General features: G+C 66.5%; 59 protein-coding genes, 1 other RNA gene and 1 pseudogene (2 of these 61 cut by a window edge). 17 read left to right on the top strand and 44 right to left on the bottom strand.

The genetic code is table 11. From position 1 onward, the window contains the following. From ACX40Y_RS15875 to mtgA, 3 genes are all read left to right on the top strand, one after another. On the top strand, positions 1-412 hold the 3' end of the coding sequence (locus tag ACX40Y_RS15875; protein ID WP_459120534.1) for an RluA family pseudouridine synthase. The gene continues 542 nt to the left of window position 1, outside the view; 412 of the gene's 954 nt are visible here — the last part of the coding sequence; its start codon lies beyond the left edge, outside the window; its stop codon occupies positions 410-412. A 57-nt stretch (positions 413-469) separates the two neighbouring features. Then, positions 470-1,375: an RNA polymerase sigma factor RpoH gene (gene rpoH, locus ACX40Y_RS15870; protein ID WP_459120533.1), complete on the top strand. Its 906-nt coding sequence runs from the start codon at positions 470-472 to the stop codon at positions 1,373-1,375. Between the two features lie 67 nt (positions 1,376-1,442). Then, positions 1,443-2,186, top strand: coding sequence for a monofunctional biosynthetic peptidoglycan transglycosylase (mtgA, locus tag ACX40Y_RS15865; RefSeq protein ID WP_459120579.1), 744 nt, complete (start codon positions 1,443-1,445; stop codon positions 2,184-2,186). Between the two features lie 25 nt (positions 2,187-2,211). Here the strand turns inward: mtgA and ACX40Y_RS15860 are convergent, their stop codons facing one another. From ACX40Y_RS15860 to ACX40Y_RS15840, 5 genes are all read right to left on the bottom strand, one after another. Beyond that, complete coding sequence (locus ACX40Y_RS15860; RefSeq protein ID WP_459120532.1) at positions 2,212-2,472, bottom strand: hypothetical protein; 261 nt, start codon at positions 2,470-2,472, stop codon at positions 2,212-2,214. A 70-nt stretch (positions 2,473-2,542) separates the two neighbouring features. Further along, complete coding sequence (locus tag ACX40Y_RS15855; protein WP_459120531.1) at positions 2,543-2,866, bottom strand: YbaB/EbfC family nucleoid-associated protein; 324 nt, start codon at positions 2,864-2,866, stop codon at positions 2,543-2,545. Further along, positions 2,863-4,530, bottom strand: a complete 1,668-nt coding sequence (locus ACX40Y_RS15850) for a DNA polymerase III subunit gamma/tau (protein WP_459120530.1) — start codon at positions 4,528-4,530, stop codon at positions 2,863-2,865. The genes ACX40Y_RS15855 and ACX40Y_RS15850 overlap by 4 nt, the downstream gene beginning before the upstream one ends. 128 nt (positions 4,531-4,658) lie before the next feature. After that, positions 4,659-4,756: signal recognition particle sRNA small type (ffs, locus tag ACX40Y_RS15845), an RNA gene on the bottom strand. A 46-nt stretch (positions 4,757-4,802) separates the two neighbouring features. Further along, positions 4,803-4,931: a hypothetical protein gene (locus tag ACX40Y_RS15840; RefSeq protein ID WP_459120529.1), complete on the bottom strand. Its 129-nt coding sequence runs from the start codon at positions 4,929-4,931 to the stop codon at positions 4,803-4,805. Positions 4,932-5,066: 135 nt separating this feature from the next. Here ACX40Y_RS15840 and ACX40Y_RS15835 point away from each other — a divergent pair, with 135 nt between their 5' ends. Further along, the gene (locus ACX40Y_RS15835) at positions 5,067-5,759 is read left to right on the top strand and encodes a DUF2490 domain-containing protein (RefSeq protein WP_459120528.1); all 693 of its coding nucleotides are present in this window, start codon (positions 5,067-5,069) and stop codon (positions 5,757-5,759) included. A 9-nt stretch (positions 5,760-5,768) separates the two neighbouring features. Here ACX40Y_RS15835 and ACX40Y_RS15830 read toward each other — a convergent pair whose 3' ends face one another. The 3 genes from ACX40Y_RS15830 to ACX40Y_RS15820 form a co-directional block, all read right to left on the bottom strand. Then, positions 5,769-6,419 (bottom strand): sigma-70 family RNA polymerase sigma factor, encoded by a 651-nt coding sequence (locus ACX40Y_RS15830; protein ID WP_459120527.1) that lies wholly within the window; start codon positions 6,417-6,419, stop codon positions 5,769-5,771. A gap of 101 nt (positions 6,420-6,520) precedes the next feature. Continuing rightward, on the bottom strand, positions 6,521-6,658 hold the full coding sequence (locus ACX40Y_RS15825) for a hypothetical protein (protein ID WP_459120526.1): 138 nt from the start codon (positions 6,656-6,658) through the stop codon (positions 6,521-6,523). Positions 6,659-6,732: 74 nt separating this feature from the next. Beyond that, complete coding sequence (locus tag ACX40Y_RS15820; RefSeq protein ID WP_459120578.1) at positions 6,733-7,530, bottom strand: response regulator; 798 nt, start codon at positions 7,528-7,530, stop codon at positions 6,733-6,735. Positions 7,531-7,805: 275 nt separating this feature from the next. Here ACX40Y_RS15820 and ACX40Y_RS15815 point away from each other — a divergent pair, with 275 nt between their 5' ends. The 3 genes from ACX40Y_RS15815 to ACX40Y_RS15805 all read left to right on the top strand — a co-directional run bounded on the left by ACX40Y_RS15815 (position 7,806) and on the right by ACX40Y_RS15805 (position 10,001). Beyond that, on the top strand, positions 7,806-7,973 hold the full coding sequence (locus ACX40Y_RS15815) for a NepR family anti-sigma factor (RefSeq protein WP_459120525.1): 168 nt from the start codon (positions 7,806-7,808) through the stop codon (positions 7,971-7,973). An 85-nt stretch (positions 7,974-8,058) separates the two neighbouring features. Next, complete coding sequence (locus ACX40Y_RS15810) at positions 8,059-9,561, top strand: sensor histidine kinase (RefSeq protein WP_459120524.1); 1,503 nt, start codon at positions 8,059-8,061, stop codon at positions 9,559-9,561. Positions 9,562-9,866: 305 nt separating this feature from the next. Further along, positions 9,867-10,001: an entericidin A/B family lipoprotein gene (locus tag ACX40Y_RS15805; RefSeq protein ID WP_459120523.1), complete on the top strand. Its 135-nt coding sequence runs from the start codon at positions 9,867-9,869 to the stop codon at positions 9,999-10,001. A gap of 102 nt (positions 10,002-10,103) precedes the next feature. Here ACX40Y_RS15805 and tatC read toward each other — a convergent pair whose 3' ends face one another. From tatC to ACX40Y_RS15765, 8 genes are all read right to left on the bottom strand, one after another. Next, positions 10,104-10,910, bottom strand: coding sequence for a twin-arginine translocase subunit TatC (tatC, locus tag ACX40Y_RS15800; RefSeq protein WP_459120522.1), 807 nt, complete (start codon positions 10,908-10,910; stop codon positions 10,104-10,106). Further along, the gene (gene tatB / locus ACX40Y_RS15795; protein ID WP_459120521.1) at positions 10,907-11,341 is read right to left on the bottom strand and encodes a Sec-independent protein translocase protein TatB; all 435 of its coding nucleotides are present in this window, start codon (positions 11,339-11,341) and stop codon (positions 10,907-10,909) included. The genes tatC and tatB overlap by 4 nt, the downstream gene beginning before the upstream one ends. 67 nt (positions 11,342-11,408) lie before the next feature. Beyond that, positions 11,409-11,645 carry a twin-arginine translocase TatA/TatE family subunit gene (locus ACX40Y_RS15790; protein ID WP_459120520.1) on the bottom strand — a complete coding sequence of 79 codons (237 nt, stop codon included), beginning with the start codon at positions 11,643-11,645 and terminating at the stop codon, positions 11,409-11,411. A 100-nt stretch (positions 11,646-11,745) separates the two neighbouring features. Next, the gene (gene scpB, locus ACX40Y_RS15785) at positions 11,746-12,363 is read right to left on the bottom strand and encodes an SMC-Scp complex subunit ScpB (RefSeq protein ID WP_459120519.1); all 618 of its coding nucleotides are present in this window, start codon (positions 12,361-12,363) and stop codon (positions 11,746-11,748) included. Continuing rightward, the gene (locus ACX40Y_RS15780; protein ID WP_459120518.1) at positions 12,360-13,100 is read right to left on the bottom strand and encodes a segregation and condensation protein A; all 741 of its coding nucleotides are present in this window, start codon (positions 13,098-13,100) and stop codon (positions 12,360-12,362) included. The genes scpB and ACX40Y_RS15780 overlap by 4 nt, the downstream gene beginning before the upstream one ends. A 45-nt stretch (positions 13,101-13,145) precedes the next feature. Next, positions 13,146-14,153, bottom strand: a complete 1,008-nt coding sequence (gene nagZ, locus ACX40Y_RS15775) for a beta-N-acetylhexosaminidase (RefSeq protein WP_459120517.1) — start codon at positions 14,151-14,153, stop codon at positions 13,146-13,148. Between the two features lie 61 nt (positions 14,154-14,214). Further along, positions 14,215-14,943 carry an SPOR domain-containing protein gene (locus tag ACX40Y_RS15770; RefSeq protein WP_459120516.1) on the bottom strand — a complete coding sequence of 243 codons (729 nt, stop codon included), beginning with the start codon at positions 14,941-14,943 and terminating at the stop codon, positions 14,215-14,217. A gap of 4 nt (positions 14,944-14,947) precedes the next feature. Continuing rightward, complete coding sequence (locus tag ACX40Y_RS15765) at positions 14,948-15,985, bottom strand: DALR anticodon-binding domain-containing protein (protein WP_459120515.1); 1,038 nt, start codon at positions 15,983-15,985, stop codon at positions 14,948-14,950. A gap of 220 nt (positions 15,986-16,205) precedes the next feature. Between ACX40Y_RS15765 and ACX40Y_RS15760 the strand changes: the two genes are divergently transcribed. After that, positions 16,206-16,481, top strand: coding sequence for a hypothetical protein (locus tag ACX40Y_RS15760; RefSeq protein ID WP_459120514.1), 276 nt, complete (start codon positions 16,206-16,208; stop codon positions 16,479-16,481). Between the two features lie 92 nt (positions 16,482-16,573). Here the strand turns inward: ACX40Y_RS15760 and ACX40Y_RS15755 are convergent, their stop codons facing one another. Next, positions 16,574-16,840, bottom strand: a complete 267-nt coding sequence (locus tag ACX40Y_RS15755) for a hypothetical protein (protein ID WP_459120513.1) — start codon at positions 16,838-16,840, stop codon at positions 16,574-16,576. 259 nt (positions 16,841-17,099) lie between these two features. Between ACX40Y_RS15755 and ACX40Y_RS15750 the strand changes: the two genes are divergently transcribed. Next, a complete protein-coding gene (locus ACX40Y_RS15750) occupies positions 17,100-17,918 on the top strand; it encodes a TorF family putative porin (RefSeq protein WP_459120512.1) in 819 nt (272 codons plus the stop codon). 6 nt (positions 17,919-17,924) lie between these two features. On the opposite strand, the gene ACX40Y_RS15745 is transcribed toward ACX40Y_RS15750, so the two are convergent. The 21 genes from ACX40Y_RS15745 to ACX40Y_RS15645 form a co-directional block, all read right to left on the bottom strand. After that, on the bottom strand, positions 17,925-19,091 hold the full coding sequence (locus ACX40Y_RS15745; protein WP_459120511.1) for a deoxyguanosinetriphosphate triphosphohydrolase: 1,167 nt from the start codon (positions 19,089-19,091) through the stop codon (positions 17,925-17,927). A gap of 40 nt (positions 19,092-19,131) precedes the next feature. Next, positions 19,132-20,784 carry a tetratricopeptide repeat protein gene (locus ACX40Y_RS15740; protein ID WP_459120510.1) on the bottom strand — a complete coding sequence of 551 codons (1,653 nt, stop codon included), beginning with the start codon at positions 20,782-20,784 and terminating at the stop codon, positions 19,132-19,134. A gap of 90 nt (positions 20,785-20,874) precedes the next feature. Then, positions 20,875-22,338, bottom strand: a complete 1,464-nt coding sequence (gene ftsZ / locus ACX40Y_RS15735; protein ID WP_459120509.1) for a cell division protein FtsZ — start codon at positions 22,336-22,338, stop codon at positions 20,875-20,877. 110 nt (positions 22,339-22,448) lie between these two features. Then, entirely contained in the window at positions 22,449-23,711 is a 1,263-nt protein-coding gene (gene ftsA / locus ACX40Y_RS15730) for a cell division protein FtsA (RefSeq protein WP_459120508.1), read from the bottom strand. 7 nt (positions 23,712-23,718) lie between these two features. Beyond that, positions 23,719-24,687 (bottom strand): cell division protein FtsQ/DivIB, encoded by a 969-nt coding sequence (locus tag ACX40Y_RS15725; protein WP_459120507.1) that lies wholly within the window; start codon positions 24,685-24,687, stop codon positions 23,719-23,721. Beyond that, a complete protein-coding gene (locus ACX40Y_RS15720; protein WP_459120506.1) occupies positions 24,684-25,604 on the bottom strand; it encodes a D-alanine--D-alanine ligase in 921 nt (306 codons plus the stop codon). Before ACX40Y_RS15720 ends, ACX40Y_RS15725 begins: the two co-directional genes overlap by 4 nt. 157 nt (positions 25,605-25,761) lie before the next feature. After that, positions 25,762-26,643, bottom strand: a complete 882-nt coding sequence (gene murB / locus ACX40Y_RS15715) for a UDP-N-acetylmuramate dehydrogenase (RefSeq protein WP_459120577.1) — start codon at positions 26,641-26,643, stop codon at positions 25,762-25,764. Between the two features lie 220 nt (positions 26,644-26,863). Next, positions 26,864-28,276 carry a UDP-N-acetylmuramate--L-alanine ligase gene (murC, locus tag ACX40Y_RS15710; protein ID WP_459120505.1) on the bottom strand — a complete coding sequence of 471 codons (1,413 nt, stop codon included), beginning with the start codon at positions 28,274-28,276 and terminating at the stop codon, positions 26,864-26,866. A gap of 13 nt (positions 28,277-28,289) precedes the next feature. Next, complete coding sequence (murG, locus tag ACX40Y_RS15705) at positions 28,290-29,441, bottom strand: undecaprenyldiphospho-muramoylpentapeptide beta-N-acetylglucosaminyltransferase (protein ID WP_459120504.1); 1,152 nt, start codon at positions 29,439-29,441, stop codon at positions 28,290-28,292. After that, the gene (locus ACX40Y_RS15700) at positions 29,438-30,574 is read right to left on the bottom strand and encodes an FtsW/RodA/SpoVE family cell cycle protein (RefSeq protein WP_459120576.1); all 1,137 of its coding nucleotides are present in this window, start codon (positions 30,572-30,574) and stop codon (positions 29,438-29,440) included. The genes murG and ACX40Y_RS15700 overlap by 4 nt, the downstream gene beginning before the upstream one ends. A gap of 89 nt (positions 30,575-30,663) precedes the next feature. Beyond that, positions 30,664-31,974: a UDP-N-acetylmuramoyl-L-alanine--D-glutamate ligase gene (murD, locus tag ACX40Y_RS15695; protein ID WP_459120503.1), complete on the bottom strand. Its 1,311-nt coding sequence runs from the start codon at positions 31,972-31,974 to the stop codon at positions 30,664-30,666. Beyond that, positions 31,971-33,044, bottom strand: coding sequence for a phospho-N-acetylmuramoyl-pentapeptide-transferase (gene mraY / locus ACX40Y_RS15690; protein WP_459120502.1), 1,074 nt, complete (start codon positions 33,042-33,044; stop codon positions 31,971-31,973). Before mraY ends, murD begins: the two co-directional genes overlap by 4 nt. Beyond that, entirely contained in the window at positions 33,032-34,420 is a 1,389-nt protein-coding gene (locus ACX40Y_RS15685; protein ID WP_459120501.1) for a UDP-N-acetylmuramoyl-tripeptide--D-alanyl-D-alanine ligase, read from the bottom strand. The genes mraY and ACX40Y_RS15685 overlap by 13 nt, the downstream gene beginning before the upstream one ends. Next, positions 34,417-35,832, bottom strand: coding sequence for a UDP-N-acetylmuramoyl-L-alanyl-D-glutamate--2,6-diaminopimelate ligase (locus tag ACX40Y_RS15680; protein ID WP_459120500.1), 1,416 nt, complete (start codon positions 35,830-35,832; stop codon positions 34,417-34,419). Before ACX40Y_RS15680 ends, ACX40Y_RS15685 begins: the two co-directional genes overlap by 4 nt. After that, positions 35,829-37,532, bottom strand: coding sequence for a peptidoglycan D,D-transpeptidase FtsI family protein (locus tag ACX40Y_RS15675; protein WP_459120499.1), 1,704 nt, complete (start codon positions 37,530-37,532; stop codon positions 35,829-35,831). The genes ACX40Y_RS15680 and ACX40Y_RS15675 overlap by 4 nt, the downstream gene beginning before the upstream one ends. Beyond that, a complete protein-coding gene (locus ACX40Y_RS15670) occupies positions 37,529-38,119 on the bottom strand; it encodes a hypothetical protein (RefSeq protein WP_459120498.1) in 591 nt (196 codons plus the stop codon). The genes ACX40Y_RS15675 and ACX40Y_RS15670 overlap by 4 nt, the downstream gene beginning before the upstream one ends. Then, positions 38,119-39,066: a 16S rRNA (cytosine(1402)-N(4))-methyltransferase RsmH gene (rsmH, locus tag ACX40Y_RS15665; protein ID WP_459120497.1), complete on the bottom strand. Its 948-nt coding sequence runs from the start codon at positions 39,064-39,066 to the stop codon at positions 38,119-38,121. Before rsmH ends, ACX40Y_RS15670 begins: the two co-directional genes overlap by 1 nt. Next, a complete protein-coding gene (locus tag ACX40Y_RS15660; protein ID WP_459120496.1) occupies positions 39,063-39,542 on the bottom strand; it encodes a division/cell wall cluster transcriptional repressor MraZ in 480 nt (159 codons plus the stop codon). Before ACX40Y_RS15660 ends, rsmH begins: the two co-directional genes overlap by 4 nt. Positions 39,543-40,110: 568 nt before the next feature. Further along, positions 40,111-40,374 carry a hypothetical protein gene (locus ACX40Y_RS15655; protein WP_459120495.1) on the bottom strand — a complete coding sequence of 88 codons (264 nt, stop codon included), beginning with the start codon at positions 40,372-40,374 and terminating at the stop codon, positions 40,111-40,113. A gap of 106 nt (positions 40,375-40,480) precedes the next feature. Next, positions 40,481-41,473, bottom strand: a complete 993-nt coding sequence (locus tag ACX40Y_RS15650; RefSeq protein WP_459120494.1) for a cysteine synthase A — start codon at positions 41,471-41,473, stop codon at positions 40,481-40,483. A 46-nt stretch (positions 41,474-41,519) separates the two neighbouring features. Next, a complete protein-coding gene (locus ACX40Y_RS15645) occupies positions 41,520-41,849 on the bottom strand; it encodes an Mpo1-like protein (RefSeq protein WP_459120493.1) in 330 nt (109 codons plus the stop codon). Between the two features lie 47 nt (positions 41,850-41,896). Here ACX40Y_RS15645 and ACX40Y_RS15640 point away from each other — a divergent pair, with 47 nt between their 5' ends. Together ACX40Y_RS15640 and ACX40Y_RS15635 are read left to right on the top strand one after the other, a co-directional pair. Then, positions 41,897-42,445 (top strand): DNA-deoxyinosine glycosylase, encoded by a 549-nt coding sequence (locus ACX40Y_RS15640; RefSeq protein WP_459120492.1) that lies wholly within the window; start codon positions 41,897-41,899, stop codon positions 42,443-42,445. Positions 42,446-42,662: 217 nt separating this feature from the next. Continuing rightward, a complete protein-coding gene (locus tag ACX40Y_RS15635; protein ID WP_459120491.1) occupies positions 42,663-43,862 on the top strand; it encodes a sensor histidine kinase in 1,200 nt (399 codons plus the stop codon). 10 nt (positions 43,863-43,872) lie between these two features. On the opposite strand, the gene ACX40Y_RS15630 is transcribed toward ACX40Y_RS15635, so the two are convergent. Further along, positions 43,873-44,367 carry a hypothetical protein gene (locus tag ACX40Y_RS15630; RefSeq protein ID WP_459120490.1) on the bottom strand — a complete coding sequence of 165 codons (495 nt, stop codon included), beginning with the start codon at positions 44,365-44,367 and terminating at the stop codon, positions 43,873-43,875. A 329-nt stretch (positions 44,368-44,696) separates the two neighbouring features. Between ACX40Y_RS15630 and ACX40Y_RS15625 the strand changes: the two genes are divergently transcribed. From ACX40Y_RS15625 to aat, 3 genes are all read left to right on the top strand, one after another. Beyond that, positions 44,697-45,086, top strand: a complete 390-nt coding sequence (locus ACX40Y_RS15625; protein WP_459120489.1) for a hypothetical protein — start codon at positions 44,697-44,699, stop codon at positions 45,084-45,086. An 87-nt stretch (positions 45,087-45,173) separates the two neighbouring features. Continuing rightward, positions 45,174-45,917, top strand: a complete 744-nt coding sequence (locus ACX40Y_RS15620) for a ParA family protein (RefSeq protein WP_459120488.1) — start codon at positions 45,174-45,176, stop codon at positions 45,915-45,917. After that, complete coding sequence (aat, locus tag ACX40Y_RS15615; RefSeq protein ID WP_459120487.1) at positions 45,914-46,651, top strand: leucyl/phenylalanyl-tRNA--protein transferase; 738 nt, start codon at positions 45,914-45,916, stop codon at positions 46,649-46,651. The genes ACX40Y_RS15620 and aat overlap by 4 nt, the downstream gene beginning before the upstream one ends. 35 nt (positions 46,652-46,686) lie before the next feature. Here the strand turns inward: aat and ACX40Y_RS15610 are convergent. The 5 genes and pseudogenes from ACX40Y_RS15610 to ACX40Y_RS15590 form a co-directional block, all read right to left on the bottom strand. Beyond that, a pseudogene (locus tag ACX40Y_RS15610) lies at positions 46,687-46,923 on the bottom strand (DUF2155 domain-containing protein); the annotation flags it as partial. A 194-nt stretch (positions 46,924-47,117) separates the two neighbouring features. Continuing rightward, positions 47,118-47,510 carry an NADH:ubiquinone oxidoreductase subunit NDUFA12 gene (locus ACX40Y_RS15605; protein ID WP_459120486.1) on the bottom strand — a complete coding sequence of 131 codons (393 nt, stop codon included), beginning with the start codon at positions 47,508-47,510 and terminating at the stop codon, positions 47,118-47,120. A gap of 110 nt (positions 47,511-47,620) precedes the next feature. Beyond that, positions 47,621-48,151, bottom strand: a complete 531-nt coding sequence (locus ACX40Y_RS15600; protein WP_459120485.1) for a DUF192 domain-containing protein — start codon at positions 48,149-48,151, stop codon at positions 47,621-47,623. Positions 48,152-48,155: 4 nt separating this feature from the next. Further along, positions 48,156-48,740 carry a cold shock domain-containing protein gene (locus tag ACX40Y_RS15595; protein WP_459120575.1) on the bottom strand — a complete coding sequence of 195 codons (585 nt, stop codon included), beginning with the start codon at positions 48,738-48,740 and terminating at the stop codon, positions 48,156-48,158. A 66-nt stretch (positions 48,741-48,806) separates the two neighbouring features. Beyond that, a complete protein-coding gene (locus tag ACX40Y_RS15590) occupies positions 48,807-49,349 on the bottom strand; it encodes a regulatory protein RecX (RefSeq protein WP_459120484.1) in 543 nt (180 codons plus the stop codon). Positions 49,350-49,471: 122 nt separating this feature from the next. Between ACX40Y_RS15590 and ACX40Y_RS15585 the strand changes: the two genes are divergently transcribed. The 3 genes from ACX40Y_RS15585 to ACX40Y_RS15575 form a co-directional block, all read left to right on the top strand. After that, on the top strand, positions 49,472-51,238 hold the full coding sequence (locus ACX40Y_RS15585) for a fatty acyl-AMP ligase (RefSeq protein WP_459120483.1): 1,767 nt from the start codon (positions 49,472-49,474) through the stop codon (positions 51,236-51,238). A 218-nt stretch (positions 51,239-51,456) separates the two neighbouring features. Next, positions 51,457-53,733 carry a putative bifunctional diguanylate cyclase/phosphodiesterase gene (locus ACX40Y_RS15580; protein WP_459120574.1) on the top strand — a complete coding sequence of 759 codons (2,277 nt, stop codon included), beginning with the start codon at positions 51,457-51,459 and terminating at the stop codon, positions 53,731-53,733. 119 nt (positions 53,734-53,852) lie between these two features. After that, a protein-coding gene (locus tag ACX40Y_RS15575; RefSeq protein ID WP_459120482.1) for an FxDxF family PEP-CTERM protein crosses the window boundary here: on the top strand, positions 53,853-54,155 show its 5' portion. 249 nt of this gene lie beyond the right edge of the window; 303 of the gene's 552 nt are visible here — the first part of the coding sequence; it begins with the start codon at positions 53,853-53,855; its stop codon lies off the right edge, out of view.

Below are 54,155 nucleotides of genomic sequence, written 5' to 3'. Positions count from 1 at the left end.
CGGGCGCGTGCTGATGGCGGGCGGCACCGTCGATGCGCCGCTCGCGCGTTCGCCAAGCAACCGCAAGAAGATGGCGATCTGCGCGCCCGGTCAGGGCAAGCACGCGATCACGCATTGGACCAATATTCACCAGCTTCGCGATGCTGCGCTGATCGAATGTCGGCTCGAAACCGGACGGACGCATCAGGTGCGCGTCCATATGGCATCGATCGGCCATGCGTTGTTGGGCGATCCTCTATATGGAAGTATGCGTTCCCCACACCGCCAACTTCTGGCAACCTTGGGTTTCAAACGTCAGGCCTTGCATGCGGCCCGGCTCGGGTTCATCCACCCGATAAATGGTAACGCTTTGGCGTTTGAAAGCGAAATACCTGCAGACATGCAGGAACTGTTCAACCAGCTTATCGTATGAAGAATGTCGCGCCGCGGTTTGTTGAGGACGGGCGCTACGAGAAAGGGAGTGATGATCATGGCTAGCGGCAGCAACGTCCCAGCGACGATTCCCGCGCTCGGCGGCGAGGCGAGCCTCAATCGCTATCTGGCCGAGATCAAGAAATTTCCGATCCTGAGCCCCGAGCAGGAATATATGCTCGCGAAGCGCTTTCAGGAGCATGGCGATACCGACGCGGCAGCACAACTCGTCACCTCGCACCTGCGCCTCGTGGCGAAGATCGCGATGGGCTATCGCGGCTATGGCCTGCCGGTGTCGGAGCTGATTTCCGAAGGCAATATCGGCCTGATGCAGGGCGTGAAGAAGTTCGAGCCCGATCGCGGCTTCCGCCTCGCCACCTATGCGATGTGGTGGATTCGCGCCTCGATTCAGGAATTCATCCTGCGGTCGTGGAGCCTGGTGAAGATGGGTACCACCGCCGCGCAGAAGAAGCTGTTCTTCAATCTTCGCCGGATGAAGGCCAAGCTCGACGCGTTCGAGGATGGCGATCTCTCGCCCGAGCATCTCGCCAAGATCGCCACCGATCTGGGCGTGACCGAGGAAGAGGTCACCTCGATGAACCGTCGCATGGCGATGGGCGGGGATACCTCGCTCAACGTGCCGATGCGCGAGGATGGCGAGAGCCAGTGGCAGGACTGGCTGGCCGATGAAGGCCCGCTGCAGGACGAAGCCGTTGCCGACGCGCAGGAAGCCGATGTCCGCCACGACATGCTCGTTTCGGCGATGGAAGACCTGAACGATCGTGAAAAGCACATCCTCACCGAACGCCGCCTGACCGACGATCCCAAGACGCTCGAGGAACTGAGCCAGGTGTATGGCGTCTCGCGCGAGCGCGTCCGCCAGATCGAGGTCCGCGCGTTCGAAAAGCTGCAAAAGGCGATGATGCGGCTCGCCGGCGATCGCCGCCTGCTCGCCACCCACTGATCGGGCAGGGCGGTTTGCTGGCGGATTGCAGCGACCGCCCTTGCTGGGGCATGGGGGCGTGGTGACGATGAATCGTGCCCGCTCCTTCCAACCGCCGCGCCGCCGACGCGCTACCCGCACCCGCAAGCCGTGGTGGCGCCGCCTGTTCGTGCTGCTGCTCAAGATCGCGCTCGGCTTCGTGCTGCTGTCGCTCGCGATGACCCTGCTCTATCGTTTCGTACCGCCCCCGATCACCTGGACGATGATCGGCGACATTGTCGGCGGGCATGGCGCGACGCGGCAATGGATGCCGCTCAGTCACATCGATCCCAGCATGGCGCGCGCGGCGATTGCGGCCGAGGATTCGCGTTTCTGCCAGCATAACGGCTTCGACTTCCAGGCGATCGAGAAAGCGTATCAGCGCAATGCAAAGGGCGGCCACGTCATTCGCGGCGGATCGACGATCACCCAGCAGACCGCGAAGAACGTCTTTCTGTGGCAGGGCGGTGGCTATTTTCGAAAAGGGCTGGAGGCGTGGTTCACGCTGCTCATCGAGAATATCTGGGGCAAGCGCCGGATCATGGAGGTCTATCTCAACGTGGCCGAGACCGGAATCGGCACGTACGGCGTGAACGCGGGCGCGATGCGCTATTTCAAGCACGACGCGTCGCGGCTCACCGACCGCGAAGCCGCGCTGATCGCGGCGGTGCTGCCGCTCCCGAAGAAGCGCGCCGCCATCGATCCGCGCGGCTATACCCGCCGCTATGGCAACAAGATCAACGCGCGGATCGGCGTTGTGGCGGGTAGCGGGCTGGATCGCTGCCTGAAGTAATCCCTTCGCCGCCCGCCACTCGCCGTTATTTTACGGCATCCTTAGCGGCGTCGCCGACATCCTTCGCCGCATCGCCGACGCTGTCCGCAGCACTCGTCACGGCTTGCGTGCGTGCTTCCTCACGGCTGTTCTGGTTGATCAGGTAAAAGGCCGCGATCGCGACGGCGAGCAGCAGCGCAACGCCGATCAGCGCCATTCCGGCACCGCCGCCGCTGCGGCGTTCGATCACCGTCGTGTGTGTCGCGCGATCACCTGCCGCGCCGTCTTCCACAATCCGTTCCGCCATGATTTTCTCTCCTCGATTGGCTGGCGATGCCAACCGAGGGGACAGGCGATTGGTTCCCCGGCGGCCGGGTTCAGAACGGCAGCTTGAAGCCCGGCGGAAGCGGCAACCCGCTCGTCATCTTGCTCATCGCCTCCTGCGATGCGGCGTCTGCCTTCACCCGCGCGTCGTTGAACGCGGCGGCGAGCAGATCCTCCAGCATCGGCTTTTCCGAAACCGCCATCAGCGAATCATCGATGTCGATGCCGATGATCCGGCCCTTGGCCGTGGCCTTGACCTTCACCAGGCCACCGCCCGACACGCCCTCGACTTCGACATTGTCGAGGCTCGCCTGCGCCTTGGTCAGTTCGGCCTGGACATTCTGTGCCATGGCCATGATTTCATCTAGGCTTTTCATCCGTCGCTCCCGGTCCTGGTCCAGCCGATCAGTTCGGCATCTGGAAATGCTTGTATCGCGGCCGCGACGATCGGGGAACGCAGCACCGCGTCGCGCTCCGCCGCTTCCTTCGCGGTCTGTTCCTCGCGCAGCGTCATCGCGGTTGCGCCTTCAACCTGCGTGATCCGCCAGTTGACGCCCGTGCTTTCCTTCAGCGCGCCGCCCAGTTCGCGGACGAAATCCTGCGGCAGCGGGCGGGCAGCGCCGAAATCGAGCTCATGTCCATCCAGCCGCACGGGCCGCAGATAATCGCGGACCTGCATCGCCAGCTGCAATCGGCGGTTGGCCTCCAGATGGTCGGCCAGTTCGGCGATCGTGGTCGGCAGCGCAGGCGCCTGCTCCGCCGATGCGGACACCGGCGCCGGCGCCGGCGGTTGCGCAACTGCCGGGGCTGCAACCGGCGCCTCGGCGTGAACGGTGACATTGCCGCTCATGATCTGCTTCGCCAGTTCGCCCGGATCGGGCATCTGCGAGGCGTGGATCACGCGCAGCAGCGCCATTTCGCATGATTCGATCGGCAGCGCGGCGCGCGCCACTTCGTCATGACCGCGCAGCAGCAACTGCCAAAGCCGGTGGAGCACCGGGAAGGATAGGCGGCTCGCCCATGCCTCCATCGCCTCGCGCTCCTCGGCCGACTGGCCGGAAAGGCGATGCGTGCCCAGCTTCACCAGCGTTACACCGTGCACCGTCTCGAGCAGTGCGCGCAGCACCGCCAGCGGATCGACGCCCAGATCATATTGCCCGCGAAGGCCCGCCAGCGCCGCCTGCGCATCACCCGCCAGCAGCATGCCGAACAGCGCCCGGTTCGCGCCGCGATCGGACAAGCCGAGCATCTGGCGAACGGTTTCCGCCTTGACGCCTTCGCCTTCCATGCCGGCATGGGCGATCGCCTGATCGAGGATCGAGAGCCCGTCGCGCGCCGAGCCTTCCGCCGCGCGCGCCACTAGCGCCAGCGCCTCGGGCTCCGCCTCGACATGCTCGGCCTCGCACACCCGGGCGAAATGCGCCGCGAGCAGTTCGGCCGGAATGCGGCGGAGGTCGAAGCGCTGGCAGCGGGACAGCACCGTCACCGGAACCTTGTTCACCTCGGTGGTGGCGAACAGGAATTTCACATGCCCCGGCGGCTCCTCCAGCGTCTTGAGCAGCGCGTTGAACGCGCTCTTCGACAGCATGTGAACTTCGTCGATGATGTAGATCTTGTAGCGCGCCGAGACCGCCGCGTAGCGCGACGCTTCGATGATCTCGCGAACATCATCCACGCCGGTATGGCTGGCGGCGTCCATCTCGATCACGTCGATATGGCGCCCCTCGGCGATCGCGCGGCACGGTTCGCAGACGCCACAAGGGTCGATCGTGGGACCGCCCTGCCCGTCCGACCCGATGCAGTTGAGCGCCTTGGCGATCAGCCGTGCGGTCGAGGTCTTCCCCACCCCGCGCACGCCGGTCAGCAGGAAGGCATGCGCCAGCCGGTCACGCCGAATCGCGTTGCCCAGCGTGGTGACCATCGCGTCCTGGCCAATCAGCGCACTGAACGTCTGCGGTCGGTATTTACGGGCAAGCACGCGATAGGCATCGGCCTTCGCGGGCTGCGGCGGTTCGTCGAGGCCAAGCAAGGAATCGGACATCATCGCCTATCTAGGGACAGCCGAAGCGTTTGTCGAAGTCCGGCACCGCGATCGCGATAGCGTCACGCGCGGCAGCGGCACTGCGCGGCCATTTCGTCAGCAGCGGACATGAGGGATGCGTGTTTGAGGAGGGTGGGAGCCGGAACGACCCGGAGCGAAATCGTTACGGCTGCTTCCTTCCGGACCTGACCGGGTTGGCGACGGCACCGTCCGCCCGACTCCCGCGGCGCATATGGGGGAAGGCTGCGCGCGAAGCAAGGGGGCGCCGGCGATCAGCCCGCGATCAGGTTCAGCCGCCACAGGATCGTTACCGCGATCACGATCAGCGCCGAAATCGCAATCATCACCGTGACGCCCGGGCCGAACCCCGTCTGCCGCATATCCCGTTCATCCAGTCGCATCGCCCAAACTCCCTTGTGTCCGGCGATCTTTCCTCTGAACGGCTGCGCGCGCCATCCGCAAAAGCCCGAAGCGCCTCCGCCCATGCCTCACCTTTGCGGTTGCAATCCGGAACAGAGCAGGCGCAACGGGCGTCGATGAGAACCGCCCGGTCGCACTCGGCAGCCATGCTGCCGCCATTTCTGGCCCTTGCCTTCGCGTCGGCACCTGCAGAAGCACAGGACGATACCCAGTCCTGGGGCTCGCTCAGCATCGCGGCGCCGATCGCACCCAGCGTCGACGCCACGCTGGAGACGCAACTCCGCCTGACCGATGACTCATCGCGGGCCGGACAGATGGTCCTGCGTCCAAGCCTGACATACAGGCTGAAGGGCGGCACCAGCGTGACGCTGGGCTATGCCTATGTCCACACCGATCCCGCCGGTCCCGCCAGCAGCGATGAACATCGGGCGTGGCAACAGATTGCCTATCGTCTGTTCCAGAACGACCACTTCACGATCGGCGGACGCACGCGGCTCGAGCAGCGGCTGGTCGAGGGTAGCGGCGATCTGGGCTGGCGTCTCCGCCAACAGCTCCGCGCCACGCTGCCGGTCGCCGATGACGGGAAGATCAAGGCCGTCCTCTGGAACGAGACGTTCGTCGCGCTCGACGATACCCGCTGGGGGCAACATGCCGGTTTCGATCAGACGCGCCTGTTCGCCGGGGTGTCACTGCCGATTGCCCGCGGCACGACGATCGAGCCGGGCTATCTCTATCAGCATATCTTTCGCGAAGGCGACGATCGCTCGAACCATGTGCTCGCCATCACCGCTCAGGCGCGGCTGTTCTGATGGCCCGGTTCAGCGATCGCGGCTGAGTTCGTCGACTTCGCCCATGATCGTGTCGAGCGCCGAACGCCCATCGGCGTTCAACGTGCTGGAACGGCGCGTCGGCAATTGCCCTTCGGTCAGCAGCGATTCCAGCGCGACGCGCCCGCGCGCGACACGGCTCTTGATCGTGCCGACAGCGACGCCACAGATTTCCGCAGCTTCCTCATAGGCGAACCCGCCTGCGCCCACAAGAATCAACGCCTCGCGCTGCGGCTGGGGCAGGTGAAGCAATGCACGCTGCATGTCGTTCAGGTCGACATGGCGATCCTGCGTCGCGGGCGCGGCGAGCAGCCGGTCGGCAACCAGATCGTCCCATTCGCCCTTGAAGCGCGCGCGGCGCATCTGACTGAGATACAGGTTGCGGAGAATGATGAACGTCCAGGCGCGCATGTTGGTGCCGGCCTGGAAGCGCTTGCGCGCCGCCCATGCCTTCAGCAGCGTTTCCTGAACCAGATCGTCCGCGAGATCGCGGCTGCCCGACAGCGAACGGCCGAACGCGCGGAGATGCGGGATCACCTGCGCAAGCTGGATCTTGAACTCAGGATCGGACAGCGAAACATGCTCAGGCGCCGCATGCTGCGGCGTGGCTGCTGCCTGTTCCGACTGGTTAGATTCGGTCATGCATCCCCGTTCGGTTACGCGCATGTTGTCGCACTGTGGAATAAAGCCGGGGGCTGCCACCGCCTCGGTCAGCGTCAACGCCATATGGTCCTGACCGCCGCTTAAACCAACAGGATAATGGCAAAAATCACGACGACAAGAAGCAGACTGACGGCCAGTACATAGCGCGTCACGCCTGGCGTCGTGCCTGCGCGAGCACGATCGGTCGAGATATGGGCGGGTTTTTCCTGCTCAGCCATGTCCTATCAACACGCCAGAACCGTTTTGGCTCCGTATCAGGTGGAACCCGCCCAACTTTTTTTCACGCCGGACTTCAGGCGGGAATGGTTGCCTCGTCAAAGAACAGCGCCTGACTGATCGTCGTCTTCACCGTTTCGCGCTGGAACGGCTTGGTGATGAGGAAGGTCGGCTCAGGGCGTTCGCCGGTGAGCAGCCGTTCCGGGAAAGCAGTGATGAAGATCACCGGAACGCTGAACTGGGCCAGGATGTCCTTCACGGCGTCGATGCCCGAACTGTCGTCGGCGAGCTGGATGTCGGCCAGCACCAGTCCGGGGCGATCCTCCATCGCCAGCGCAACCGCTTCGTCCCGCGTCACGGCAACACCGGTCACGTCGTGGCCCAGATCGCGCACGATCTGCTCGAGATCCATCGCGATCAGCGGCTCGTCCTCGATGATCATCACGCGGGTCCGCGTCTGGCGCTCGATCTCGGCCACCGCCTCAGCAACCAGTTCGGCAACGCGATCGGCGCTTTCGCCGATCAGATAGCCGGTATCTTCGGGCGTGAAGCCTTCGACCGTCGTCAGCAGCAATGCCTGGCGGGAAAGCGGCGCCAGCTTGGCAAGCCGCTTGCGGGCGATCGATTCGTCGTCATTGGCGTCGACGCCGTCATTTTCGCCGCCGTCCCACTGCGACGATTGCCAGATCGCCTGGAAGGTGCGGTACAGGCCAAGCCGCGGATCGACGTCGCGGGGGAACTGATCGGGCGCGGCCACGATCGCTTCGAGCGATGCACGAACATAGCGATCGCCATCGGCCTGGCTGCCGGTAAGCGCACGACCGTAACGACGCAGCAAGGGAAGGTGCGGCGCAAGTTGCTGACCAAGCGACATGATCTGATATTTCTCCATCGAGTGCCGCAGCAGCTTTCGTCCCGCCACGGTCTAATTTCAATCGATTCCGACGCCCGAAGGAACCCCTCCCCGGATTTCGCATCGTTCGTGGAACAATCAAGAGCGTGTTTGGTTTCATCCCCCGACCGGTCGGTCCGCTTATCATCACGCCGCGTGCTTGCGCTCGGCGCCATTGGCGGTATTCGGGGCGCCGGGCCGTGATTGTCGCTTTTTGTCCGTTTGTCCGGATAGTTTGAGCCCTCAGGGGGGAATTGGTGCGTTCCGCGAAAGACCATCAGAAAAAACCGCCGAAAAATCCGGGCGGAGAAGAGGCAAGCCGCCCCGACCGCGTGGTTGGCGACGCATTGCGCCAGGCGTATGACGAGGCCTTGCAGGAGTCTATTCCGGACGATCTGCTCGACCTGCTGAAGAAGCTGGATTAACCCTTCACGAATGGAAAGATCGGAATCCGAGCGACGGCCCCGGGGTTTCTCGGCGGCCGTGGCGCGCCTGCCCACGGGCGCAAAAGTGTTCCTCATTCTCGTCGGTGCGCTGCTTCCCCTTGCCCTGATCGCGCTGTTCACCACGATGCGGACGACCCGCACGGCCGTCGATGAAACCAATGCGAAGCTGAGTGCGGCCGCCAGCGAGAGCACAGGTGTGCTCGAAACGCTGTTTGCCAACCACGTTGCCCAGCTGCGCGATACGCTCGGCGCGCTCGAGCGCGATCCGAACGATGCCGCCAGTTGCATGCGGCTGGCGGGCACCTATGCCGCACAGCGCAATGCCCGCTTCGTCGTTCGCGATGCCAGGGGCCGGTCGCTTTGCGGCGAGCCCTTGGCGTCAGTGACGCAGGGGAAGGCCGTGGCCTCGCCCCAAGGCGACATCCGCGCCACGCTCGTACCCGGCGGGCTTTTGATTCAGATACGCGGAGACGCGGGCGGGGTCGCCTCGGCCTTTTATCCGCGCGATCTGCTGGCATCGCTGGCGCGGCCCAGCGGCTTTGTGCCTGATTACGGTGCCGCACTCCTGCAGGGGTCAAATCGCCTGACGCTTCGTGCGCTGGCCTCGCGCCCCACGCTCGACAGGCAACAGACCGAACGAACCCGTCTGGGCGTCGGGGGTCTCGAATTCGAAATGGCGATGCCGGGCGTACCCGTTACGTCGCCCTTGGTCATCGCCACGGTGCTGCTGGTGCTGATGTGGATCGCGGCGGCGGCGATCGGCTGGTTCGTCGTCAACATCCTGCTGATTCGGCCGCTTCGTCGACTGCGCACGAGCGTCGCCAACTATCAGCCCGGCGAAGTGATCGACACGCAGCGGCTCGGCCCGATCCCGGCACAGGAGATCCGCGACCTAGGCGAGACCTTCACCGAGATCAGCCGCACGGTACGCGCGCACGAGGCCGATCTTGCCGAGGGGCTGGTCCGCCAGACGCGACTGACGCGCGAAGTGCATCACCGGGTGAAAAACAATCTCCAGGTCATCTCCAGCCTGATCAACTTCCATGCCCGCGGCGCCCAGGGGGCGGAGGCCGGCGAAGCCTATGCGTCGATCCAGCGGCGCGTGGATGCGCTGGCGGTGGTTCACCGCCATCACTATGCGGAGATGGAAGAAACGCGCGGGCTGGAACTACGGTCTGTCGTCGGCGAGCTTGCCGCCAATCTGCGCGCGACGGCGCCGGCGACTTCACGCGGCATGGCGATCGGCATCGACATCGAATCGCTGCTGGTGAACCAGGATGTGGCGATCGCCGTCGCATTCCTGCTAACTGAAATCGTCGAACTGGCAATGGGGTGCAATCCGGAAGCCAAGATCCGCATTTCGATTAAGACGGCAGACGACGAAAGCCGCGCCACGCTGCGGGTGTCCTCTCCGGCCCTGGTCGACAGCCCCGCCTTCGAGGCCCTGGTCGAGCAGCGTTATGGTCGCGTGCTGCTCGGCCTGGCGAGGCAGTTGCGCACGCAGCTCCACCATGATCCGCTGGTCGGTGCCTATGAAGCGACGATGCTGATTAACGGGCGCCCCTGAACGCCATTTCGCCGACCATCAAAAAAAGATTCCGTGCCCGGGAACCGGGATCGAAGGGCGGCGTTCTTAGGTGCGGATAGCGACCTTTGCCCCCCCGCTCTCGCTATCCAAGACATGGGCCCGGAAGCGTCAACCCTCCCCCCCCCGGTGACGCTTCCGGGCTTATTCATTTTCACCCCCATCACTGGATCGCCGGGCGGACGCCATTCGTCGCGGACGGCGTTTGCCGTGAGTGCGGACGCGGAACGATTTTGCCCGGTCCTGCATTAATCCCCGGTCCCTCAGGGCGTTTAGGAGATAGTTCAATGCGTAAGATTTTTGCCTGCGCCGCGCTCGCCAGCATGTTCATGATTTCGGCCTGCAACACCATCGAGGGTGCAGGCAAGGACGTCGCCTCCGCGGGCGACACCGTCGCCAAGACGGCTGACGACGCCAAGTAAGACGAACCACCACTGCACCAGCGCTGCGATGCCGTGCCCAAGGCCGACATCGCAGCCTGACCTTCCCGGAAATTACAGCACCGCCCGCCGATGCCGCCAACTTCAGGCCGCGTCGCCGCTCGCCTCATCGACGTTATCGTCGGCTACGGCCTTTTCACGGCGCCGGCGCGTGAACCAGATCGCGCCGAGCGCCAGAAAATACAGTGCGATCAGCGGCCCCGCGAGCAATAGCTGCGATCCAACGTCGGGTGGGGTCAGCACCGCTGCAATGCCCACGGCTCCCACTACCGCATAGCGCCACGCGCCCTTCAGCTGCTCATAGGTAACGATGCCGGCATGTTCGAGCAGCATCAGCAGCACCGGCAGCAGGAACGACAGTCCGAAGCCGAAGATGAACTGCATCACGAACTTCAGATAATCGTTGACGTCGGGCAGCGCCTCCTGCCGCACGCCGGTATCGCCCACCAACCCCTGGAAACTCAGCAGGAACTGGAGCGCCACCGGTATGGCGACGAAATAGGCCATGCACGCACCGGCGATGAACAGCACCGGCGTCGCGAGCAGGAACGGCAGCAGCGCCTGCTTCTCCTTGCGGTACAGCCCCGGGGCAACGAACTGCCACAGCTGGTTCGCGACCACCGGAAACGCGATCATCAGCGCTGCGAAAAACGCGACCTTGATCTCGACCACGAAGCCGCCGAACACCTGCGTATTGATGATCTTTTCCTGCCCGGCAGCCTTAAGCGGCGCGACCAGCACCGCGAAGATCCGGCGCGAGAAATAGAGCGAGCCACCGAAGGCGATCGCCAACGCGACCAGCGACCAGAGCAGCCGGCGGCGCAGTTCGATCAGATGCTCGAGCAGCGGCGCCTGGGTGTTGTCGATTTCGTCGGCGGAGGACCGGCTCATGCGCGCGGCTCCTCGACCGAGGAAGAGGGGGCGTCCTGCGCGGACACGGGAGCGTCAGCAGCGGCGGCCCCCCGTACCTCCACGGCCGCCGGCTCGCCCGCTGGCTCCGGCTTCAGTTCCGGCTGCGGCGTCATCACCGGCCCCGGCTCTTCGCCGGCAATCGCTTCCGGCGCGTCCGGCGCAGGCAGCGAATTGGGCGGGTACTGGCGCATGATCCGCTCATTCTCGGCGGCCCATTGCTTCTCCAGCTCGGCCAGTTCGGCCTCGCGCATCATCGTATCGAAACCGGAACGGAACTGGCGGGCCACACCGCGCGCCCGGCCGACCCATTTGCCCACCACGCGCATTGCGCGGGGCAGGTCCTTCGGGCCGATCACGAGCAACGCCACCACGGCAACCAGCAGCAATTCCGTCGGGGCGACGTCCAGCATCCGACCAAGGCCTCATGCACGCCCGCGGGCGGGCGCACCTATTCTGATGAACAAACGGAGAGGCGGCTCAGCGCTGCTCTTCGCGGCTATGCTCGGCTTCTGCCTTGAAGGCGGGGTCCGGCGCGGGCTTACCCTCGATGCGGGTCGCCTGCTTGGGCGCCTCGTCATCCTCGGCCATGCCCTTCTTGAAGTTCTTGATGCCCTTCGCCACGTCGCCCATCATGTTCGAAAAGCGACCGCCGCCAAGCAGCAGGATCGCAACGACGCCGAGCACCAGCCAGTGCATCAGGCTCAGACTACCCATGAACAATCTCCTTAACTTCCTGCCTATCTAGGCCTGATGGGGGCGCACGGCAACGGTTGATGGTGCCGGCGATACCGGCAGCCGACTCTGTCAGTCGCGCCTAATCGTCGTCGATGACAGTTTCGCGTTGATCCTCGTCGGCCTGATCGCCCTCGCCGCCCTCCCGATCGCGTTGCTCGAGCGCGAGATCGACCGGATCGAGCAGGCCCGCCGCTTTCAAATCCTCGATCCCCGGCAGGTCACGGCGGCTGGCCAGCCCGAAATGGCTGAGAAAGCCCGACGTCGTCGCATAGGTGAGCGGCCGGCCGGGCACCTCGCGCCGCCCCGCCGGCCGAATCCAGCCCGCCTCCATCAGCACGTCGATCGTGCCCTTGGAGATCTGGACACCGCGAATCGCCTCGATCTCGGCGCGCGTCACCGGCTCGTGATAGGCGATGATCGCCAGCGTCTCGATGCCGGCGCGGCTCAGCTTGCGGCTGTCCTCGCGATCCCGCCGCAACAGATGGGCGAGATCGGCCGCCGTCTGGAAATGCCAGCGCCCGCCGCGTTCGACCAGTTCGATCCCCCGCCCGGCATAATGCGCGGAAAGCGTCGCCAGCACATCGGACACGCCGATCCCGGGCCCCACCTGCAGGCGAATCTCCTCGATCGTGAGCGGCGCTTCGGCAGCGAACAGAACAGCCTCGACCGCGCGGACCGGATCGTCCGGCCCGATCATGGCTGCGCCGCCCGCAGATAGAGCGGCGCGAACGGCGCCTGCTGGCGCAGCTCGATGCGCCCCTGCCGCGCGAGCTCGAGCGCGGCGAGAAACGAGGACGCCAGTGCCGAACGCCGATAGCTGCCCCGCGCGCCATCCGGCAGGAAGCTTTCGATCGTGCGCCAGTCGATGTCCACGCCGATCAGCCCGGACACGCGCGCGATCGCCTCTTCCAGCGTCATCACATCACGCTGTGCCACCACGTGCATCACCGGCCGGGTGCGTGCGCTGATCCGGCCATAAGCGGCGATCAGGTCATAGAGTTCGACGTTCCACCGCGCCTGGCGGACGACGCGCAGCCCCTCCGGCGCACCGCGTGGAAACACATCGCGGCCCATGCGATCGCGCGCGATCAGCCGCGCGCCCGCCTCGCGCATCGCATTCAGCCGTTCGAGCCGGAGCTGCAGCCGCAGCGCCAGTTCCTCCGGGCTCGGCGATTCCTCCGGGTTGCGCGGCAGCAACAGCGCCGATTTCAGATAGGCGAGCCACGCCGCCATCACCAGATAATCAGCCGCCACTTCCAGCTTCAGCGCACGCGCCTCGCCCATATAGCGCAGATATTGTTCGACCAGTTCGAGGATTGAAATCCGGCGCAGGTCCACCTTCTGCGTGCGGGCAAGCGCCAGCAACAGATCGAGCGGCCCTTCCCAGCCCTCGACCTCGATCGTCAGGATGTCGTCGCCCGCCTCGCTCACCATCGGAGTTAAGCAGAGGCGCCGGGCGCTGTCATGCCCCGCGCGTGCTTATGCCAGCGCCAGCAGCGCGTCGCGCGTCTCGAGCAGCGCGGCCATCTCGGCATCCTCCGGCCCGTCGGCGATCGTCGCCATCGCCCGCTCAAGCCGCTGCCGGCACGCATCGGACGCATCGGGCAGCGTCGCGGCAATATCGATCATCTCCGGCATCCGTGCCCAGCAGTCGAGCACCACGTCGCAGCCGGCGGCAATCGCGCCGGCCGCCTTTTCGGCAGGCGTACCGCTCAGCGCCTTCATGTCGATATCGTCGCTGAACAACAGGCCGTCAAAGCCGATCCGGCCGCGAATGATCTCGCCGATCACGCGCGGCGACAGCGTCGCCGGGCGATCCGCGTCCCACGCCTCGAACACGACATGCGCCGTCATGCCCATCGGCGCGTCGGCCAGTCGTGCGAACGGCGCGATGTCGTCGGCCAGCGCCGTCTCGTCGGCAGCAACCCGTGGGAGCGTCAGATGGCTGTCGACCAGCGCGCGGCCATGCCCGGGCATGTGCTTGACGACGCCAACCACGCCGCCGCGACGCAGCCCGTCGAGCATCGCCTGCCCGAGCGCGGCGACGCGCATCGGCTCGCCGCCCAGCGCGCGGTCGCCGATCGCATCGGTAACGTCGGGCTGGCGGACATCGAGCAGCGGTGCGCAATCGACTGTCACGCCGACGGCATTCAGCATCCGCCCCAGCGCCTGCCCGTTCACGCGCGCCGCCTCGATCGCGGAAATCGGCGCCTTGTCGTACAGCGCGTCGAAAGCCGCGCCGGCTGGAAATGCCGGCCACACCGGTGGCTGCATCCGCGCGACGCGCCCGCCTTCCTGGTCGATCAGGATCGGCAGGTCGGCCCGGCCGCTCAGCTCGCGCAAGCTATCGGTCAATGCCAGCATCTGCGCGGGATCGCCGCAGTTGCGCTTGAACAGGATGTAGCCGAGCGGGTTCGCCTCACGAAAGAAGGCGCGCTCCTCGTCGCTCAGCGCCAGTCCGGCGATACCAAAAATGACAGGCTTCATCGCGCCTGCCTAGCGGATCACGGCGCGGGCGCAAATGCCCCGCTGCACCGACCCCGCCCCTTCAGCTCGCTACGAAGCAGCGCTCACCCGCCACCTTCAGGCGCCCGCAGATCTCACGGGCCTGGCCGTTGCTGCCGGTATTGACGCGCAGCCGGTAGAAGGTCTTGCCGGCCGGATCGACATAGCGCTCCACCGATTTGCCGAACGGCTCGAGATACGCAAACCGCTTGGCCAGCCGCACCCATGCGATATTTGCCGCGCCCTCGCTCGGAAAGGCGCCAAGCTGGACCAGCGATCCCGATCCCGCACCCAGCGATGGCCCGTCGGGCGCCTTCGTCGCACGCGACAGGGTCGCGATCGGTTCGGCCTTGGGCAGCGGAATGGTGGCGCGATTCGTCGGCTGCGTCGGCGCCTTGGCCGGCTTCGGCGCGATCCGTCCTTCGACGGGCGCCTCGGGGAGCGCGGCGACATTGATGCTGGCGTTGCTCGCGGCGCCCTGGCTGGTGCGGAACACCGTGTCGCCTTCGCCGTCCACGCGCATGCCGCCCGGTTCCTCGGGCTTGATCTTGTAGTCGCCGGGCGGCGCCGGGATCAATTCGCCATTGCCGCCCTGCCCCCCCTGTGTCCGGTGCCACACGAGCAGCGCGGCGACCGCACCGAGCAGGATCAGCCCCGCGAAGACGAGCAGGAACACGCGCCCGCGACGCGGCTCCTCATATGCATCCTCGACCGTTTCCAGCCAGGGAAGGCGCTCGTCGGAATCGTACCTGCCGTCGGCACCAATGCCCATCGCTTCACATCTCCTCGGCGGCCTCGACGCCGATCAGCGTGAGCCCATTTGATATGATTTGCCCGATCGCCCTGCCCAGCGAAAGCCGCGCCCGGGTCCGCGCCGGCTGCTCGGGATCGACGATCCGGCCGGCGGGCTCCAGAAAGCAGCGATCATGCACGGCCAGATACCCGATCGACAAGTCGCTGATAAAGCCGGCGATCCTCTCGGGCGCCGCATGCAATGCGGCCTGATCGAGAATCGCCGGAAACCATGCGGCGCTACGCACCACCGCATGCTCGTCTGTGTCAAGCAGGGACAGGTCTTCGGGGCTTGCATCGCCCAGCCCGCACTCCTGGGCATGGCGGTCGTTCCGGGCGATCCGGGCGGAGACATAATGCACCGCCAGCACGCGATTTCGCGCAGACAGGTCGAGCAGGCGCGCCATATCGATCGAAATCGGACGCGCGGCAGCGTCCATCAGCATTGCGTGGCGAAGCAGGTCTGCGCCAGCGAGCGCGAGCGCGTCATCCAGCCCGATTGGCGCGTCCCGCAACTTCAGTTCGACCGGGCCAGCCGCCGGAACAGCCATCACGCCATCGGCTGCCGCCGGCGCCGTCGGCGCACCAGCAAAGTCGATCATCCGCGCGATCGAAGCGGCAACGGCCGCCGAGCGAAAATCGTGCGGCGCGGCAGTCGTGACGGTGGGTTGCAGATGCCCGATCGACTCACGCGCGCCATAACGGTTTCCCGCCGCTGCGATCACCGACAATTCTGACAGCAGCGCCGCATCGGCGATCCTGACGTTGACGAAACCGGGCGTCGCAATCGTTGCCGCGGCGATATCCGGGGACATCCGCATCGCATCGGCGATCGCCGCCGCGATCGCCATCGACTCACCAGCGCCGGCCGCGGCGAGCAGCATCGCCGCATTGATCGCCAGATCGCCGTTGCGCTCGCCCCGAACGGGCGAAAGCGTCACCCTTTCCGCGCACCAACCGGCAGGTGCCAGCGGCTCGATGGCGGCAGTCAGCCGCGCGATCAGGCGTGCGTGAAGCGACATGGGCGAACAGGCAAAGGCACGCGGTTCCTTTGGCGCAGTTGCCGCGCTGCGTCACCTATGGGCGACGTCAAAGCGCCCCAACATGGGGCGATTGCGTTCACTGCAACCTTGAGTACCGATCTTTGCGGTTGCCGATCATGGTGCGTTGCAACATTTTTGGTCGCAAGAACACAAGAAGGATGCCGATCTGGCTCTTTTCGCATCACGAAGGAGAAAGATCGTGACCCGTTTTCTGATTGCTGTCGCCGCCACGCTTTTCGTTGCAACGCCCGCCTTCGCCAAGGATGACGAGCGTAGCTTCACCCGCGATGGCGTGACCTATGTCTACACCTCGACCACCAAGGGCAATGCCCAGATCCTCGAGGGCGTCGCCAAGCCGGACAACGCGAAGTTCCGCCTCGTCGTCCGCAATGGCTGGGTCGAAGGCGTCGCCGCCGGTTCGCGCGTCTCGTTCCGCGTGCCGGAGCAGAAGGAAATCCAGCTCGCCCAGCGCTGAGCCTTCCGCACCAAAAGATCAAACCCCGCGGCCGCCTGGGCGACCGCGGGGTTTTTTCATGGGCCGGCAGGCCAGGCTCAGGGGGGGGCGTCTTACTCCTGTCCAGTGGCGAGTGCAGCGCCACCGGTCTGCCGGTCCATGATCTTGTTCGCTTCTTCCACGCGCTTGGCGGGCATCATGCCCTTGCCTGCCTGGTGATGGTGCCTTGCCTCGGTCGGCGCGCGATCACGCATGCGCCAGGTCACGACATGGCTCTTGCCCGCCGGCATCCAGACACGCTGGTGCGTTTCGTGCAGCGACTGCGCGGCGGCAGGCATTGCTACAATCGTCGTCGCCAGAGCAAGTGCAACAAGCTTCACGTTGGCGTCCTCTTCCAAATCCCGTTGAACAGGATTTAGCAACGCCGGTTTGCCGTCGACTTGCTCCTCAGTAACAAAGCGTTTCTTGCAAAGACCAGGCCACCCAGCAACACTTTGTTACAGTCCCGCCATCAATCAGCCACACGGCGCTGGGAGGATTTGATTTCCGGAAGGATAGTTATCCCACGCAGGTGCTGCGCGAGAGATGGGTGCCGTCCGGACGCAGGAAGGAACATTCGCCAAATAAAGGGGAATGTTCATGAAAAATTATCTGGGCGCGGCATTGTTGTTGCTCGCCACCACCTCTCCCACGCTCGCCCAGGAAGCCGAGCCCGCTCCCCCGGTTACCGTTTCCGGCAGCGTGGCGCTTGTTTCTGACTATCGCTTCCGCGGCGTTTCTCAGACCGACGAGGAAATGGCCGTGCAGGGCGGCCTCACCGTTTCGCACAAGAGCGGCCTTTACGGCGCGGTCTGGGCCTCGAATCTGGCCGGCTGGGGTACGTTCGGCGGATCGAACACGGAACTCGATCTCGTCGGCGGGTTCAAGACACCGCTCACCGATGCCGTTTCGCTGGACGTCGGCCTCACCTGGTACATGTATCCGGGCGGCGCATCGAAGACCGACTTTGCCGAACCCTATGTCAAGCTGAGCGGCACGGTGGGGCCTGTGTCGGCGCTGGTCGGCGTGGCCTATGCACCATCGCAGCAGGCGCTGGGCAACTGGAGCGCGACCCCTGAAAGCCGTGAAGGCGACAAGGAAGACAATTTCTACATTTGGGGCGATGTCAGCACCGGCGTTCCCAACACACCGGTCACGGTGAAGGCGCATCTCGGCTATTCGGACGGCAATCCCGGACTCGGCCCGAACGGCACCAGCGTTGCGCCAACGGGTAGCTATGCCGATTGGCTGATCGGCGCCGATCTCGCACTCGGGCCAGTGGTGCTTGGCGTCGCCTATGTCGATACCAGCATCACGCGTGCAGATAGCGCCTATCTACTGCCCAATTTCGCCAGCACCAAGGACGGCTCGTCGATTGCCGCCGGCCAGGTGGTGTTCTCGGTCAGCGCCGCCTTCTGAGGCTGGTCAGAATGCGTCGGGAAGATCGATGTCGCCCAGGATCTCGCGATAGCGGGCAATGGCGTAGCGGTCGGTCATCCCGGCGATGAAATCGGCGATGTGGCGGCTGCGCGCAGGTTCGTCCGCGGGCACCGCTGCACGCCATTCCGGCGGCATCAGCGCCGGATCGGCGGCATAGGCATCGAACAGGCCGGAGACCACCCGGCGCGCCGATTCGGCAGCCGCCAGCTGGCTGGGATGGTGGTACAGGTTGGCGTACATGAACCGCTTCAGCTCGCGTTCGTCCTCGCGCATCGCATCGGAAAACCCGGACAGGCATTCGCCGGCGGCGCGAACGTCGTCCACGGTTTCCACGCCCGAACGCGTGATCCGCGACCGGGTCTCGCGCATCAGATCGTTTACCATCGCGCCGATCTGCGACCGCGTCAGCTCACCGGTCAGCCGCTTCGCCGGTACGCCGGGAAAGCGCGCCTCGACATTGCGCCATGCCGCCGCGATCATCGGAACGGACAAGAGCTGATCCAGCGTCAACAGCCCCGCGCGCAACCCGTCGTCAATATCGTGATTGTCATAGGCAATGTCGTCGGCGATCGCGGCCACCTGCGCCTCGAGCGACGGCCAGCTGTCGAGTTCGAGCGGAAATTCGCGGTCCGCCGCCGCAAGCGCCCATTGCGGCTGGGCGATTGGGCCGTTGTGTTTGGCAAGCCCCTCCAGCGTGTCCCAGGTGAGGTTCAGGCCGTCCCAGCCCGGATAGGGGCGTTCGAGAAGCGTCAGCGTGCGCAGCGTGTGTCCGTTGTGGTCGAACCCGCCCTTGCCGGCCAGCGCCGCCTCCAGCGCATCTTCGCCAGCATGCCCGAACGGCGGATGGCCGATGTCGTGCGCGAGGCACAGCGCCTCGGTAAGGTCCTCGTTAAGGCCGAGCGTTCGGGCAATGGCCCGCCCGATCTGCGCGACTTCCAGGCTGTGCGTCAGCCGCACGCGGAAATGATCGCCGTCCGGTGCCATGAACACCTGCGTCTTGTGGCGTAGCCGGCGGAAACTGATCGAATGGATGATGCGATCACGGTCCCGCTGGAACGCGTCGCGCGGGCCGCGTGCGCCGCCGCCGGTTTCGGGATGGCGACGGCCGCGGGATTGTCCGGGCAGACAGGCCCAGGAAGAATAAGCTTTCACGCCGGCTCCCCTAGCGCGTCACGCACCGCTTGTCGAAGGGTCAGGGTGCGAGCCGCGTCACCTTCTGGCCGGGTTCGCTCGTGAACACGAACGCCGAAACGCCTTGCTTCGCCAGCATGTTGACGAAGGTCTGCGCCTCGTCGGCGGTCTTGAACGGGCCGGTGAGCAGCCGGTTGGTCGCCCGCAACGGGGTCCACCAGCCGGACTTACCCTTGAATGCAGCCGGCGCCTTGGCGACGACCGCCTTCCACGCTCGCGGCAGCATCGTCTCGTTGGCGCCGCCCGCGACCTGAACCCAGACGCGCGCCGGATCGGCTTTGGCCAGATCGGGCTTCTTGGGCGCCGGCTTCCTGGGTGCGGGCTTGGCCGCGACGGGCTCCGCCTTTGGCGGGGGCGCCTTTGCGACCGGCTCGGCGCGGCCCGCCGCCACGACAGGCCCGGTCGCCTTTGTCGCGGGTGCCGCCTGCTGGGCCACGGATGCTTGCGGAGGACGTCGCGTCAATTCCAGCTCCTCGCCCGGAATCGTGATGCCCGACATGATCGACGCGAGCGCACTCGCCTCCGCAGGCGTTCTTGCGGGCCGCTGCAGCGGGGGGGACGCAAGCGCTGGTGCTGGGCGAGTGGCGACCGCTGCCGGCGCTGGCGTTGGCCTCGGCGCCGGGGCCTGAGCTGTCTCGATCGGGCGCCCCGCTGCGGGTGCCTCCGCCGCCTTGCGGGGCGGGACGAGGGTGTTCGGCTCGGGTCGAGGGCTGGCGGCCACCGCCGGTCGCGCAGCCGGCGCAACTGCCGCTGCGGCCGGCGCTGTCGCTATCGTCCGCCCGCGTCGCCCAGATCCGCGTGTCGCGCCCGTGGCCGGTGCCGGGGGCACGACCGCCGCCTGAGCCGGCCTGATCTCAGGCGTATAGGGCGGCAAGGTTGGTGCCTGCCGCGCGTCCGCCAGCCTGGCCTTGCTCGGCGAAAGCTCGCCGAAATGCACGGCGAAGGCGCGATCCGCGGGCGGCATGCGCTCCAGCCGCCGGAAGAACGGCAGCATCTCCTTGCCCAGATTACCCGGCATCATCGTCGCAGCGATCTTCTCGGCACCCGCCGTGTCGCCGTTCATCGCGAGGATGAACGCCCGGGCCCGCCACGCCGGCCGATCTTGTGCCCGTACCAGTGGATCGAGTTCGCGCAGCGCGCCCGCCATGTCGCCGCTGATCCCGAGCGACAGTGCGTAGCGACGCACCACCTCGTCATTGCGCCGCTGCGAAAGCGCCAGCCGATAGTCGCGCTGCGCCAGAAGCGGCTGGCCGAGCAGATCATAGGCAAAGGCCCGATCGGCCGCATATTCGCGCGGATCGACGCCGCGCGCCTCCGCCTGCTGGAACAGGCGAAGCGCCTCGCCGGGCCGCTCCGTTCGCACCAGCACCGATGCTCGCCCGTTCAGGATGCGTGGATTGGTGGCATCCACCGCCTCGGCCCGCTGGAAAAAGGCGAGCGCCCCGGCATAGTCGCCCAGCCTGGTGCTCAGCTGACCGGCGGCGAGCAGCGCATCCACGTCGCGCGGGTTTTCGGCCAGCACGCGCATCTGGATGGCGAGCGCGTCGGCGAGCGGGTTGCGCTGCTGGACGATTTCGGTCTGCGCACCGGCGCTTGTCGCAGGCAACGCCACCACCGCGGCCGCGCCCAATAGCAGGGGAGAGAATCGGATCATGCCAAACCGGTTCTGCGCCGGGCGCACTGAACCGCCAATGAGCCGCCGCCCCCGGGCACGGCGAACCGGGCCCCGGAGGCGGCGAGCATGTTACTGATTGTTCTGGCTGCGCAGGAAGCGCGGGATGTCGAGCGGATCCTTCTCGTCTTCCTCGACCGCCTTGCTGCCGCGCGAAGCGGACGCCATCCGCTCGAACAGCGTACCGCCGCTCTTCGCGCGCGCCGGGCGGGCATCGCCGGCATCGTCGTCGCCGCCGGTCAGCCAGCGCCGACGTCCGGCCGGTGCCTCTGGTGCAGGGGTGGCGATCGGCTCGGGTGCAGGTGCCGGGTCCGGTACCATCGCCTCGGCGCCGAGCAGCAGTTCGTCAGGCTCTTCTGCGGGCGGCGGCGCCGCCGGCTCCTGGCTCAGCGGCTGCGGTTCGGCAGCGGGCACGGGCGCCGCGATTTCGGGTTCCGCGCTGACGTCGGGCTCGGCCGCAACGTTCGGCGTCGGCGTCGACGCCGGTGCGGGCTCGACCGAAGGGCTGCGACGCGGCGTGGAGAAGGAAAAGACACGCGGCTGCTCGGTCGGTGCCGGGCGGTTCTCGGCGCTCGCATCGATGCCGGTAGCGACCACCGACACGCGGATGCGGCCTTCCAGCTCCGGGTTGAATGCCGAACCCCAGATGATGTTGGCATCGGGATCGACCAGTTCGCGGATATGGTTCGCGGCTTCGTCCACCTCGAGCAGGCGCATGTCCTCGCCGCCGGTGATCGAGACGATCACGCCCTTGGCGCCGTTCATGCTCACACCGTCGAGCAGCGGGTTGGCGATCGCCTTCTGCGCGGCGACGAGCGCGCGGTCGTCGCCGTCCGCCTCGCCGGTGCCCATCATCGCCTTGCCCATTTCCTGCATCACCGAGCGGACGTCGGCGAAGTCGAGGTTGATGAGGCCGGGCATGACCATCAAGTCGGTGATGCCGCGCACGCCCTGCTGCAGCACCTCGTCGGCCATCTCGAACGCTTCCTTGAAGGTCGTGTTCGCGTTGGCGATCAGGAAGAGGTTCTGGTTCGGGATAACGATCAGCGTGTCGACATACTTCTGCAGCTCATCGATGCCGGCCTCGGCCGATTGCGCGCGGCGCTTGCCTTCGAACGCGAACGGCTTGGTGACGACGCCGACGGTCAGGATGCCCATGTCGCGCGCGGCCTTGGCGATCACCGGCGCCGCGCCGGTGCCGGTGCCGCCGCCCATGCCGGCGGCGATGAAGCACATATGCGCGCCTTCGAGCGACTTCTGGACCTGCTCGATCGTCTCCTCGGCCGCCGCACGGCCGATCTCGGGCCGCGATCCGGCACCCAGCCCCTGCGTGATCTTCGCGCCCAGCTGGATGCGCTGCGGTGCGCTCGACTGCTTCAGCGCCTGCGCATCGGTGTTGGCGACCAGGAACTCGACGCCCTGAACCTCGGCACGGATCATGTTGGCGATGGCGTTGCCACCCGCGCCACCGACGCCGATCACGGTGATCTTGGGCGTCAGCTCGTCCACGTCGGGCGGAAGGAAATCGATACTCATTCTATGGTCTCCCGAGGCTGCACGTCGGCGACGACGCACTGCCGTTTATTCGTTTCTGCACGAAGCTGCGCCGCGACTCTAGCCCTAAGCGGGCTGCCGGACGCATTTCCTTAATAATTTGCCCGAAATGCCGCCATCAGCCGCTGCAACAGCGCGCTCGGATTGGTTCGCGTCACCATCTGATGCCGGCTCGGCTCCAGCGCGCGCAGATCGATCGGGTCGGCAGCTGCGAAATGCGCGAGCCCCGCCAGCGTCGAAAAGGCCGGTCCGCCATGCGCGTTCGGCAAGGCGATCAGGCCGCGCGGCCTGCCGACGCGGACCGAGCTGCCCAACGCCTGCTGCGCATAATCAGCGATGCCGGCCAGTTCGGCGCCGCCGCCCGTCAGCACGATCTGCCGCGCAACCGGCCCCAGAAAGCCCAGCTTCTTCAGTTCCTTCTGGATCTCGCCCGTCAGTCGTTCGAGCCGCTGGCGAATCACCGTGTTCAACGTCGCCTTGGTGATACGCGGCCCCTCCACGCCTTCCTCGGGCAGCGCCGGCGCGACTTCGATCATCTCGCGATTGTCGCGCGGGCTGACATTGGCCGAACCGTGGAAGCATTTGGTCCGCTCCGCCCATGCGCGCGCGGTGCCGAACGCGGCGGCGATATCGTCGGTGATGTCGGCCGACCCCATCGGAATCGACGCCAGCCCGGCAAGCACGCCTTGCGCGAAGACCGAGACGTTGGTCACGCCAGCACCGATCTCGACGAGTGCGACACCCAGTTCGCGCTCCTCCTCGGTCAGGCAGGCAAGCCCGGTCGCCACCGGCGCGGCGATGATCGAACGCACCTCAAGATGGGCTGACCGCACGCACAGATCGAGGTTGCGAACCGGCGAGCCGTCCGTCGCCACGACATGAACGTCGACGCCCAGCCGATCGGCGTGCAGCCCCAGCGGCCGCTTGACGCCGCCAAGCCCGTCGACCGTGTAGCGCGTCGGCTGTGCATGCAGCACCATCCTGCCCTGCGGGTCGATCGCATCGCGGCCGGCCTTGAGCAGGTCGTCGATATCGCTCTGTTCGACGCGATGCCCGCCCAGATCGGCCTCGAGCTTCACCACGCTTGACACCAGCCCGCCGGCCGAGAAGCTGACCCAGACGTCCTCGATGTTGAATCCGGCGATGCGCTCGGCCTGCTCCACGGCTTCGCGGATCGCGATTTCGGTCGCGTGCATGTCCGCGACATAGCCGCGCTTGACGCCCCGGCTCTCGCGCTGGCCGGTGCCCAGCACGATCAGCTGTCCGCCCTCGCCGCGCTGCGCGATCAGCGCCGATACCTTCGACGAACCGACGTCGAGCGCAGTGATAAGCCCTTCGGGTGCAACCTTCGCCATCGCCCGCTTATTCCCCCTGAACTTGCGTGCCGGCCATCGCCGGTTTCGCTTCCGCCGCTGCCGGCGCAATCGTGATGCTCGTCGGAACCGCCGCCACCGGCGCTTCGATCACGCCCTGGCGCCGCACAATCAACTTGCTTGGGTCGCGCATGTCAAATCCGAGATAGCCGCGACCGAGCAGACGCTGCGCGGCATCGATCTGAACGAACTTGCGCAGCGCGGCGATGCTCGCCGCCTCGCCTTCCGGCAGCTGCAATTTCTCGCCCGAGGTGAAGATGATGTCCCAGCGGCGATTGCCCACCCAGGTCACCGCCTTGACCAGCGGCTTCAGCGCCGGCTGCGTATCGAGCAGATGGCGGCGCGCGGGCTCCTGCGAATTGGCGTCCTCGCCGATCAGCAGCGGCAGGTTCGGCATCGCGGCGAGCGACACCGGCTCCAGCGGCACGCCGGTCGGATCGATCAGCATCAGTTGGCCGTGGTTCTGCCAGATAGCGGCGGGCGTGCGCTCGTCGATGGTGATCTGAAGCGTGCTGGGCAGCCGCCGAGACACGCGCGCGTCGCGTACCCAAGGGAATTTGAGCAGGCGATCGCGAACATCGTTGAGGTTGACGAGCGGCATCGCGCGCGAATCCTGATCGAGCACCTGATCGTAGACGGTGGCGCGATCCATACGCTTCAGCCCGTCGATCTGGATCTCGTCGACGCGCAGGCCGGCATCGCCGATCGCCTGAGCCACGCCCACGCCGATCATCTGCGGCACGCCCGCCCACACGCCGATGCCCAGCACCACCGCACCGACCGTGCCGACGATGCCCCAGGTGACGATCCGGTGGAGCGCGGCCGGCCCAAACGGCAGCCCGGCGATCGCCTGATCGACGATGCTCGGCCGGTTCGGGCGACGGCTCTTGCCGCGCGGCGCGGGCTTCGCGTTTCGCCGGGTGGTCGCGCGCTGCGCTTGGGCGGGCCTGCGGCTCACAATGCCTCCTCGACGATCCGTTGCACGAGGCTAGCATAGTCGATGCCCAGATGGCGCGCCTGTTCGGGCACCAGGCTGAGCAGGGTCATGCCGGGCTGGGTATTGACCTCGAGCAGGAACAGCCCATCAACGCCCTGCGTATCGTCCCAGCGGAAATCGGCGCGCGAGGCGCCCTTGCAGCCGAGCAGCCGGTGCGCGTCGAGCGCGATCCGCTTGCACGCCTCGGCCACCTCGTCCGGGATCTGCGCCGGGAAGACATGCTCGGTCAGCCCGTCGGTGTACTTGGACTCATAGTCGTAGAAGCCGCTCTTGGGCTTGAGCTCGGTCACGCCCAGCGCCTGGTCGCCCAGCACCGCCGTGGTCAGCTCGCGCCCGCGGATGAACGGTTCGGCGAGCAGTGCGTCGAACTCCTGCCAGGGACCGCGGGCATCCGGGTGGATCGGATTGCCGACATTGCTCTCGGCGGTGACGATCGCCACGCCCACCGACGAGCCCTCGTTGACCGGCTTGAGGACATAGGGACGCGGCAGCGGATCCTGCCGGTACAGCTCCTCGCGCGACACCATCCGCCCGCCGGGCATCGGGATGCCGTGCGGCACCAGCGCCTGCTTGGTCAGCTGCTTGTCGATTGCGATCACCGAGGTGACCATACCCGAGTGGGTATAGCGGATGCCCATCAGGTCGAGCATGCCCTGCACGCTGCCATCCTCGCCCGGCGTGCCGTGGAGGGCGTTGAACACCACGTCCGGCTTGGCTTCGGCGAGCTTGGCGGCGACGTTCCGGTCCAGGTCGATCCGGGTGACGCGGTAGCCGAGGCTCTCCAGCGCATCCGCGACGCCGGCGCCTGACATCAGCGACACTTCGCGCTCGGCCGACCAGCCGCCCATTAGCACGGCGATGTGGAGAGCTTGCGTCATGCCAATCCTCCCCGGCACGGGGAGGGGGACCAAGGCGCGAAGCGGCTTGGTGGAGGGGGCGTGAGGCAAGGGAGTTCGGCGCGAAGAGCCCCCTCCACCACGCGGCTGTGCCGCGCGGTCCCCCTCCCCGTACCGGGGAGGATCTTGGACCGCCTCTTCACTTCGCCACTCCCACGCGCTGAATCTCCCATTCCAGTTCCACGCCCGACTGCGCCTTGACCCGCGCGCGGACGTCCTCGCCCAGCGCCTCGATATCGGCGCTGGTCGCTTCCCCCAGGTTGAGGAGGAAGTTGCAATGCTTCTCGCTCACCTGCGCGTCACCGCGACGAAGGCCCCGGCAGCCGGCCGCATCGACCAGCGCCCAGGCCTTGTGGCCTTCCGGGTTCTTGAAGGTCGAGCCGCCGGTCTTCGAGCGCAACGGCTGCGATTCCTCGCGCGCTGCGGCGATGCGGTCCATCTCGGCCTGGATGTCGTCCGAGGCCTTGGGGAAGCCGCGGAAACTGGCGCTGACCACGATCGCGCCCTCCGGCAGATTGCTGTGGCGATAGGTGTAGCCGAGATCGGCATTGGCCAGCACGCGGCGTTCGCCGGAGCGCAGCACGACCTCGCACTCGACGAGGATATCGCAGGTCTCGCGGCCATAGGCGCCGCCGTTCATCCGCACGAAACCGCCGACGGTGCCGGGGATCGAGCGCAGGAACTCGATGCCGCCAATGCCCCAGTCACGGGCCTTGGACGAGACGAGGATGCCCGAGGCGCCGCCGCCGCAGCGCAGGGTTGTGTCGTCCAGCTGCTCGACGGCGGCGAAGGCCTTGCCGAGGCGGATCACCACGCCGGGCACGCCGCCATCGCGGACGATCATGTTCGAGCCGAGGCCGAGGCCCATCACCGGCGTGGCGGGATCGAGGTCGACGAGGAAGCTGGCGAGGTCGTCGGCATCAGCCGGTTCAAACAGCCACTCCGCCGCACCGCCGCTCTTGAACCACACCAGCGGGGCGAGCGGGGCGTTCGGGGTAAGTCTGCCGCGAACGGGGGGCATGTTCACAGGCCGCGCTCCAGCACGCAAATTCCTCCCCGGGCGAAGCTCGGGGAGGGGGACCGCCGCCGCAGGAGGTGGTGGAGGGGCCGAGCCGTCAGGCGCGGAGCACGCTGCAACGGAAGGCCACCGCCGCTGGCGCGGCGGCCCCTCCACCACGCTGCTGCGCAGCGCGGTCCCCCTCCCCTGCGTTCGCAGGGGAGGATCGGGTTCGTCGCCAAGCTCACGCATCCCCCCGCGCAGCCGCGATCGCTGGCGCAAGACCCGCCGCCCACTTCGTGATGTCCCCCGCCCCGAGGCACACGACCATGTCACCCTCGCGCACGACACCGCTTAACGCCCCCGCCAGCGCGCTCGCGTCGGTCGTCGCCGCCACCGCGCGGTGCCCGCGATGCGAGATCTGCTCGACCAGCGCATCGGCATGAACGCCCTCGATCGGCGCCTCGCCCGCCGGATAGACCGGCGCCACATACACCATGTCGGCGTCGTTGAACGCCTGGGCGAACTCGTCCATCAGATTGCCCAGCCGCGAATAGCGGTGCGGCTGCACCACCGCGATCACCCGGCCGCGCGTGCTCTCGCGCGCCGCCGCCAGTACCGCGCGGATCTCCACCGGGTGGTGCCCATAATCGTCGATGATCGCCGCGCCCGCGACTTCGCCGACCTTGGTGAAGCGCCGCTTGACCCCGCCGAACTTGGCGAAACCCTGCTGGATCGTCGCATCCGGAATGCCGAGCTCCAGCGCCACGCCGATCGCGGCCAGCGCGTTCTGGACATTGTGGCGGCCCGGCATCGGCAGCTCGATATTCTCGATCGAGCGGGTGGTGCCGTCGCGGTTGCGGATGATCGCCTCGAACCGGTTGCCCCCGGCATGCGGCGTCACGTTCACGCCGCGCACATCGGCGCTGGCAGCGAAGCCATAGGTGACGATCCGCCGGTCGCGAACGCGCGGGATGATCGCCTGCACTTCCGGGTGATCGAGGCAGAGCAGCGCCGCGCCGTAGAAGGGCACATTCTCGACGAACTCGACGAACGCCGCCTTGACCTTCTCGAACGAGCCATAATGGTCGAGATGCTCGGGATCGATATTGGTGACGATCGCATAGGTGCCGTCGAGCCGCAGGAAGCTGCCGTCGCTCTCATCGGCCTCCACGACCATCCAGTCGCTGTCGCCCAGACGGGCGTTGGAGCCGTACTGGTTGATGATCCCGCCATTGATCACGGTCGGGTCCACCCCGCCCGCGTCGAGCAGCGCCGCGACCATTGAGGTGGTCGTCGTCTTGCCGTGGGTGCCCGCCACCGCGATGGTGGACTTGAGCCGCATCAGCTCGGCGAGCATCTCGGCGCGGCGCACCACGGGGATGCGGTTCTGATAGGCCGCTTCCACCTCGGGGTTGGTGCGGACGATCGCGGTGGAGACCACCACCACCGCCGCCTCGCCCAGATTCTCGGCGGCATGGCCGATCGTCACCGGAATGCCGCGATCGCGCAGGCCCTGGACGACGTAGCTATCGGCGACGTCCGAGCCCTGCACCTTGTAGCCGAGGTTATGCATCACCTCGGCGATGCCCGACATGCCGATGCCGCCGATGCCGACGAAGTGAATGGTACCGATGTCGGTGGCGACGCCCTTCATGCGTTCGAAATCCTCATGCGAAAGCCGGCTTGGTCCTGATGGTGGTCCGGGTGCGTCCGGCGGGCGCCCGCGGCGCGTGGATCGATTCCACCAGATCGGCCAGATCGCTCGCAGCGTTCGGCCGGCCACAGCCCCGCGCCCGTGCTGCGGCATTTTCCAGCGCCTGTGTGTCGAGGCCCAGCTTCTGCATCTGCTTGGCCAGTTCGGTTGCGGTGAAGGCGCGCTGCGGGATCGTGCGGGCGCCGCCCGCTGCGGTGATCTCGCGCGCATTTGCGGTCTGGTGATCGTCGGTCGCGCTGGGCAGCGGCACCAGGATCGCCGGGCGGCCCGCCGCCGTCAGCTCGGAAATCGTCGACGCACCTGCCCGTGCAATCACGACATGCGCCCAGGCCAGATGCTCGGGCAGGTCAGGCAGATAGGTGGCGATCTCCGCAGGAATTTCGTGGGCCTGATATTTGGCGCGCACCATCTCGATGTCCTCAACCCGCGCCTGATGCGTCACCTGCAGCCGGCGCCGGAAATGCACCGGCAGCAGCGCGAGCCCGTCGGGCACCACCTGGCTCAGGATCGACGCGCCCTGGCTGCCGCCGGTCACCAGCACGCGGAAGATGCCGTCCTCCTCCAGAATCGGGTAGGGCCGGTTGCGAAGCGCCAGCACCGCCTCGCGCACGGGGTTGCCCACCAGATGCGTCTTGGCGGCCCAACCGGGCTTCATCCGCTCGACCTCGCCATAGGAGGTTGCGATCGCATTCACCCTGCCAGCGACAAACCGGTTGACCCGGCCCAGCACGGCATTCTGCTCGTGAACGATCGTCGGGATGCCGGCGCGAAACGCTGCGAGCAGCGCCGGAAAGGCGGGATAGCCGCCGAACCCGATCACTGCAGAGGGCATCATCTCGCGATACAGCTTCAGCGCCATCGCGCGCCCCGCCATCATCTTGCGCGACGCCTTCAGATAGCCGAGCAGCCCGCCGCCCAGCCGGCCCGCCGGGAGTACATGCGTCTCCACATCCTCGAACAGGCCGGGGAAGCGCACGCCGCGATCGTCGCTCACCAGCGCAACATGGTGTCCGCGCGCGGCCAGTTCGGCAGCGAGCGCTGCGGCGGGCACCATATGCCCACCCGTGCCCCCGGCGGCGAGGACGTAACTGCGCGGTTCGGTCATGCGTTGCTCCAGCGAGCGCTAAAGGACGAGCGCTTCAAATACGGGTTTCGCCGCGTGAAAGCGAGCAATAGCCCATAGCCGATCGACAACGCGATCATCGACGATCCACCATAGCTGACAAAGGGCAAGGTCATCCCCTTGGACGGGGCGATGCCGGTGTTCACCGCCATGTTGATCAGCGCCTGCACGCCGAACTGCGCCGCCAGCCCGGCCGCTGCGAGCAGCCGGAACGGGTCTTCCTCGTCGAGCAGCTTCATCAGCACGCGGACGACGATGGCGAGATACAGCAGCGCGATCACCGCGCAGGCGATCAGCCCGAACTCCTCGCCGATCACCGCGAAGATATAGTCGGTATGCGCCTCTGGCAGGCGGAACTTGATCTGGCCGCTGCCCGGCCCCGCGCCGAACAGGCCGCCGGCGGTCAGCGTGTCGTGCGCCATTTCAACCTGGTACCGATCGGCGAGCGCCGCTTCCTTGGTGGGAAACAGGAAATTGTCGATGCGGGTACGCGCGGTGCCGTAGAAGAGATAGGCCGCAACAACGCCGCCGACCGCGACGCCGCCCAGCCCCGCGATCGCCGCGGGCGAAATGCCGGAGAGCATCAGCAGGATCACCCACACCGTGCCGAACAGGATAGTCTGCCCGAAATCGGGCTGGAGCATCAGCAGCACCGCGATCAGCGCGGTCATCGCGCCGGTGACGATCGTCACCGGCAGCTCGGGGTCCTTGGCGCGAAACGAGAGGATCCAGGCGGTCGAGACGATGAACAGCGGCTTCAGGAATTCCGATGGCTGCAGGTCCGAAATGCCCAGGCTGATCCAGCGCTTCGCACCATTCACCTCATGCCCGATCACCGGCAGCAACATCATCAGCAGCAGGAAGAATATCGCGCCGGCAACCGACAGTCGTCGGGCCAGCGTCGTCGGCAGCATCGATACGGTGATCAGCACCGGAACCGACACGCACACCCACATCAGCTGCCGCCAGAAATAATACATCGCCGGCACGACATGCGACGCGCCCGAGTAACGCCGCGCCGTCGCGGGCGACCCCGCCGCCACCGCCACCAAACCGATCGCGATCAACAGCAGCGCGAGCAGCAGCAGCACCCGGTCAACTTCCCAGAACCACATCCCCGCCCGCGACCTACTGGCGCGATTGAGCTGGTTGGGAAGACGGGGCAACGCGCCCTTCAGATCATTGGCGTCGTCAGCAGCGCGGCTCACCCGAGCCCCTCCACCGCAGCGCGGAACGCATCGCCGCGCGCCTCGAAATCGCGAAATTGGTCGAACGAGGCGCACGCCGGCGACAGCAACACCACCTCACCCGGCTGGGCCTGAGCGGCGGCCTCGCGCACGGCCGCCTCCAGCGTACCCGCCTGCTCGACCGGCATCTCGCCTTCGAGCAACCGGGCGAACAACGGCCCCGCCTCACCGATCGTATAGGCGCGCACGACATGGCCGAAGCCGGGGCGGCACGCCTCCAGGCTGTCGGTCTTGGCGACGCCGCCGAGGATCCAGTGGATGCGCGGGAACGCCGCCAGCGCCGGCGCGGCCGATTCCGGGTTGGTCGCCTTGCTGTCGTTGACGAAGGTGACGCCATTCCGCGTCGCAATCCGCTCCATCCGGTGCGGCAGCCCGGGGAAACTCTCGAGCCCCTTGTCGATCGCGGCGCAGTCGATGCCCAGCGCCTCGCAGGCGGCGATCGCGGCAATCGCGTTCTGGGCGTTGTGCGGTCCCTGCAGCGCCGGCCAGCGCGACTGGTCCATGCACACGCCCGGCGCGATCCTGGTCACGTCCTCGCTGCGGCCGGAGAGCGCCACCTGCCGGGCGATATCGGCTGAGGCCGCATCGCCGATGCCAATCACTGCCGCATGGCCCTTGGACTGCATCGCGAACAGCCGCGCCTTGGACGCGGCATAGCCCTCGAACCCATCATAGCGATCGAGATGGTCGGGGGTGATGTTCAGCAGCACCGCGACGTCGCAGTCGAGGCTGTGGGTCAGGTCGATCTGGTAGCTCGAAAGCTCAAGGACGTAGATGCCGCCCTCCGGCAGCGGGTCCTGCCCCAGGATCGGCAGGCCGATATTGCCGCCGAGTCGCGTGGGGATACCGGCCGTCTCGATGATGTGATGGATCAGCGCGGTGGTGGTCGACTTGCCGTTGGTGCCGGTGATGCCGACCACGCGGTGGGCCGGCAGATCGGCGCGCGCCTGCGCGAACAGTTCGATATCGCCTATCAATGGCACGCCCGTTTCTCGTGCCACAGCCGCCAGCGGATGTCGGTTGAGCGGCACGCCCGGTGAGAATACGATGCCGTCCGCATCGATCTCAAGCCAGTCGGTGAAGTCGTCGACGAACAGCCCGTCGGCTTCCCCTGCGGTCTTTTGTACCGCCTCCCGAGCCACCTCATTCGAATCCCACGCCAGCACCTCCGCCCCGCTCGCCAGCAGCGCACGCACGGTCGCCGCACCCGAGCGTGCAAGCCCAAGCACCGCGAAGCGTTTGCCGCGCCAGGCGGGGCTGGTGATCACCGCAGCTTGAGCGTCGCCAGGCCGGCCAGCGCCAGCACGAAAGCGATGATCCAGAAACGGATCACCACGGTCGGCTCGGACCAGCCAAGCTGTTCGAAATGGTGATGGATCGGCGCCATGCGGAACACCCGCTTGCCGGTACGCTTGAAGAAGAACACCTGGATGATGACGCTCAGCGCCTCCATCACGAACAGGCCGCCGATGATGCCGAGCACCAGCTCATGGTGGGTGGTGACGGCGATGGTGCCGATCGCCCCGCCCAGCGCCAGGCTGCCGGTATCGCCCATGAACACCGCCGCCGGCGGCGCATTGAACCACAGGAACGCCAGCCCCGCCCCGATCATCGCCCCGCAGAAGATGGCGAGGTCACCCGCGCCCGGCACATGCGGAATGCCGAGGTACGTCGCGTAGATCTTGTTGCCCGCCAGGTACGCGATCAGCATGAACGCCATGCCCGCGATCACCACCGGCATCGTCGCCAACCCGTCGAGCCCGTCGGTCAGGTTCACCGCATTGCCGAACGCCACGATCGTGAAGGCGGCGAAGGCGATGTAGAAATAGCCCAGATCGGGGTGGATCCAGCTGAAAAAGGGCACGTAGAGCTGGGTATTGCCCTCGGCAAAGATGATGATCGCGCTGGCGATGCCGGCGATGATGAACTCGCCGATCAGCCGGATCTTGCCCGAAACGCCCGCCGTCTTCTGCTTCCGCACCTTGTCGTAATCGTCGAGGAAGCCGATCATGCCAAAGCCGAGCGTCACGAACATGCACGCCCAGACATAGGCGTTGCGCAAGTCCATCCAGATCAGCAGCGCCAGCGTCAGGCTGGTCAGGATCATCAGCCCACCCATCGTCGGCGTGCCGCGCTTGGCGAGGTGGCTCTGCGGCCCGTCCGAACGGATCGGCTGGCCCTTGCCCTGCCGCAGCCGCAGCCAGCCGATGAACTTCGGCCCGACCAGCAGGCCGAGCAGCAGCGCCGTCGCCACCGCGCCGCCGGTGCGGAACGACAGATAGCGGAAAAGATTGAACACGCCGGAAAAGCCCAGCTGTTCGGCGATCAGATAGAGCATGGTTGCCTTTCAGCCAGCGCCGCGACCAGGCTCGCCAGTCGCACGCCGTTGGATCCTTTTACGAGAACCGCGTCACCCGGTTGGAGCATCGATTCGAGCTGCGTCGTCGCAGCGGCTGCATCGGCCACATGGACGAAATCGATGCGGCCCTCAAGCGCTGCGGCAAGCGGCGCCGTCGCCTCGCCCACCAGAATGGCGCGTTCGACACCCGCTTCGACGATCGGCTCGGCCAGTTCGGCGTGCAGCGCATCGGACTGCGCGCCAAGCTCGCGCATTTCCCCGAGCACGGCGATGCGTCGGCCCGGCTCTTCGCGCAGCACCGCGAGCGTGGCGCGGACCGATCCGGGATTGGCGTTGTAGCTTTCGTCGATCACCAGCGCAATGCCGTCGCCGACCGGGACCTGCAGGCGGGCACCGCGCCCGGCCAGCCCGTCTAGATCGGCGAGCGCAAGGCCCGCCAGCTCCAGATCGGCGCCCACCGCATCGACGGCAGCCAGGATCGCCATCGCGTTTGACACCCAATGCGCGCCCGGCTGCGAAAGCGTGAAGCTCAGTTCGCGGTCGCCAAACCGCGCCATGACGAACGTGCCGCCGTTTCGCGCCCGCACCATCTCATTCGCGCGGTAGTCCGCGCCCTCGTTCAGGCCAAAGGTCACGATCCGCCCCGCATGGGGCCGGGCCGCGGCGATCAGCTGGTCGCGATAGGCGCTGTCGAACGGGACGATCGCCGTCCCGCCGGGCTCCAGCCCCTGGAATATTTCGCCCTTCGCATCGGCGATCGCCTCGACACTGTCGAAAAAGCCGAGATGCGCTGGCGCAATCGCGGTGACAATGGCGACATGCGGGCGAACGAGCCGGGTCAGTTGCGCCAGTTCGCCAGCATGGTTCATGCCCATCTCGAACACGCCGAACCGTGCCTCGCGCGGCATCCGCGCCAGGCTCAGCGGCACGCCGGTGTGGTTGTTGTAACTCTTGACCGATCGATGCGCGCCGCCGGGCTCGCTTCGCTCCAGCGCGGCGAACAGCGCCTCCTTGGTCCCGGTCTTGCCGACCGACCCGGTAACACCGATGATCTTCGCGGCCGAACGCGCGCGCGATGCAGCGCCGAGCGCATTCAGTGCCGCCGTCGTGTCGGCAACAAGCACGCTCGGGTGGCCGGTCGCATCCGATACCACGGCGCCGGCCGCGCCTTGCGCAAATGCCTGATCGAGAAAGCGGTGACCGTCGGTGCTTTCCCCTTTCAGCGCGAGGAACAGGTCGCCCGGCCCAACCTCCCGCGAATCGAACGCGACGCCGGAGACGGAAAAATCCGCGCTCGCGGTGCCTGTAGTCGCCGTAGCGACCTCAGCCGATGTCCAAAGCGGCAGGCCCGTCATGCCGCGCACTCCCTTGCAACCGAGACATCGTCGAACGGCAGCACCAGATCGCCGACCAGTTGCCCCTGCTCGTGCCCCTTGCCCGCGATCAGCACGATGTCCTGTGGCCCGGCCATGCGCAGCGCGGCGGCAATCGCCTCGCGCCTGTCGCCGATCTCGGCGGCGTCGGGCGCGCCTTTCAGGATCGCGCGGCGAATTTCGTCTGGATCTTCGCTGCGCGGATTGTCGTCGGTGACGATGACGACATCCGCGCCCGCCGCCGCCGCGCGGCCCATCGGCTCGCGCTTGCCGGCGTCACGGTCGCCGCCCGCACCGAATACCAGGATCAACCGTCCCGCCGCATGCGGCTTGAGCGCATCGATCGCCGCATCGAGCGCATCGGGCGTATGAGCATAATCGACATAAACCGGCGCTCCCGTCGCGGTGATCACCGCGCGCTCCAGCCGCCCGCGCACCGGCTGCAATCGGGCGAGGTTCGCGATGGTCGATGTGGCATCGCCGCCCGTCGCGATCACCAGCCCCGCAGCGGTCAGCGCATTGGCGACCTGATAGGCGCCAATCAGCGGCAGGGCGACGCGGCGGATCACGCCGTCCACCTCGATCTCGAGCTGCTGCCCCAGAAGCGACGGCACACGGCTCACCAGCCGCAGCGTCTTGCCATGCTCGCCCACGGTGATCAGCCGGTTGCCGCGCATCCGCGCCAGTTCCTCGACCTGCGGCGCATAGGGATCATCGGCCCACACCACCGCCGTGCCGTCCCGATCGAGCACGTCCGCGAACAACCGCATCTTTGCGCAGAAATAGGCCGCCATGTCGCCGTGATAATCGAGGTGATCACGGCTCAGATTGGTGAAGGCGGCGGCGCGCACCGGCAGCCCCTCGGTGCGGTATTGCGACAGTCCGTGCGACGATGCCTCGAACGCCACATGGCTCACGCCTTCACGCGCAAGCCCGGCCACATTGGACAGGAAGGTAACGATATCGGGCGTCGTCAGCCCGGTCGCGACGCGATCGTCGGCGGTCGTCACGCCCAGCGTACCGATCGACGCGGCGTGGAAGCCCGCCATCCGCCAGAGCTGCCGCACCATCTCGACCGTCGACGTCTTGCCGTTGGTGCCGGTAACAGCGACGGTCATCGGCGGGAACGGCGCGAAGAAGCGCGCGGCGAGCTGGGCAAAGCGTTCGCGCGGATTGGCGTCGGCGATGTGGACGGCCCCTTCGACCGCCGCTTCCGGGCGCGCGACGATCGCGACGGCGCCGGCCTGAATCGCGGCCGGGATGAACGCTTCGCCATCGAAGCGCGAACCCTGGAACGCCCCGAAAACCGTGCCCGGCGCAACCTTGCGATGATCGATCGCGAAGCCGGTGACGACGGCCTGTTCGTCGCCGCCCGTAAACGCACCCAGCTTCATTCGACGCCAGCCCCCGGCTCGGGCGACGCGGCGAGCAGCGGCAACAGGTCGCTTTCGTCGATGTCGCGATGGTTGTCGGGTGCAACCCCCAGGATCGCACCCGTTCGTGAAATCACGCGCGACACCACCGGCGCTACCGTCCAGGCGGCGGTGGTCCGGGGGGTGTGCGCATTGGCCTTTGGCGAGTCGAGCATGGCGACCACCACATAACGCGGTGCGTCGATCGGGAAAGCCGCCGCGAAGGTGGAAACGTTACGGTGCTTGTCATAGCCGCCGTCGCTCGCCGCCTCCGCCGTGCCGGTCTTGCCCGCCACGCGATAGCCCGGTGCCTCGCCCTTGCGGCCGGTCCCCTTCAGCACGATCAGCCGAAGCAGCTGGCGCAGTCGCTGGCTCGTCGATTCCTGCAGCACCCGCCGCCCCTGCGGCGGATGATTCGGATCGACCTTCATCAGCGTCGCCGGACGCCAGATGCCGCCATTGACCAGCGCGGCATAGGCGCCGGCCAGATGCAGCGGCGTCACCGCGATGCCATGGCCATAGGCGGTGGTCATCACCGTGATCCGGCCCCAGCTGCTCGGCCATAGCGTGCGGCTCGCGCCGATTTCGATGCTCGGCCGCTGGTCGAAACCGAAGCGGCGGAAAATGTCCTGCATCCGTTCAGGGCCGAGTTCGTCGGCGATCCGCGCGGTGGCGATGTTCGACGAATAGATCAGCGTCTCCGGAATATTCAGCCAGCGAAACTGCTCATCGCCCGGATCGTCATGAATGGTGAAGCGCCCGACCTTCATCGGCACCGTCGCATCGAAACGGCGCGACATCGACGTGATCGTGCCCGAATCGATCGCGGCGGCAATGGCGATCGGCTTGAACGTCGATCCCAGCTCATACACGCTCTGGGTAACGTTGTTGCGCGGCGGCGGACCGCTTAGCGCATTCGGGTTGAAGCTGGGCAGCGATGTCATCGCGATCACTTCGCCGGTATGCACGTCCATCACGATGCCGGCGGCGCCGCGCGCCTGCAAATCGGTCATCGCGCGACCCAGCTCGCTTTCGAGCGCACCCTGCACCCGCGTGTCGATCGACAGCGCGACCGGCTGGCCGCGCTGCGCGGGATCGGTCAGCCGCGCATCGAGCACCTTTTCCATGCCGGCAACGCCATGCCCCTCCGCGTCAAGATAGCCGAGCACATGCGCTGCCATGTCGGACTGGGGATAGAGCCGCCCCGTCTCGCGCTGGAACTCGATCGCCGGCTCGCCCAGCGCATTCACCGCATTGACCAGTTCGGGCAGCGCCCGGCGCTTCAGATAAGCAAAGCTGCCACCCGCCTGGAGCAGCGCATAATATTGCGCGGCGCTGCGGTCCGGGATCAGCGCGGCGAGCCTTTCCGCCAGCTCGCCCTTGTCGGCGATCACCTTGTCGGGGTGGATTGCGATCGTCCACGAATCGATGCTGCGCGCGAGCGGCGCGCCGTTGCGATCGACGATGTCGCCGCGCGGCGGCAGCAATACCGATGCCGATCGGCTGATGGCGGCCGGGCCGGTGGAAACGGCAAGGAACGTCAGCTTGCCGATGATCGCCAGCATCCCCGCCGCGAACAGCAGCGTCAGGATCATCAGGCGCACCTGCGCAACGGCAACAAGCGCCTGTCGGGCGCCGCCAGAACCGCGCGTACGCGCCGGCGGTGCGACGACGACGATCACCGGAGCGCCAGTTGCTCGCGTCTCGCCAGGCGGTTCAGATCGCTGATCGTGGACGCGCTAAGCAACGGACGATCGGCCGTCGCCAGCCCCGATCGGTCAACCTTCTTCATCAGACTCGCGAGCTTTCCGTCCTGGCGGTCGTCACCCTGTGCGACGCGGCTCGCCGTGGACGGCTTTCCCTGCCCGCCGCGATCGGCCGACGCCAGCGCGGGTGCGGCAGCCTGCACCGCGGGCGCGGCGGCCGGAATGACGAGCGCGGCGGTTTCGACGCGGCCGCTCTCGTCCTCGATCGAGGCCGGGCGATCGAGCGCAGCCAGCCCCTCGACGCTCGCCAGATACTGTTGCGGGGCCGGCGCGTTCATCGCCAGAACGTCGCCGTTCCACCGCTCGATCTGCGCGATGTTGGCGCGCGTATCGAATTCGGTTTCCAGCGAGCGGATATCTGCCTTCGCCTGGAGGATCGCCGAATCGAGCGCCCGCAACCGCGCCCGCTCGGCCGCGCCATGCGACGTGACCATGTAGCAGGTGGGCGCCGCGATCACGCCGCACAGGAACCAGCCGAGACCCTTGAAGCCATGCACCGCCATCACGCCATTCCCTCACTCGACCAAGCCGCCGCTTCCGTCCGTCGCGCCACGCGCAACGTCGCCGATCTTGCGCGCGGGTTGCGCGCCAACTCTGCCTCGCCGGGCCGGACGGCCTTGGCGGGCGTTTCAAAACTGGGTTCCGCGCGCGGCGCCGTTGCCGGGCGATGCCGCGATCCCGCCGGCTCGCTGCCGCTGCGCTCGCGCAGGAAGCGCTTGACCAGCCGGTCCTCCAGGCTGTGGAACGTCACCACCGCCAGCCGCCCGCCCGGCCGCAGCACGCGCTCCGCCGCCGCCAGCACCTCGGCCAGTTCGTCCAGCTCGCGATTGATGTGGATCCGTACCGCCTGAAAGGTCCGCGTCGCCGGATCCTTCTTGTCGTGCGGGCGATGCCCCAGCGCCTTGCGCACCACCGCCGCCAGTTCCGACGTCCGGCTCAACGGCCGCGCCCCGACGATATATTTCGCCACCCGCCGCGCCCGCGGCTCCTCGCCATAGTGAAACAGAATGTCGGCAATCTCGCCCTCGTCGGCGGTGTTCAGCCACTCGGCAGCGCTCACCCCCTCGCCGGCCATCCGCATGTCGAGCGGCCCGTCCTGCTGGAACGAGAAGCCGCGTTCGGCCTGGTCGAGCTGCATCGAGGAAACGCCGATATCCAGCACCACCCCGTCGACCGGCGCCAGCCCGCGCAGATCGAGTTCCTGGGCCAGCCGGCTGAACGGCGCATGGATCAGCGCCAGCCTGCCGCCGCTTTCCGCAACCAGCGCAGCACCGTTCGCGATCGCCGTCGGATCGCGATCGAACGCCGTCACCGCCGCGCCCGCAGCAAGCATCGCCCGCGTATAGCCGCCCGCGCCGAAGGTCGCGTCGACATGGCGCTCGCCGGGCACGATGGCGAGTGCGTCCACCACCTCGTCCAGCAGCACGGGGATATGAGGCGCGTCGCTCACTTCGCCCCCTTCTGCTGCATCAGGAACGCGCAGATTTCCTTGAGCTCGTCGTCGACCGCCTCGTCCGCCAGCAGCACGTCGGGCGCCCAGATGTCGAACGTGTCGCCGCTGCCGACGAAGAACGCCCATTTCTGGATCTTGGCCTTGGCGCGAAAGAAGGGCGGCAGCACGAAGCGCCCGCTGTCGTCATAGGGGACCTTCTCGACCAGGCCGAAGGCACGACGCTTGGGCACGGCGCTGGGCTGTTCGCCCCGGTCGAGCGCCTGCTGGTCCAGCTTGTCGATGCGATCATATTTCTTGCGCGACCAGCCGGTATCGTGCGCGGAGAGGCACGGATCCTCCGCATGCACGCCGACAACGATCTGGCGGACGTCGGAATTGCGCTCGGCGGCTGCGCGCAGGTCGGCGGGGATGGCGACGCGACCCTTGGGGTCGACCGCCTGGAGCGCAAATCCTTCGAAAAGCTCCCTGTCCACCTAGCCCAACCCCAACGCCGGGCACGCCCCTCCCGTTCTGGAAACGCGGCTTTTTGGCGCGATTCCAGCTGACGCATGTCGACGGAAGAAAAAGGGTTCGTGCCCCCCTTTTAACGACGCCGTTTAAGCACAAACGGGGCCGGGAGGCAACGGGCGATTAGGGGATAAAGCGGGAAATGGCCCCACCTTCCGCCACGTTCAAGTATAATTTCATATATGATCCCTTTTTGTTTCTTGTTTGATCCCGCACCAAGCGCAACAGAGGTCGGGCAATAGGTGTAAATGCCTAGGAGCAGGCGGTATCCGGGCCAGCCACCGAGCCGGCAGCGCTCTTGCGGGGGTAAATTGCAAGTCAGCAGAGCCCCGCGCGGGCCTCGCCGCGATTGGCGACCATCATCGCTTGCTTGGGGCAGAGTTTCGCCCGCACGTACAGCCAGCATGCCAGTCTGGGGCCGCCGCGCAGCCCCTCAGCTGCGCTCCCACATCAGCGGCGAGCGCCGGCCGTGCCTGAGCAATGTCGTAAAATGGCAGCGCATCGCGCCGGCGTCAGGCATCCGCAGACGAACGCTCAGCGCCCGGCGGCATCTCGCTGATGTGCGCGCTCGCGGGCGATTTCGTCCACCGTCGCGCCATCGGTGCTGGGCGCGACGCCCAGTTCGGCCAGCGGCTCGTCCGCGGCCTTGTCCTCCGCGATATTGTCGGAGCCGGTCAGGTTGGCGACCACTGACGCGTTGGAAGCACCGGCAGCCGATACCGCCTCGTCCCGACTGGCAGTCGAGAACAGGGCGCTCACCACGGCGATCAGGATGATGACGGCCGCAAGACCGGTCATGCCAACGCGAACGCGCTGCATGGCCTGGCCGACATCGTGCTGCGATCCCATCTTCCTCACTACGATGCAAATGTAATGGGAGGGGGCGTCCTTGTCGAGCCGATGGTCAGGGCCGCGTCATGGGCGGCGGGACCGGCAGCCCCTTCGCCTCCAGCCATGCGGGGTTGTACAATGTGGAGAGATAGCGGAACCCGGTGTCGCACAGGATCGTCGCGATCCGCTTGCCGGGCCCGAGTTCGCGCGCCAGCCGGACCGCGCCGGCGACGTTGATGCCCGATGACAGCCCCAGGCACAGCCCCTCCTCGGTGAGCAGGCGGCGCATCCACTCCAGCCCCTCCTCGTCGGAAATGCGAAACTGCGTGTCGATCGGCGCGCCTTCCAGATTGCCGGTGATGCGGCCCTGCCCGATCCCTTCGGCAACCGAGGAGCCCTCGGCGCGCAACTCGCCACATGCATAATAATTATAGAGCGCCGCACCATGCGGATCGCTGAGCGCGATCGTCACCGTCTCGTCTTTGGCCTTCAGGCCCAGGCCGACGCCGGCGATCGTGCCGCCCGTACCCGCGGCGCAGGTAAAGCCGTCGATCCGGCCGTCCATCTGCGCCCAGATCTCCTCGGCCGTGCCGCAGATATGCGCCTTGCGATTGGCGGTATTGTCGAACTGGTTGGCCCAGATCGCGTTCGGCGTCTCCTCGGCGATCCGACGGCTCGTATGGACGAAATGGCCGGGGTTCGAATAGGGCGCGGCCGGCACCAGCACCAGCTCGGCGCCCAGCGCACGCAGCGTGTCCATCTTCTCGCGGCTCTGCGTCTCGGGCATCACGATGATCGTGCGGTAGCCCTTGGCATTGGCGACCAAGGCCAGGCCGATTCCGGTATTTCCCGCCGTGCCCTCCACGATCGTTCCGCCCGGGGCTAGCAGGCCGCGCTCTTCGGCGTCGTTGACGATGTAAAGCGCGGCACGGTCCTTCACCGATGCGCCTGGATTGGCGAATTCGCACTTGGCGAAGATATCGCAGCCGGTCGCCTCGCTCGGGCCGGCAAGGCGCACGAGCGGAGTGTTGCCGATAAGCGCCAGCGTGTCCTGAATTGCTTGCATGACACCTAGATAGGAGGGCGCCTGCGCCCGCCGCAAGCAAGCGAAACTATGCGGCGACTCCGGCCTGCTTCAGATGGGGATCCAGCCGCCCGGCAAGCCACAGAAAGAACATGCGGTAATCGGAGATCAGCGACCATAGCGGATGGGTGAAGGTCGCAGGTCGATTTCGCTCGACCGTGAAGTGAGCGCCCCAGGCAAAGCCATAGCCGGCGATCGGGATACCGACGAACCACCAGGGGTCGATGATCAGGCCGGCAGCGAGCGCCGCGAAGGTCAGCGCGGTACCCACATAATGGATCCGGCGCGTTGCCGGCCTGGCGTGCTCGCGCAGATAATGGGGCCAGAAATCCCGATAATGCGTAATGGCTGGAGCCATATGGGCATGGTAACGCCGCCACTCCGATGCGGCAATGGACAGGATCGATGACAGACGTGCCGGACACGCGCAAATCCAGCTTTGCACCAGTCGTCGACGCGCAAACCCGGCTGCTCGTGCTCGGCTCGCTGCCTGGCGACCGCTCGCTCGCGGCAGGACGCTATTATGCGCATGCACAGAACCAGTTCTGGCGCCTGATCTCGCCTGCGGCAGGCTGCGACCTTACCCTTCTTAGCTACCCCGATCGACTGGCAGCATTGTTGCGCGCGCATATCGGGCTCTGGGACGTCATCGCCAGCGCCACTCGCCCGGGCAGTACCGACGCCGCCATCCGCGACGTCGAACCGCACGACCTTGCGTCGCTCGCATCCAAGCTACCCGAGCTGCGGGCGATTGCCTTCAACGGCGCCACAGCTCACCGCTACGGCATCCGCCAACTTGGCGCCATGGCATCGCGCTATGCGATGGTCGCGCTCCCTTCCTCGAGCCCGTTGCACACGATCGGCATCATGGCGAAGCAGCCCGCATGGGAGGTGCTGGCCAGCTTTCTGGGCCCCAACAAACAACGTGGACTGATAACAGATGAGACGAGTTGAGGGTCCAGCGGGGACCAGTGGTTGCTACTCAGTAGCAATACGGAATATGTTCATTTAGTGGAAGCAATCATGGCTTGATGTGAGCAACCTGGCCCATCACATGATCGATCAATCCTCTGCCCGCACTGATCGACATGACCCGGCCGAGGTCCCGGAGTTGGCGGGTTCGCGTCAGTACCGGTTCCTTGGCTTGCTCGCCTCCAGCGCCAGTGACTTGTTGCAATCCGTCGATCTGGCGCCTGCGCTCGACCGCATCTTTGGCATGATCCGGGTAGAGCTGTCGCTCGACATCTTCTTCCATTACGACTGGACTGGCGCGGTCGGACGCCTGATCGCGCATGGGGGGCTGTCGCCGGCAGACGCCGAGCAATTTGCCACCCTCGAATTTGGCGAAGGCGTGTGCGGCAGCGTCGCGCTGTCGCGTAAGCTATTGATCGCGGCCAATATCTCGGACTTGGACGAGCCGCGCTTCGATCCGGCCAAAGCGCTGCAAATTGAGGCGTTTTTCGCGGCACCACTGGTGCATGGCGAGGTGCTGCTGGGGACGCTGGCGTTCGGCCGCCGCTACCCTGCGCATTTCGACCAGAGTGAGATCCGGTTCCTGGAAACGCTTTGCAGCTACGTGTCGCTCGCGCGGCACCGGATCAGCGTCGATCGCGAGTTGCGCGCTCGCATCGAGGAGCGCGACCAGATGCTCGCCGAGCGGATCGATATCGAACGCAAGGTGATCGAGTTGACCCGCGCGGGCGCGCTCGGATCGATTGCGGCGACCGTGGCGCACGAGTTGAACCAGCCGCTCGCGGCCGCAACGAACTACATGGCCGCGGCCCGGCTGACCCCGGGTTGCGACGCGCGCATCTCCGAACTCACCCGATCGGCCGAGGCGCAGTTGCAGCGCGCCGGCGAGATCATCCGACGTATTCGGCGGATGGTGCACGATGACGATGTTGCCTTCGAGATCCGGCCGCTCGCGCCGGTGATTCAGGAAGCGATCGCGATGGTCCGTTCGGCATCGCCGCGACGATTGCCCGACATCGTCGTTGGCCTCGCGCCCAATGCGGACAGCGCCTGTTTCGACCATCTCCAGATCGTCCAGGTGCTTGCCAATCTGCTGCAGAATGCGGCGCAGGCGTGCGATAGCCATGAGGGCCGGACGATCCAGATCACCGCTCAGGCCGCGTCCGCCGACGAACTCGTCGTCAGCGTTGCCGATGACGGCCCCGGCATCGCGCCCGATCTCCGCGAAAGGCTGTTCCTGCCGAGTCTCGACGGAAGGCGACGGACCGCCGGCATCGGACCGGGACTTGGGCTTTCGATTTCGAACAGCCTGATTGAAGGGCATGGTGGCCGGATGTGGGCGTCCGAGACGCCTGGCGGGGGCGCGACGCTGAGCTTCACGCTGCCTCGCGCGGCATGAATGCCAGCCTTCAGTCCACGGCGTTATCCGCCGTGGCATTGTAGGGCACGGCCATCGCTTCGTTATACATGTCGTACCGGATCTGCTCGATCGGCAGGGGCTGTGCGCAGCCCTGATAGACGCGCGCGGCGATCTGAAGGCTGGCGGTCAGCGGCGCCCGCGCATCCTCTGGTCCGCAGGGCTCGACGACGAGCCGGATCGTCACCGGATCGCCGTCCGGCGTTTCGGTGACGATGCGCGCGCTGTTTCCGTCGACGACAGGCGTTCTGGGGTAAAATGGAATCGGATCCGCGCCGCGCGGCTGGAACATGATCCGGCCAGGGGCCAGCACCATCGACCAGGTGCCGGCCGCATCTTCCAGCCGCAGCGGTGCCGAGAGGTCGACCTTGCCGAGCATCGGTCCCGATGGCACCGGCGCAACCGCGTTCGCGCTGTTCTCGTTCGCCGGGTCCGACCCGCAAGCCGCGAGCAACATCGGCCCGACGATGATTGGCAACAGCTTCATCGAAACACTCCCTCGCCACTCCACTGCGTCAAGCGGTGCCGGCCGGTCAAGCGAGACGCCCGTCGTCCGTTCGACACCCGCTGTTCCGCTGCAGCTTCGGAACGAAAGCAAGCGCGTCGAGATGGCGGCGTGTCCGGGTGGGTCGTCGCGCCTTCCGTGCGGGACGCGATATCGCGGGGAGTCCCGATTTGAGTGCATTCCACGAGTAGCGAGTCAGACCGGGATCGGGCAATAACGCGCCAGTGCGCTGCATCGCACCATCCTCAGAGACATTATAACCCGTTTTACCCTTGACGATCCGGCCATCCTAAGGAAAAGCCCCTCACGCTATGAACAACCGCCTCCCCATCGCTCTTTCCGCCGTGGCGCTGCTTGCCCTCGCCGCATGCCAGAACAAGCCCGAAGTGGTCGACAGCCGCTCGCCGGACCCGATGGCTTCGCAGCTTGCGAACGCCGCGCCGGTCGAAGCGCCACCGACGATCGCCGCGACGGTTACGTTCCGCTGCCAGCCGGGCAACACCCTGCTGTTCGTCGACTTCTTCAGCGGCGACAAGATGGCGGCCCTGCGCACCGAAAAGGGTTCGATGAAGTCGACCCTGCTCACCGCGCCGGAACCGGGCGAGCCCTATGTCGCGGAAGGCGGCTACAAGCTGGTCGGCAACCCCAAGGCGGCGACGATCACGCTCGCGGACGGATCGACGCACGACTGCAAGGCCTGATCCAGGCCGAATGGTTGGAATTTATGGGGCCCGTCGGATTTCCGCCGGGCCCTTTTCATGTCAGCATGCCATGCCAGGGGATCATTCATGCCGACCATCGCGATCTACAGCCTGAAAGGCGGCGTCGGGAAAACGACGCTGACGGTCAACCTTGCCTGGGCGTCGGCCATCCGATCCTCGCGCCGCACGCTGCTGTGGGATCTCGACCCGCAGGCCGCTTCGACATTCCTGCTCGGCCGCGACGACGCAACGGCAAAGCAGCGTGCGCAGGCGGTCTTTTCGAGGGATGTCGCCGCCGCCAAGCTGATCCAGCCGACGGAGATCGATCGGCTGGATCTGCTGCCCGCCGACACCTCGCTACGCGGGCTCGACCATCTGTTTCAGCAGCTCGACAAGAAAAAGCGGCTGAGCAAGCTGCTGAGTGACCTGACCGACGACTATGATCGCATCCTGCTCGATTGCCCGCCGGGCCTGACCGAGACCAGCGAGCAGGTGATGCGCGCCGCGGACCTGATCGTGGTGCCGGTGGTGCCGTCGCCTCTCTCCCGCCGCGCGTTCGATGAAGTGGCCGCGCATCTGGCCCGCCGCGGCGCGACGGTGCCGCTGCTGCCGCTTCACGCGATGGTCGATCGCCGCCGCAAGCTGCACGCCGAGGCGGTTGCCGCCCAGCCGGACTGGCCGGTGATCCCGATGGCGAGCTTGATCGAATCGGTGGCCGCTCGCCGCGCCCCGGTAGGAAGTTTCGCCCCGCGCAGCGCAGCGACCCGGGCCTTTGCCGACCTCTGGCAGGGCATCGAGCGCGAGCTGGCACGGCACGCCAGGCGGCAGTGATCCGCAGGCGCCCACCCCCACAGCTGCTGGACCCCCAGCTGGTGCTTCGCGCCTATGCGATGGGCGTGTTTCCGATGGCCGATCATCGCGACGCCCCCAGCGTCTATTGGGTCGAACCCAAGATGCGCGGCATCCTGCCGCTCGAATCGTTTCACCTGTCGCGGTCGCTGCGCAAGACGATCCTGGCCGAGCGGTTCCGCGTGACGGTCGACACCGCCTTTCGCGACATCATCCGGCTGTGCGCGGAGTCGGCAAGCGATCGGCCCGAAACCTGGATCAACAGCTCGATCGAGCAGGCATTTATCGAACTGCACGAGCGCGGCCATGCCCATTCGGTCGAATGCTGGGACGGCGATCGACTGGCGGGCGGCCTCTACGGCCTGGCGCTGGGCCGGGCCTTTTTCGGCGAATCGATGGTCACGCGCGTGCGCGACGCATCGAAGGTCGCGTTCGCACATCTGGTCGCGCGGCTGCGCGCCGGCGGCTTCCGGCTGCTCGACTGCCAGTTCATCACCGATCACCTCGCATCGCTGGGCGCGATCGAGGTGCCGCGCGACGATTACATTGCGTTGCTGGGTGCCGCGCTGGGCGAGTCGCCGTCCGCACCGGCATCCGCCGGCGCCGCCGCTTCGGGCGACTTCTTCGCGCTCGACGCGCCGGGCGACGAGGCCGGCACCGTATCGGGCCCCGTCTCGCGGAAGGTCATCGCGCAGCTCTTGGGCCAAACATCGTAGATCGGGTGCTGGACGACATTGAGTGCCGGCTGTTCCTTGTACAGCCAGCCGGAGAAGATCCGGTGCCACCGCCGGTCCTCGCGCCGAACGTCCAGCTGGATGAAGGCGCCGGTCAGCCGCTCATTCTCCCACGGCGCGGTGCGTTCGCAGGCGCGCAACCGCACCGTCACATTGTCGTCGATTCGCGCCGCCTGGCCGGGCTTCAGCGTGATTTCCCGCTCGGTGCCGTTGCGCTTGTTGAGCACGCCGATCGTCGCGACCCGCTCGTTCATCGGCGTCGCCGCCGCATCCGCGACGCTGCGATCGGCGCGCAGCGTCATCACCTCCGCCGCCTGATCGCTGCCATTGGCGGCGTCACCGGTAATCACCAGCGCGTCGCCTGCATTGTCGCCCTGCGCGCTATTGTCCCCCGATTCGGAAGAACAACCGGCGAGAGCGACCGCAAGCAACGCCGCTGCGGCGACCTTCATGCGTCGGGCGTCCAAGCCTCGTAATCGCCGGTGGCGCGAACGCGGCGGGCACCGCGTTCAAGCGCGCCCGGCGGGCGATACGCCAGATCGGTGCCGGTCAGGTTCGGCTCGGCGGGCTGTTCCCAGGGCTTCGGCGCCGGCAATGCCTGATCGGGCACATCGGCGATCTGGTGGTGAAGCCAGCTGAACCATTCGGGCGGAACCCGGCTGGCATCGTTCGATCCCTTGTAGATCACCCAGCGGCGGGGGATGCCGTTCGGATCGAGGCCACCTTCGAAATAGAGGTTGCCCAGCGCATCCTCGCCGACGCGCTTCTTGCCACGCAGCCCCATCCGGGTGCCGAAGGTGGCGCCGTTCCACCAGGTGAAGATCGGAAAAGAAAGTCCCATAAGCTGCCGATACCGCCAACCCGCGTGCCGGGCAACCGTCACGATTACGGATGCAGGCGCGGACCGGTAACAACCAAGAGGATCAGTCCTGAACCGCCCGAAGTCGTGCCCTAGCGCGGGCGCCGGCGCCCCTTCCAGCGGACAACGTCGTTGGCGACGATGCCCAGCGCCGCGGCGCGACCTGCGGGAATTTCCAGGACCGCGGCCACCGGCTCGCCCGACTTGATCGGATCGGTGGAGAACGGCGGCGCGTCAGCGGCGATTCGCGCGATGGTGCCGTCGGCGCGGATGAACAGAATGTCGAGCGCGCTCGGCGTATTCTTCATCCAGAAGCTTGCCTCGCGCGGCGGGCCGCCATCGGCCGGATAGGGCACGAACAACATGCCCCCATCGGGATCGAGATTGGTTCGGAACATCAGCCCGCGCTGCTGCTCTGCCGGCGTGCTCGCCACCTCCACTTCGAAACGGTGATCCCCCGAGGCGCTGTGGATCGTCAGCGCGACGCGCGGCTTGATCGCCGTCTTGTGCTGCGCCGGCCCCGCCGCGGCAGAGGCCGCCGTCGCGCCATTGCCAAATCCGCCTCCACACGCGAGAACCACCGTCGCGGCAAACGCCGCCACCAACCCGCGTCCAACAACCATCGTCCTAGAGGGTCCTTTCGACCGCAACCGCAAGCGGCCCTTTTTCGCCGGTGAAGATGCGCGCCCGCAGCGGCTGACCGGGCTCGACCTCTTCGATCCCGGCACGACGGAGCGTCTCCATATGGACGAATATATCGGCCTCATCGCCCGGACGCACCAGAAATCCGTACCCCTTCAGCCGATTGAACCATTTCACCGTCACCGCCTCGAACGGGCCGGCGCCGGCGATCAGCTTGAGCCGATCGGAGCGTTCGGCGACGCGCCGTACCGGCTCCACGGCGGTGCTGAGATCGATCGACCGGATCGCACGGGCCTGAAGTCCGCGCTGGCGTTCCACCGCGACGCACTCGACACGCGCGCCTTCGGGCAGGCTGCGTCGGCCGTGTTCCTGTAAAACCGAGAAATGGATGAGAATATCACCGGCGGAAGCATCATCGGCGACGAGAAAGCCGAAACCGCGTGTCACGTCGAACCATTTAACCACGCCCGTGAATACCCGTCCCTCATTTTGGGTATCCTCGATCAATTCGCCATCGCCGTGCGACGCGGTTTCATAGTCTTTGGAAGCTAGCTGTTGTTCAGCACGCATTATCATTTTCCCCCAAGTCGACAACATTAACACAGGATTAGCGATCAGGGGAATTGCTTTGTTCGCCTAGGGCTGTCCCGCTTCGAACAATGCTTCAACGGCGTCGCCGGGGGACATCGCCAGCAGCGCCCGGGCGATCGCGGGCGAATGCCCTGCCCGGAGCATCGCCGCGAACTGCTTGTCGCGCTGCGCCCGATCCGGAATCGCGGCCGCGAACGGACCGAAGCGGCGGCGGCGCGCAAAGGCCACGGCGCTGGCCACTGCCTGCTCGGCGATCGCCTCGGCGACGGCGTCGCTGTCTTCCTCGCGGATCCCGTCGTGGCGCAGCGCCAACTGCACGCGGCGGGCACCCAGCCCCCGCCGCCCCATCGCCCGAACCCGCGCGTCGGCAAAGGCACGGTCGTCGACATAGCCGCGCGCGGCCATCGCAGCCGCGACCGCCGCCGGATCGGGCGGCGACGTATCCGCCCAGCCGCGCTCGCGCAGCTTGCGGGACAGGTACGCCGTCAGACGTGCTTGCGTCGTGGCGAAACGCTCGACATAGCGGAGCGCAAGACGTTCGAGTTCGGACGCATCGAGCGGCGGTCTGGGGCGCGGGGAACTTGGCATTCGCCTTGATTGTGCCACACTGACAACCGATTTTGAACGCCAGTGCGTAGCAGAGCAAAAGTGTAAAACTGCGTTGTGGGGGCACAACGGCCTGCGACCTCATCAGGGGCACGAGACAAAGAATGGTATTGGACGAAACGGGATCGCGCGAAACTCTGAATGCGGCTGAGCCGGCCGCAACGCCGACCGAAGACTCGCTCCCCCGCCGGTTCGCCGATTTCGGTACGCTTGGCGAGGCGCTCGATTATGCCGCACAGGGCTTGCGCGGTCTGAATTTTCACGACGCGCGCGGGAACCTCATCCGGCCTTATCCCTTTGCGGAGCTGCGCGAGGATGCGCTGGCCCAGGCCCACCGGCTGATCGCGGCCGGCGTGAAGCCGAAAGATCGAATCGCGCTCATCGCCGAAACGGGAGCGGAGTTCGCCTCGCTGTTCTTCGGCGTCGTCTATGCCGGTGCCTGGCCGGTGCCGCTGCCGCTGCCGACCAGCTTCGGCGGCGCGCAGTCCTATATCGATCAGTTGCGCGTCCAGCTCGAAAGCTGCGATCCCTCGATGCTGATCTTCCCGCCGGAGATCGGCGCGATGTGCGCCGAGGCGGCACGGCTTTGCGACGTCGAAGCGATCGACTGGGCAACGTTCGGCGCACGCGATGCGGCGGTTGCCGCGCTGCCCGAAGCGGCGCCGGACGATATCGCCTATCTGCAATATTCGAGCGGCTCGACGCGGTTTCCGCATGGCGTGGCGATCACCCATCACGCGCTGCTCAACAATCTGGCCGCGCACAGCCATGGCATGAACGTATGCGATAGCGATCGCTGCGTCTCCTGGCTGCCCTGGTATCACGACATGGGGCTGGTCGGCTGTTTCCTGTCGCCGGTCGCGAACCAAGTGTCGACCGACTATCTGAAGACCGAGGATTTCGCCCGGCGGCCGCTGGCATGGCTTGACCTGATCAGCCGGAACCAGGGCACCACCCTCTCCTATTCGCCGACCTTCGGCTACGATATCTGCGCGCGTCGCATGTCGAGCCAGACCAAGGCGAGCGAGCGCTTCGATCTCAGCCGCTGGCGCGTCGCCGGCAATGGCGCGGACATGATCCGGCCGGACGTGATGCAGCGCTTCGTCGATGCGTTCGCCGATGCCGGGTTCCAGGCGAGCGCGTTCCTGCCGAGCTATGGCCTGGCGGAAGCGACCCTGGCGGTTTCGATCATGCCCCCGGGCGAAGGCATCGTCGTCGAGCTGGTCGAGGAAACGCAGCTTTCCGGCGGCACCGCGCGCGGCGACCGCCCGCAGCGTTTCCGCGCCGTCGTCAACTGCGGCAAGCCGGTGCGCGACATGGCGATCGAAATCCGCGAGGAAGACGGCACGCCGCTTCCCGAAAAGGCGATCGGCAAGGTGTGGTGCAAGGGCCCGTCGGTGATGGTCGGCTATTTCCGGGATCCGGAGGCAACCGAAGCCTGCATGGCCGATGGCTGGCTGGATACCGGCGACATGGGCTACATGTCCGGCGGCTATATCTATATCGTCGGCCGCGCCAAGGACATGATCATCGTCAACGGCAAGAATCATTGGCCGCAGGACATCGAATGGGCGGTGGAGCAGTTGCCCGGCTTCAAGCAGGGCGACATCGCGGCCTTTGCGATCACCACGCCGGGCGGTGAGGAAACCCCGGCGGTGCTGGTGCAGTGCCGCACCTCGGACGAGCAGGAGCGCCTGCGCCTGCGCGATGAGATCCGCGAGCGGGTGCGTTCGGTCACCGGCATGAATTGCGTCGTCGAACTGGTGCCGCCGCGCACGCTGCCGCGCACCAGTTCCGGAAAGCTCAGCCGCGCCAAGGCACGCAATCTCTATCTCAACGGCGAAATCAAGCCCTACGCGGTCGCCGCCTGACGAGCGACCACTGCAAGTGCCGTCAGGCGCGTTCGGGCCAATTGTGTGAGTAATGCGTCGAAACGGATGCAATTCGCATGAATTTCATCCAAACTATAACCACTCGCTAACTGTGCGGCGGTTATGGCGGGCGGGTGACGAACCAGACTCACTCTCAATTCGTGAAGCCCCGCATCGACGTGCGCGCGTTGCTGGGCCTGCACGATCCCGGGGAGACGATGGACTGGGCGCCGATCCGGGCGGCCCAGCTTAACGCTGGGCGGCAGCTTGCGCTGTTCATGCTGGCGGCGAACGTCGTCGGCGCGGCAATGGTGATGATGATCCTGGCGCCGCTGGTTCCGCACTGGCAGCTGGCGAGTTGGGGCGCACTGATCGCCGCCGTCGCCGCTGGCGTCGCCTTTCGTCGCCTGTCGCGTCGCTACCGCGATGCGCGTGTTGCGTCACTCTCCGAAGTCCGGGGAACGGCATTGGACGGAGTGGCACTGGCACTCGTCTGGTCGATCGCCCCGATCCTGTTTGCAGACGCGGTCACCGCGCAGGCGGCACTCGGCCTCTGGATCGTGCTTTCGCTGCTGATGACCGCATCGGCGGTGGCAATGGCAGCGCTGCCGCTGGCCACCATCCTGTTCGTCGCACTCCTGGGTGGCGCGACGGCCTTTTCGCTGATGACGATCGCGTCGCCGGTCCTCGCCGGCGCATCCGCCCTGTTCACCGCCTTGCTGGTGATCGCGACCTTCGGCAGGGGGCGCGCGCTGGTGGTTGCGCGCGCGTTCGAAATGGCGCTCGGCGAACGCGACGAGACGGTAAGCCTGTTGCTGCGCGAGTTCGAGGATACCGGCTCCGACTGGCTGTGGGAAATCGACGCGCAGCGCCGCGTCGTCCGCGCCAATCCGCGCTTCGCCCTTTCGCTCGGCGTCGATCCCAAGACAATCAACGGCATGCCGTTCCTCCAGGTGCTGGCCGGGCCGAGCTGGGAAACCGGCGAGTTCGCCCAGGGCCTGCGCGAGCTTGCTGAGAAGCTGAAGGGCCGCGACGCCTTTCGCGACCTGTTGCTGCCGGTGCAGGTAAAGGATGAGGAACGCTGGTGGGAGATGTCCGCCAGCCCGCGCTTCGACGAACGCGGCATTTTCGTCGGTTTCCGCGGCGTCGGATCGGACGTGACCGAACAGCGCCGCACCGCGGACCAAATCAACCGCATGGCGCGGTTCGACACGCTGACCGGCCTACCAAACCGGCTGCACATCAACGAGGCGTTGATGCGCGCGATGGCCGAGGCGGACAAATGGGGCGCGCGCTGCGCCTTCATGATGATCGACCTCGATCGCTTCAAGGCGGTGAACGACACGCTGGGCCACCCGATCGGCGATCGCCTGCTCAGCCGCGTTTCCGAGCGACTTCGCCAGCTGATCACCGACAACGAGATGATCGGCCGGCTCGGCGGCGACGAATTCGCCGTGGTGGTGCGCGACGCCAGCGACAGCGCGCGCGTCGAGCGTCTGGCGCAGACGATCATCGATACGCTGTCGCAGCCCTATGACGTCGATGCGCACACCCTGTTCATCGGCGCGTCCGTCGGCCTGGCGGTGGGCCCGCGCGACGGGCGCACGGCGGAGATGCTGATCCGTTCGGCCGATCTGGCGCTCTATCGATCGAAGGATGCCGGCGGCGGCGTCTTCCATGCCTATGAGCCGCAGTTGCACCTCGCCGCCGAGGAACGCCGCGTGCTCGAAATCGCGTTGCGCGCGGCCGTCGAGAACGACCAGCTTCATCTGACCTATCAGCCCGTCGTCAACAGCCGCACCGGGGCCCTGACCGGGTTCGAGGCGCTGCTGCGCTGGACGCATCCCGAGCTGGGCAACATCTCCCCGGCGAAGTTCGTCCCGCTGGCGGAGGAAGCGAGGCTGATCGCGCCGATCGGCGAATGGGTGCTGCGCACGGCCTGCCACGAAGCCGCATCCTGGGACGAGCCGGTGCGGATCGCCGTCAATGTGAGCCCCGAGCAGCTGCACAATCCGGCCTTTGTCAGCATCGTCGCCAATGCGCTGGCAAGTTCCGGGCTGGCGCCGGACCGGCTGGAGCTGGAAGTCACCGAAAGCGTGTTCATGCGCGAAGGCACGATCGCGATCGACGTGCTCGAAAAGGTACTCGATCTGGGGGTGCGGCTGAGCCTCGACGATTTCGGAACCGGCTATTCCTCGCTCGGCTATCTCGCGCACACGCGGTTCAGCTCGATCAAGATCGATCGCAGCTTCGTCCAGAGCGCATCGCAGGGCACGAAGGAAGCGATCGCGATCATCCGCGCGGTGGTGGCGCTGGCCGACAGCCTCGGCATGGGCACGACGGCCGAGGGTGTTGAAACCGAGGACGAGCATATGATGGTACAGGCGCTGGGCTGCACGAAGGTCCAGGGCTATTATTTCGGGCGGCCGCTGCCGGTGCACGAGGCGCGCCAGCTGGTGCAGGGCCGGCGCGCCGGCCAGATCGCCGCCGCCTGACCCTCGCGGATTCCCACTTCGGGACAGAACCTTGATTTTGCTTCGGAACTTGTTCGCCGCCCAATGGTCTCCGAACCACTGCCGCGGTCGGTTGACCGCCAGTTAAGGGAGGCTTTCTGATGAAGAAGACACTGTTTACCCTGGCGCTTGGCGCCGTCGCCACCTTCGCGTTCACGCCGTCGCAGGCACAGGCGCAGACCTATTTCGGCCCTGCGGACATGGATGTCGCGTTCGGGCCGATGGGTTCGATCTCGGTCAATTTCGGCCAGGCAGGCATCGCCGCCGGCTCGTTCCAGCACATCTATCAGTTCTCGCTGCCGCAGTCGGGCACTGCCAGCGGGACGATCAGCACCAGCGCCGTCACCTTTGGTGGCATCGGCGATCTCGATCTGATCTCGGTATTCTTCAACGGAATCGAACTG

The sequence above is a fragment of the Sphingomonas sp. RS6 genome, assembly GCF_054489705.1.
The sequence above is the reverse complement of the archived record's forward strand: the minus strand, read 5'-3'. Positions and strand labels throughout refer to the sequence as shown.

What these genes read in the sequence shown, in the direction of transcription:
- ACX40Y_RS15790 (WP_459120520.1), bottom strand. Translation starts at nt 11,645, where the DNA reads ATGGGTAGTCTGAGCCTGATGCACTGGCTGGTGCTCGGCGTCGTTGCG.
- mtgA (WP_459120579.1), top strand. Translation starts at nt 1,443, where the DNA reads ATGAATCGTGCCCGCTCCTTCCAACCGCCGCGCCGCCGACGCGCTACC.
- ACX40Y_RS15830 (WP_459120527.1), bottom strand. Translation starts at nt 6,419, where the DNA reads ATGACCGAATCTAACCAGTCGGAACAGGCAGCAGCCACGCCGCAGCAT.
- ACX40Y_RS15600 (WP_459120485.1), bottom strand. Translation starts at nt 48,151, where the DNA reads ATGGTTGTTGGACGCGGGTTGGTGGCGGCGTTTGCCGCGACGGTGGTT.
- ACX40Y_RS15700 (WP_459120576.1), bottom strand. Translation starts at nt 30,574, where the DNA reads ATGTGGTTCTGGGAAGTTGACCGGGTGCTGCTGCTGCTCGCGCTGCTG.
- ACX40Y_RS15825 (WP_459120526.1), bottom strand. Translation starts at nt 6,658, where the DNA reads ATGGCTGAGCAGGAAAAACCCGCCCATATCTCGACCGATCGTGCTCGC.
- ACX40Y_RS15740 (WP_459120510.1), bottom strand. Translation starts at nt 20,784, where the DNA reads ATGATCCGATTCTCTCCCCTGCTATTGGGCGCGGCCGCGGTGGTGGCG.
- ACX40Y_RS15595 (WP_459120575.1), bottom strand. Translation starts at nt 48,740, where the DNA reads ATGCGTGCTGAACAACAGCTAGCTTCCAAAGACTATGAAACCGCGTCG.
- ACX40Y_RS15630 (WP_459120490.1), bottom strand. Translation starts at nt 44,367, where the DNA reads ATGAAGCTGTTGCCAATCATCGTCGGGCCGATGTTGCTCGCGGCTTGC.
- ACX40Y_RS15640 (WP_459120492.1), top strand. Translation starts at nt 41,897, where the DNA reads ATGACAGACGTGCCGGACACGCGCAAATCCAGCTTTGCACCAGTCGTC.
- ACX40Y_RS15835 (WP_459120528.1), top strand. Translation starts at nt 5,067, where the DNA reads ATGAGAACCGCCCGGTCGCACTCGGCAGCCATGCTGCCGCCATTTCTG.
- tatC (WP_459120522.1), bottom strand. Translation starts at nt 10,910, where the DNA reads ATGAGCCGGTCCTCCGCCGACGAAATCGACAACACCCAGGCGCCGCTG.
- ACX40Y_RS15765 (WP_459120515.1), bottom strand. Translation starts at nt 15,985, where the DNA reads ATGTCGCTTCACGCACGCCTGATCGCGCGGCTGACTGCCGCCATCGAG.
- ACX40Y_RS15805 (WP_459120523.1), top strand. Translation starts at nt 9,867, where the DNA reads ATGCGTAAGATTTTTGCCTGCGCCGCGCTCGCCAGCATGTTCATGATT.
- ACX40Y_RS15750 (WP_459120512.1), top strand. Translation starts at nt 17,100, where the DNA reads ATGAAAAATTATCTGGGCGCGGCATTGTTGTTGCTCGCCACCACCTCT.
- ACX40Y_RS15580 (WP_459120574.1), top strand. Translation starts at nt 51,457, where the DNA reads ATGGACTGGGCGCCGATCCGGGCGGCCCAGCTTAACGCTGGGCGGCAG.
- ACX40Y_RS15720 (WP_459120506.1), bottom strand. Translation starts at nt 25,604, where the DNA reads ATGACGCAAGCTCTCCACATCGCCGTGCTAATGGGCGGCTGGTCGGCC.
- ACX40Y_RS15685 (WP_459120501.1), bottom strand. Translation starts at nt 34,420, where the DNA reads ATGACGGGCCTGCCGCTTTGGACATCGGCTGAGGTCGCTACGGCGACT.
- ACX40Y_RS15860 (WP_459120532.1), bottom strand. Translation starts at nt 2,472, where the DNA reads ATGGCGGAACGGATTGTGGAAGACGGCGCGGCAGGTGATCGCGCGACA.
- murB (WP_459120577.1), bottom strand. Translation starts at nt 26,643, where the DNA reads ATGCCCCCCGTTCGCGGCAGACTTACCCCGAACGCCCCGCTCGCCCCG.
- ACX40Y_RS15680 (WP_459120500.1), bottom strand. Translation starts at nt 35,832, where the DNA reads ATGAAGCTGGGTGCGTTTACGGGCGGCGACGAACAGGCCGTCGTCACC.
- ftsA (WP_459120508.1), bottom strand. Translation starts at nt 23,711, where the DNA reads ATGGCGAAGGTTGCACCCGAAGGGCTTATCACTGCGCTCGACGTCGGT.
- scpB (WP_459120519.1), bottom strand. Translation starts at nt 12,363, where the DNA reads ATGATCGGGCCGGACGATCCGGTCCGCGCGGTCGAGGCTGTTCTGTTC.
- ftsZ (WP_459120509.1), bottom strand. Translation starts at nt 22,338, where the DNA reads ATGAGTATCGATTTCCTTCCGCCCGACGTGGACGAGCTGACGCCCAAG.
- ACX40Y_RS15645 (WP_459120493.1), bottom strand. Translation starts at nt 41,849, where the DNA reads ATGGCTCCAGCCATTACGCATTATCGGGATTTCTGGCCCCATTATCTG.
- murC (WP_459120505.1), bottom strand. Translation starts at nt 28,276, where the DNA reads ATGAAGGGCGTCGCCACCGACATCGGTACCATTCACTTCGTCGGCATC.
- rpoH (WP_459120533.1), top strand. Translation starts at nt 470, where the DNA reads ATGGCTAGCGGCAGCAACGTCCCAGCGACGATTCCCGCGCTCGGCGGC.
- ACX40Y_RS15770 (WP_459120516.1), bottom strand. Translation starts at nt 14,943, where the DNA reads ATGGGCATTGGTGCCGACGGCAGGTACGATTCCGACGAGCGCCTTCCC.
- ACX40Y_RS15650 (WP_459120494.1), bottom strand. Translation starts at nt 41,473, where the DNA reads ATGCAAGCAATTCAGGACACGCTGGCGCTTATCGGCAACACTCCGCTC.
- ACX40Y_RS15840 (WP_459120529.1), bottom strand. Translation starts at nt 4,931, where the DNA reads ATGCGACTGGATGAACGGGATATGCGGCAGACGGGGTTCGGCCCGGGC.
- mraY (WP_459120502.1), bottom strand. Translation starts at nt 33,044, where the DNA reads ATGCTCTATCTGATCGCCGAACAGCTGGGCTTTTCCGGCGTGTTCAAT.
- nagZ (WP_459120517.1), bottom strand. Translation starts at nt 14,153, where the DNA reads ATGAAGCCTGTCATTTTTGGTATCGCCGGACTGGCGCTGAGCGACGAG.
- ACX40Y_RS15850 (WP_459120530.1), bottom strand. Translation starts at nt 4,530, where the DNA reads ATGTCCGATTCCTTGCTTGGCCTCGACGAACCGCCGCAGCCCGCGAAG.
- ACX40Y_RS15585 (WP_459120483.1), top strand. Translation starts at nt 49,472, where the DNA reads ATGGTATTGGACGAAACGGGATCGCGCGAAACTCTGAATGCGGCTGAG.
- ACX40Y_RS15590 (WP_459120484.1), bottom strand. Translation starts at nt 49,349, where the DNA reads ATGCCAAGTTCCCCGCGCCCCAGACCGCCGCTCGATGCGTCCGAACTC.
- tatB (WP_459120521.1), bottom strand. Translation starts at nt 11,341, where the DNA reads ATGCTGGACGTCGCCCCGACGGAATTGCTGCTGGTTGCCGTGGTGGCG.
- ACX40Y_RS15655 (WP_459120495.1), bottom strand. Translation starts at nt 40,374, where the DNA reads ATGACCGGTCTTGCGGCCGTCATCATCCTGATCGCCGTGGTGAGCGCC.
- ACX40Y_RS15670 (WP_459120498.1), bottom strand. Translation starts at nt 38,119, where the DNA reads ATGGCGGTGCATGGCTTCAAGGGTCTCGGCTGGTTCCTGTGCGGCGTG.
- ACX40Y_RS15780 (WP_459120518.1), bottom strand. Translation starts at nt 13,100, where the DNA reads ATGGTGAGCGAGGCGGGCGACGACATCCTGACGATCGAGGTCGAGGGC.
- ACX40Y_RS15605 (WP_459120486.1), bottom strand. Translation starts at nt 47,510, where the DNA reads ATGGGACTTTCTTTTCCGATCTTCACCTGGTGGAACGGCGCCACCTTC.
- murG (WP_459120504.1), bottom strand. Translation starts at nt 29,441, where the DNA reads ATGACCGAACCGCGCAGTTACGTCCTCGCCGCCGGGGGCACGGGTGGG.
- ACX40Y_RS15855 (WP_459120531.1), bottom strand. Translation starts at nt 2,866, where the DNA reads ATGAAAAGCCTAGATGAAATCATGGCCATGGCACAGAATGTCCAGGCC.
- ACX40Y_RS15620 (WP_459120488.1), top strand. Translation starts at nt 45,174, where the DNA reads ATGCCGACCATCGCGATCTACAGCCTGAAAGGCGGCGTCGGGAAAACG.
- ACX40Y_RS15820 (WP_459120578.1), bottom strand. Translation starts at nt 7,530, where the DNA reads ATGTCGCTTGGTCAGCAACTTGCGCCGCACCTTCCCTTGCTGCGTCGT.
- ACX40Y_RS15625 (WP_459120489.1), top strand. Translation starts at nt 44,697, where the DNA reads ATGAACAACCGCCTCCCCATCGCTCTTTCCGCCGTGGCGCTGCTTGCC.